We start from the raw sequence: 57671 nt of genomic DNA on the forward strand, positions 1-57671 counted from the left end.
GGGGTTGCAATGATTCAAATCGATCTCACCGGGCAAGTTGCCGTCGTCACCGGCGGTTCGTCGGGCATCGGCTTCGCGACGGCGCGCTTGTTCCTGCAAGCAGGCGCGGCGGTAGCCATCTGCGGGCGCGACAGCGAACGGCTCGACGCTGCGCAGGCCTCGCTTGCGACGGAATTTCCGCAAGCGCAACTGCTCGCCGCGCGCTGCGACGTGCTCGATGCCGAACAGGTTGGCGGCTTCGCAGCACAAGTGATGCAGCGCTTCGGCCGCGTCGACATGCTGGTGAACAACGCGGGCCAGGGCCGCGTTTCCACCTTCGCCGATACCTCCGACGAGGCCTGGCGCGACGAACTGGAGTTGAAGTACTTCAGCATCATCCGGCCGACGCGCGCCTTTTTGCCGATGCTGAAAGACGCGCCCTCGCCCGCGATCGTCTGCGTGAACTCGCTGCTCGCGCTGCAACCCGAGCCGCATATGGTCGCGACTTCATCGGCGCGCGCGGGCGTGTTGAGCCTCGTGAAATCGCTCGCGACGGAACTCGCGCCGCAGCGCATCCGCGTGAATTCGATTCTGATCGGCATCGTCGAATCGGGGCAATGGAAGCGCCGCTATCAGAACTATTTGAACGAGAACGCCGCAAGTCCCGAGCGCCAGAGCTGGGAGCAATGGAGCGGCGAACTCGCGCGCAAGAAAAACGTTCCGCTCGCCCGCTTCGGCTTACCTGAAGAAGCGGCGCAAGCGCTCTTCTATCTCGCAACAACGCTGTCGTCGTACACGACCGGCAGTCATATCGATGTTTCCGGAGGCTTTGCTCGTCATGTCTGAAAAAACCACGGTCGGCGAACTGATCGCCGCATTCCTCGAACAGTGCGGCGTGCGCACGGCGTTCGGCGTGATCTCGATTCACAACATGCCGATCCTCGATGCGATCGGGCGTCGCGGCAATATCCGCTATGTCGGCGCGCGCGGCGAAGCGGGCGCGCTGAACATGGCCGACGGTCTCGCGCGCGTATGCGGCGAACTGGGCGTCGCGCTCACGTCCACGGGCACGGCCGCCGGCAACGCAGCGGGCGCGATGGTCGAAGCGTTGACCGCGGGCACGCCGCTGCTGCACATCACGGGGCAGATCGAAACCGAATATCTCGATCAGGACCTCGCGTATATCCACGAGGCGCCGGATCAGTTGTCGATGCTGCAATCGATCTCGAAGGCCGCGTTCCGCGTGCGCACCGTGGACACCGCGTTGCCGACGATCCGCGAAGCCGTGCGCGTTGCGCGCACCGCGCCGGCGGGTCCGGTGAGCGTGGAGATTCCCATCGACATTCAGGCTGCCGAAATCGAATGGCCGGCGGATCTCGCCGCGCCGCACGTCGGCGCGCTCACGCACGACAGTCTGCGCGTGAAGCAACTCGCCGATGCGCTCACCAACGCGAAGCGTCCGTTGCTGTGGCTCGGCGGCGGCACGCGTCACGCGCGCGGCGCGGTCGAGCGGCTGGTCAAGCTCGGCTTCGGCGTCGTGACGAGCGTGCAAGGCCGCGGCGTGCTGCCGGAAGATCATCCGGCGACGCTCGGCGCGTTCAACGTGCACCCGAGCGTCGAGGCGTTCTACAAGACTTGCGATGCGCTCGTGGTCGTCGGCTCGCGTCTGCGCGGCAACGAAACGCTGAAGTACAAACTCGCGCTGCCGCAGCCGCTTTATCGCATCGACGCCGATGCCCTCGCCGACAGCCGCGGCTATCGCAACGATCTCTTCGTACACGGCGATGCATCGCGCGTGCTCGACGAACTCGCGACGCTGCTCGAAGGCCGCATCCGCATCGATGCGTCGTTCGCGGGCGATCTCGCCGCCGCGCGCGAAACGGCCGTCGCGGAAGTATCGAAGGGACTGGGGCCGTACAAGCGTCTCGTCGATTCGCTGCAACGCGCCGTGGGCCGCGACTACAACTGGGTGCGCGACGTGACGATCTCGAACAGCACGTGGGGCAATCGCCTCCTGAAGATCTTCAACCCGCGTGCGGGCGTGCATGCACTCGGCGGCGGCATCGGCCAGGGCATGCAGATGGCCATCGGCGCGGCGCTTTCCGGCGCGGCGAAGAAGACCGTCGCGCTCGTGGGCGACGGCGGTCTGATGGTCAATGTCGGCGAACTCGCCACGGCCGTGCAGGAAAAAGCGAACGTGATGATCGTGCTGATGAACGATCAATGTTATGGCGTGATCCGCAACATCCAGGACGCGAACTATGGCGGCCGACGCATGTTCGTCGATCTGCATCAGCCGGATTTTGCGCAGTTCTGCGCGAGTCTCGGTCTTGCGCATCGCCGCATCACGTCGCTCGATCAGGCCGATGACATCGTGCGCGAAGGGCTCGCCATCGACGGTCCGGTGCTCGTCGAAGTGGACATGCTGTCGGTCGGCTCGTTCGCCACCGCGTTCGCCGGGCCGCCCGTGAAGAAGGAAGAGCCGAAGGAGCCGGAATATGCGTGATCCCCGTCATGCACAGCATGCGATCGACATCGCGATGATCGGCTTCGGCGCGATCGGACGCGCGGTGTATCGCGCGCTCGACAACGATCCGCTCGTGCGCATCTCGCATGTGATCGTGCCGGAACGCGATCGCGATCACGTGCGCTCGGTGCTCGGCGATCGCATCGATGTGGTTTCGCGCGTCGATGCGCTCGCCAGTCATCCGGAATTCGCGCTCGAATGCGCGGGACATGCGGCGCTCGTCGATCACGTCGTGCCTTTGCTTAAGTCGGGCACGGACTGCGCGGTCGCGTCGATCGGGGCGCTCTCGGAAGCCGGTCTGTTCGATGCACTCTCCGATGCCGCCGATGAAGGCGCGGCCACGATCACGCTGCTCTCGGGCGCGATCGGCGGCGTCGATGCGCTCGCCGCCGCGAAAGAAGGCGGCCTCGACGACGTGCAATATACCGGCCGCAAGCCGCCGCTCGGCTGGCTCGGCACGCCCGCCGAATTGCTCTGCGATCTCGCGTCGCTGACCGAAGAGAAGGTCATCTTCGAGGGCACCGCGCGCGATGCGGCGCGGCTGTATCCGAAGAACGCGAATGTCGCGGCGACCATCGCTCTGGCCGGCCTCGGGCTCGACGGCACGCGCGTGCGCCTGATCGCCGATCCGGCTGTCGAGCGCAACGTGCATCGCATCGTCGCGCGCGGCGCATTCGGCGAAATGTCGCTGGAAATGTGCGGCAAGCCGTTGCCGTCGAATCCCAAGACATCGGCACTGACCGCATTCAGCGCAATCCGTGCGTTGCGCAATCGCGCCGCGCGTTGCGTCATCTAAGGAGCTTTTGGAAGATGAATCATCCCGACACTTCGCTCGTGACGTCCAGCGATATCTACATCGGCGGCGAGTGGCGCCAAGGGCGCGGCAATCAGTACGCGAGCCTCTATCCCGCCGATCAAACGGTAAACGCGGAAATCAGCACCGCCAATGCCGACGACGCGCGCGAAGCCGTCGAGAGCGCGGATCGCGCCTTCAGAAAGGCCGACTGGGCCGGACTGAAGCCGCACCAACGCGCCGCCGTTCTGCATCGCATCGCGAGTCTGATCGAAGCGCGTCACGAAGCGCTCGCGCAATTGCAGCGTCGCGACAACGGCAAGCCGATCAGCGAAACACGCGCATTGGTGACGAGCGCGTCCAGCACGTTCCGCTACTTCGCGGCGTGTCTCGAAACGCTCGAAGAAGAACTCACGCCCTCGCGCGGCGACTATCTGACGATGAGCGTGCACGAACCGCTCGGCGTCGTCGCGGCGATCACGCCGTGGAATTCGCCGATCGCGTCCGATGCGCAAAAGCTCGCGCCCGCGCTCGCGGCAGGCAACGCCGTCGTGCTGAAACCCGCCGAAGTCACACCGCTTGCGTCGCTCGCGCTCGCGCGCATCTGCGAAGAAGCGGGCGTGCCGAAAGGCGTCGTGAGCGTGCTGCCGGGCAAAGGCTCCGTGATCGGCGATGCGCTCGTGCGTCATCCGCTCGTGAAGAAGGTCGCGTTCACGGGCGGCACCGAAGTGGGCCGCGGCATCGCGCGTCTCGCGGCGGAAAAGCTGATGCCGGTCTCGCTCGAACTGGGCGGCAAGTCGCCGACCATCGTCTATGCCGACGCGGATCTCGATCATGCGGTAAACGGCGTGCTGTACGGCATCTTCAGCTCTTCGGGCGAATCGTGCATCGCGGGTTCGCGGCTCTTCGTCGAGCGCAAGGTGTATGGCGAATTCATGGCGCGTCTCGTCGATGGCGCGCGCAAACTGCGCGTCGGCGATCCGACGCGCGAGAACACGCAGATGGGTCCGCTGATCACGTCGCAACATCGCGAGAGCATCGAACGCTATGTCGCGCTCGGTCTCGAAGAAGGCGGAACGTTGTTGTGCGGCGGCGAGCGTCCGACGGGCGACGGCCGCGAGAAAGGCTTCTTCTATCTGCCGACGATCATCGAAGGTCTCACGAACGACGCGCGCATGTGCCAGGAAGAAATCTTCGGCCCGGTGCTCGCCGCCCTGCCCTTCGACGATGAAACCGCTCTGCTCGAACAGGCGAACGACAGCGTGTTCGGCCTCGCCGCCGGCATCTGGACGCGCGACTACAAGCGCGCATGGAACGTCGCGCGCGTGCTGAACACCGGCACGGTCTGGATCAACACCTACAAGCAGTTTTCAATTTCGACGCCTTTCGGCGGCTGGAAGGACAGCGGCATGGGACGCGAGAAAGGCCGCCTGGGTCTGCGCGAGTACATGCAGCAGAAAAGCCTGTACTGGGGCTTGAACGATGCCCCGCTACCGTGGGCGAACTGAAGGAGTTGCCATGACGATTCTCGGCATTGAACGAATCACCTACGGCGTGACCGACCTCGACACCTGCCGGCGTTTCTTCGCCGACTGGGGCCTGAAGGAAGTCGCCCGCGATGAAACGCGCGCGCGTTTCGAAACCCTGAACGGCTGCGAAGTGCTGCTCGCACTTGCCGACGATCCCGCGCTGCCGCCCGCTTTCGAAAGCGGTCCGACGCTGCGCGAAGTCACGTGGGCCGTCGCCACGCGCGAAGAACTCGATGCATTGCGCGGACGCTTCGCGGGCCAGCCCGGCCACGTCGAAACGGACGAGGCGGTCGGTTGCATCGATCCGAACGGCATGGCGATTCGCGTCGAAGTAACCAACAAGCGCGATATCGACGTGAAGGGCTCGCCCTCGAACGTGTGGGGACAGACCTTGCGCATCAATACGCCGAGCCCCGTCTATGAACGCGCGGAGCCGGTCGAAGTGGGACACGTCGTGTTCTTCACGAACTGCGTCGCGGAGCAGGAGAAGTTCTATCACGAACTGCTCGGCTTCGAGACGTCGGACCGCTATCCGGGACGCGGCGCGTTCATGCGTTGCGCGCCGCACGGCGGCCATCACGATCTGTTTCTTCTGCAACTGCCCGACGGCAAGCGCGGCCTGAACCACGTCGCGTTCACCGTGCGCGATATCCACGAAGTATTCGGCGGCGGCCTGCACATCAGCCGCTGCGGCTGGACCACGCAACTCGGGCCGGGACGTCATCCGGTGTCGTCGGCGTACTTCTGGTATTTCAGGAATCCGGCGGGCGGTCTCATCGAGTATTACGCGGACGAAGACGTGCTCACGCCCGAATGGCAGCCGCGCGACTTCGAGCCCGGTCCGACCGTGTTCGCTGAATGGGCCGTCGATGGCGGGCTCGACGGCAACACGCGCCGCCAGAAAGATGCGAAGGCGCCGGAAGGCAAGTTCATGACGGAGCGGAAAAATGGCTGATCTTCAGACAGTCGTCGTGATCGGCGGCGGGCAGGCGGCGGGATGGATCGTCAAGACGCTACGCAAGGAAGGCTTCGACGGCCGCCTCGTGATGATCGCCGACGAGATCCATCTGCCATATGAACGTCCGCCGTTGTCGAAGGCCGTGCTCGCGGGCGAAGCGGATATCGAAACCGTGCGTCTCGTCGATCACGACGCGTTCGCCGAGCTGAACGTCGAAGCGTGGCAGCCTGAATGCGCGGCATCGATCGATCGCGACGCGCGCATCGTGCGCACCGCGAGCGGACGCGAAGTGCACTACGACCGGCTCGTCATCGCGACGGGCGGCGCAGCGCGGCGTCTGCCGGCGTCGATGGTCCGGACTTCGCATCTCGCCTATTTGCGCACGCTCGACGACGCCGTGCTCATCGGCAAGCGTCTGCGCGAGAGCCATGCGAAGCGGCTGCTCGTGATCGGCGGCGGATGGATTGGCCTCGAAGTCGCGGCAACCGCGAAGAAGCTCGGCGTCGACGTGACGGTGATCGAAGGCGCGCCGCGTCTGTGCGGACGTTCGGTGCCCGAGAGCGTGTCGGCGTTTCTGCTGAAGCTGCATCGCGATAACGGTGTCGATGTGCGGCTCGATGCATCGCTCGTGTCGCTCGAAGACTTCGAAGGCGGCGTGCGCGCGCGACTCGCCGACGGCACGACGCTCGACGCCGGTTTCGCCGTCGCGGGCATCGGCCTCGCGCCGCACACGGCCATCGCGGAGAGCGCGGGCATCGAGGTGAACGACGGCATCGTCGTCGACGAGTTCGGCGCGACCAACGATGCGCACGTGTTCGCTTGCGGCGACGTCGCCAATCATCCGAACGCGTGGCTGAAGCGTCGCGTGCGTCTCGAATCGTGGGCGAACGCGCAGAATCAGGCGATCGCGACGGCGCGCGCGGTGCTCGGCGTGCGCACGCCGTATGCGGAAATTCCGTGGTTCTGGTCGGATCAGTACGACGTGAATCTGCAGATTCTCGGCGACATTCCACCGGGCGCCACGTCTGTCGTGCGCGGCGATCTGGACGCGCGTCGCGCATCGCTCTTCTTCTTCGATGGCGATACGTTGCGCGGCGTCATCGCGATCAACGCGACGCGCGACTTGAAGGTCGCGAAGAAATGGATGAGCCAGGGACGCGCTGTAGATATCGCGTCACTCGCGGACACGGCGAAAGCACTCGCATAAACATACAGACGGGAGCAGGCATGAGGAGCATGAGCAATACGGCCGTCCAGCACGGCGGCACGGCCACGACAGTCGCGGACGCAAACGCGGCCGCCCACGCGGTCACGAAAGGATCGATCATCGCGCGCATCGAGCGGCTGCCATTCAACGCGATGCAGGTACGGGCGCGGATTCTGATCGGCGCGGCGACGTTCTTCGATGGCTTCGATGTCATCGTCATCGCGGCGACCTTGCCGCTGCTCATCCAGCGATGGGGACTTACGCCGGGACAGGTCGGCTTTCTGATCGCGTCGGGATCGATCGGGCAACTGATCGGAGCGTTCCTGTTCCCGTCGCTCGCGGAACGCTTCGGGCGCGTGCGGTCGATCGCGTGGAGCTCGGGCATCATCGGCCTGACGAGCATCGCGTGCGGATTCGCGCCTTCGTTCGCGGTGTTCGTCGCGTTGCGCATCGTGCAAGGGCTCGGGCTCGGCGGCGAGTTGCCCGTCGCGGCGACGTACATCAACGAGATCACGCGCGCGCATGGACGGGGCCGCTTCGTGCTGCTCTACGAGATCGTGTTTCCGATCGGCCTGCTCGCGTCGAATGCGCTCGGCGCGTGGATCGTGCCGCGCTTCGGCTGGGAAACGATGTACTTCATCGGCGGCGTGCCGCTCGTGCTCTTCTTCCTGTTGCGCACGCTGGTGCCGGAGTCGCCGCGCTGGCTCGGTGAGCGCGGTCGCATGAGCGAAGCGGGCGAAGCGCTCGGCGCGTTCGAAGCGACCGTGAAAGAGCCGCTGCCGCCGCTCGCCAATCTCGCCGAATTCGAAGCGATGGCGAATCGTCATCCGAAGCGCCGTCGTCTCGATCTGATCGGGCCGGCGTATATGAAGCGCACGATCGCGGTCGCGCTGCTGTGGATGACGTGCGGCGTGCTGCAGTATGGCCTCTCGACATGGCTCCCGACGATCTACAAGACGGTCTATCACGCGCCGTTGCAGCTCGCGTTGAATCTCGCGGTGGCGGCCTCGGTGCTCGGCGTCATCGGCTCGCTGACGTGCGCGCTGATCGTCGACAAGGTCGGGCGCAAGCCGGTCATCAACTGGTCGTTTGTGTTGTGCGCGGTGTCGCTGGTGTGCGCGGGCGTGTTCGTCACGCAGTCGGTGTATGTGGTCGCGACTTTCTGCGCGCTCGCGCTCGGTTTCATGGCTTGCGGCTTCATTACCGCTTACGTTTATACGCCGGAGCTGTATCCCACGAGCATCCGCGCATTCGGATGCGGCCTCGGCGGCGCATGGCTCAAGATCGCGGCGATCTTCGCGCCCGCGCTCGTCGGCAAGACGTTGATGGGCGGGAACATGAACATCGCGTTCTATGCGCTCGCGGTCGTGCCGGTCGTCGCGGCTGCGGCGGTGCATTTCATGGGCATCGAGACGAAGGGCAAGGTGCTGGAGCAGTTGGAGGTGTGAGGGGATTGGTTTTGCTCACTCTTCGTATTGCCTCTTGAAAACGACAACGCCGGAGCGCCCCGCAAGGGGCGCTCCGGCGTTTAAACAAACGCTATCGCGAAGAATCAGCTCTTCGCTTTCGGCATCTGCGAAACCAGCGACAAGCCGATATCCATGCCTTCCACCTGGAAGTGCGGCACGATGAAGAGCTTGATCCGGAAGAAGCCCGGGTTGTCTTCGATATCTTCGACCGTCACCTTCGCCTCGCGCAGGGGATGCGATGCCTGAAGTTCGTCGCCCGGATCTTTCATCTCCGTGACGAGACTCTTGATCCAGTTGTTGAGTTCCAGTTCAAGCAGACGCCGGTCCTTGGTCGTGCCGATGTTCTCGCGCTGAATCAGCTTCAGGTAATGCGCAATGCGCGACAGCAGGAAGATGTACGGCAGACGCGCGTTGATGCGGCTGTTCGCGGTCGCTTCCTTGGTCTCGTAGAGCGCGGGCTTCTGCGTCGAATTAGCCGAGAAGAAGCACGCGAAATCGTGGTTCTTGTAGAACGAGAGCGGAATGAAGCCGAGGTTCGCGAATTCGAATTCGCGCGTCTCGGGAATCAGCACTTCGGTCGGGATCTTCGGCTGAACGCCGGTGCCGAGGTCATACAGATGCACCGGAAGATCTTCGACCTTGCCGCCCGCCTGCGGACCGCGAATCTGCACGCACCAGCCGTTGTTCACGAAGCTGCGCGTCATGTTCGCCGCGAACGCGAACGACGCATTCACCCACAGATAACGATCGTGGTCCGGGCCCTTCACCTGCTCTTCGTAGTTGAAGGCACGCACGGGCGTCGTGTCCTTGCCGTACGGCAGGCGACCGAGCACGCGCGGCATCACGAGGCCGACGTACCGCGCGTCGTCCGTGTCGCGGAAGCTCTTCCATTTGACGTATTCGGCGCGGTCGAAAAAATTGCCGATGTCCTGAATTGCAGCGACTTCTTCCATCGACTTCTTGCCGAAGAAAGCCGAGCCCACCGAGCCGATGAACGGCATGTGCGCCGCGGCCGCCACCTTCGAGATATTGCGCAACAACGCCACGTCCTGCGGCGAGTTGGCGAACTCGAAATCGCTGACGATCGCGCTGATCGGCTGGCCGCCCGGCGTGTCGTACTCTTCGACGTAGGTCAGGCGATACAGGCCGCTCTGGATCAACTCCGGCGCGTCTTCGAAGTCGCGGACCAGCGCGTCCTTCGATACGTCCAGCACTTCGATACGCGCGTTCTTACGGAAATCCGTGCGCGACACGAGCATCTTGAGACCGCGCCAGCGGCCTTCGAGCGCCTGGAATTCCGGATTGTGCATGACCGAATCGAGCTGCCGGCTGATCTGTCGATCGAGTTGACCGATGAAGAAGTCGAGCAGCGACTTGTCGAGACGATCCACGGGCTTGCTCGTCTGCGCGACGAGATCGAGGAACGCGCCCATGCCGCGCGCGAGGCGCTCGTCGGCGGATGCTTCGGAAAGCATGTCGTTGTCGCGGAATGCCTCCAGCGGACGCGCCTCCGCCACCGGGCTCAGATTGATCTTGTTGCAAAGCGACGCATAGACGCTGTCGCCATAAGACTCTTGCGGAGCATCGAGCACGACGGTTTCGCCTGCGGTGCTCGCGCGCACTTGTTGCTTACTCATTGATTGTCCTCTCGGGAAAGCTTTGTCGATTGAAGCGTGCGGAAGGCTGACGCGGCTCAGGCGTGGCCTTCGGGCTGCGTCGCCGCGGTGGCGATCTGCGAGAGTTCGCCGCGCAGTTTCTCCGAGAGTTCCTTGTTCTTCAGGATCTTCTCGAATTCCCGACGGAACGTGCCGTTATCCAGCAGATTCGACTTGAGATCGCGCAGCAGATTGCGCACGGCCAGCAGCGCCTGCAGTTCCGGAATCTGACGCGCCACCTGTTGCGGCTCGAAGTCCTTCAACGAACGGAACGAGAGATTGATCGGCATTTCGGAGCCGTCGCTCGCGAGCGTGTTCTCGGCTGCGAACTTCAGGTCCGGCGCGTAGTCGGCGAGGACTGCGTCGAAGTTGTTCTTATTGATGTTGACCTTTTTGCGCTCGGCAAGCGGCGCCTGCTCGCGTCCCGCGCTGAAGTCACCCGCGACCAGCAGCTTGAGCGGCAATTCGACTTTCTTTTGCGCGCCGCCCGTGTGCAGATCGAGCGTTATCGAAACACGGCTTTTTGGAATTTCCCTCTGGAAGCTATCCATCAACACTCCTTAATACGTTGATCAAATACAAATCGAAGCCAAGGCACCATCTCGATCACCTTTCACATTACGATCGTGAATCGGGTTCGCGCGCCCGGCTTGCCATTTCCGCTTTATTTTTCAAACATATTAGAACAGGTTTCCACTCGATCCAAAAGAATCTCACGATGTCCTGATTATTTTGCATGACTCGCGACCAGAATCCCGATTACCATTTATAAACAATGACTTTCGTCTGCATTCCTTTGCTATTCGTCTTGATGAACCCGCTTTTCGAGACGAAAACAGACATTAATTGACAATTCGAAAATCGACTTAAGCCTTCTCAAAAATAACCCCGCATTATTCACTTATCCGCAAGTGCCTGTTCTCGATAGACTTTCGCCTTTACATTCTATTTATAGTTCATTCATTCCAAAGGTATACGAATCACTTCTTCGAAGATAGAATCCGGCCTTACATAACCCAATAAGTATAGCGAAGCAAATTCATGCGGATCGACAAACCGCTGTGGCACGAAGGCCTGATTCTCACGCAGCAGCATTTTCAGCAACAGGAACGGTGGGCGGAGTTCGCCCTGGGTCAGTTCACGACGGCGGCGCTCGCGCAACCGTGGGGAACGATCGCCGTGGAAGTCGACGAAGACGCGCTCGCCGCCGGTCGCCTCAAGCTGTCGCGGCTCAAGCTGCGCTTTCCCGACGGTACGCCTATCGATACGTCGATCGCACAGCCGTTGCCTCCCGCGCGCGATCTCACGCAAGGAGTGAATGCCGAGCGCCAAAGCGTGACGGTGCTGGCCGCCCTCGCGCTGCCCGACGCCAACGGCAACAACTGCCGCATGGACGAGACGACCCTCACGCGTCCGCGCCGGTCCTATCGCGAGTTCGTCAAAGTTGTCGACACGAACGGCACGGATGAAAGCGAGATCGCCGCGGAGCGTCATGCCGTGCGTCTGTTGTTCGACTTCGAACCGCACGCCGACGACACCGTTTGCGCCATCGCGCGCCTGACCCGCTCCACGAGCGGCCAGTTCCAGCTGGACCGGCGCTACGTGCCGCCTTGCCTGTCGCTGGGCGCTCATGCGCTGCACGTCGAGCGCATCGGCCGGATCGCCGACATTCTGCTGGCGAAGAGCCTTGCGCTCGGCGCACGGCGGAGCGAACGCATCGAGCAGGTGGCCGAATACGGCGTTGCCGACGTGCAGTTGTTCTGGCTTCTGCACTGCATTCACGCCGCGTGGCCAAAGTTGCGATTCCTCGCATCGAATCCGAATCTGCCGCCCGAGCGGCTGTATACGGTTCTGGCCGAACTCGCCAGCGCATTGATGACGTTTTCCACGAGTTCGCAGCTCACGGATATCCCGTCTTACGATCACGGCCGCGCGGACGAAGTCTTCGCGGAGATCGAAACGATGATCCGCAATCTGCTGGACGCGATCATCCCGTCGCGCGTCGTGCCCGTCGATCTCGTGCACGAGAACGCCACGACGTGGCGCGGCAAGATTCTCGACACGCGCATCGCCGAGGGCGCCGCCGACTGGTATCTGTCGGTCAGTTCGACGCTGCCCGCATTCGAGCTCGTCGAGCGGATTCCGCAGCTATGCAAGGTCGGCGCGCCCGACGAGGTCGATCGCATCGTCAATTCCGCTCTGGCGGGCATCGCGCTGAAGGCCGCTCAGCGCGTGCCGGCGGCCATTCCCGTGCGCCTCGACAACCAGTACTTCGCGCTCGATGTCACGAGTCCCGCGCACGCGCGCATGCTGGCCGCCCGGGCATGCCAGATCTATCTGCCGACATCCGTGCCGGACGTCTCGCTCGAACTCTACGCGGTGCTGCGCTCATGAACATGCTGTCTACGCCTTCCGCACACCCGAGGCTCGTCGAGCTGGCGCCGGGCGTCACGTCGTCTTCCCTCGCCGGCATCCGCGATCTGCTTCGCGACACCGCGCTCTTCGTCGTGAATTTGTCGACGGGCGGCTCCGCTGCAGACTTCGCCGCGTTGCGTACACGCTGCACGTCCATGATCGCGGACCTGGGCGCGGCGCTCGATCGCCGCGGCTATCCGCAAGACGTGTGCGAGGACGCGCTGAAGGCGCAATGCGCGCTGCTCGACGAGACGGCGCTGCATCATCTCTCCGATAAAGACAAGCCGCAGTGGTCCGCGCATCCGTTGCAAGTCGAGCAGTTCCAGCAGCACGATGGCGGTGAACGCGTATTCGATCGGCTGGAGTTCCGCATGCGCGAGCGCTCGCCGCAGGTCGACCTGCTGGAGTGCTATGCGGCGATTCTCGGTCTGGGATTTGTCGGCAGATATGCAGTCAACGGCAAGAGCCAGCGCCAGGCGCTCATCGACGAGCTTAACGCGCTGATCGAACGCCTTCGCCCCGAAGGCGAGCGCTCCCTCGTCATCGATCGGCCGGGCCGGCGTTTCGGCAACTGGGTTCGGCGCGTCTCGCCCTGGGCCATCGCCGGAATCGCCTGCGTGGTCGCGCTCGCTATCTGGTTCATCTGGCACATAGCGCTCGATGTGCAGCTCGCGGCGCTGATTCCGAACGCAGTCAAACCGTGAGCGCCATGCAAAGACTGGGTTATCCGGCGCGCACCATCGTCGTCTTCGCGGCGCTGCTCGCGCTCGCCGTGCACTGGTTCGTGCAGCCGTTCGGCAAGGAATGGATCTGGCTTTCCACGGTCGGCATTCTGATCGTCGCGGCGTGTCTCGTCGGCTGGCGCACGCGGCAACTGTCGCGCGCGCGCCGCAGCAGCGCGGACCTCCTTACGGCGCTGGGCGCCGCGACCGTCGATATTCCGCTCAACCTGCGCACCCGCATGCCGCTCGTGCTCGTCACGGGCGATGCGCTCGCCTCGATCTTCGATCACGGCGCGGGCAAGCCGCGTCTCGTGCTCATCGGCGATGGCGCGATCTGGCTGCGCGTGGATCGCCCTCAGGATCTGCCGGGCGTCGCGCTCGCGATGCGCCAGTGGCGCGACGGCCAGCCGCCCGACGGCGTCGTGCTGAGCATGGCGCCCGCGCTGCACGCCGACGCCGATGTCCTCTCGCAAAGCCTGCGCGTGGTGCGTCAGGCGCTCGCCGATGCTTCGCGCATCGTGAGTGCGCGTCTTCCGGGTTACGTCGCCGTGTATCAGCGTCTGACGCGGCTCGCGCCCGCCGATGCGAACGCCGCGCTCCGATGGCACAGCGTCTCGTCGGCTACGCCGCTCATCGACGCACAGCGCATCGAAGCGGTCATCCGGAATGCCGAAAGCGAAGCCCGCCGTCAAGCCGGCGATCGCTATGCGTCCGCCCATGCCGCCGCGCTGGCGTCGATCATCGGCTGGACGCAACGCGTGGTGTTCGGCACGCTGACCGATCCGCGCCAGCCGGCGACGCCCTGGGCGCTTTATGGCGCGGGCTGGATCGACTGCGGACCCGCGAGCGACGCGACCAGGCCGTGGGAGCAGGATGTGCAGCGGCAGACGTGCATCGCACCCGCGAGCGTCGATGCAACACCCGCCCCGTGGCCGTTGCCGCAATCGTTGATCGAGGCGATGCCGCGTCGCATCCCGGCCTCGCCGCGCGCGAAGGCTTTCGCGCATGCCATCGGCATCACGGCGCTGGCCGCCGGCCTCGCCTTCCTCGGCTCGGGCCGCCACAATGCGGCGCTGCTCGACCGCGTACAAGCGAATCTGGCGCGCTTCGCGTCGCTCACGCCGGATCACGACGCCGCTCGCCGTGACGCGTTGCAGGCGCTCGTCGCCGATCGCGACGAACTGGATCGCTATGCGCGCACCGGCGTGCCGCTCAGGTTGTCGTTCGGGCTGTATCACGGCGCGCAGCTTCTGCCCGCGTTGAACACCGCGATCGCCAGCTACCAGCCGCCGCCCCCGCCCGCCGTAGTGACGCTCGACAGCATGTCGCTCTTCGACAGCGGCAAGGCTCAATTGAGGCTCGGCTCGACGCGCACGCTCGTCGACGCCGTCGAAATGATCAAGTCGCATCCGGGCAAGCGGATACTCGTCGCGGGCCATACGGACAACGTGGGCGACGCCGCGAGCAATTTGAAGCTATCGAACGCGCGCGCCGCGGCCTTGCGCGACTGGCTGATCGAAGCCTCGGGCATTCCGGCGACGCAATTCGCGGTTCAGGGTTACGGCGACACGCGGCCCATCGTCGCGAATGACACGCCCGAAGGCCGCGCGAAAAACCGTCGCGTCGAAATTACGCTGGTGCCGGACAGCGCGAACGGCTCAAACTGACATCGTGAATCGATTCCCGAAGTTCTCTCTTCGGGATCTTGTCGCTCAGAGACTTGTTTTCTGAGCATTGCTTGGCAGTACCAAAGAGGAGTAGTAAATGGCAATTCCTGCATACATGTGGCTCAAGGATGACGGCGGCGCCGACATCAAGGGTTCCGTCACCGTGCAAGGCCGTGAAGGCAGCGTCGAGATCGTCGAGTTCAATCACGGCGTGCATATCCCGACCGATGGCAACACCGGCAAGCTCACCGGCACGCGCGTGCACGCGCCGGTCACGCTGACCAAGGAAACCGATTCGTCCACGCCGTATCTGTACAAGGCTGTGACGAGCGGTCAGACGCTGAAGTCGGTCGAGATCAAGTGGTACAAGATCGACGACGCGGGCAAGGAGAAGGAATACTTCAACACCAAGCTCGACAACGTCAAGGTCGTCGCAGTGCGTCCGAAGATGCTCGACATCAAGAATCCGGATTTCGAGAAGCACAACCATCTGGAAGAGGTCGAACTGCGCTACGAGCAGATCACCTGGTCGTTCAAGGACGGCAACATCATCCACAAGGACACGTGGAACGAGCGCGCGTAAGCGGCTCGAATAATCGGCTCATGACAACGTGAGCCGTCGAAGCCGGCCCGCTTTGCGGGCTGGCTTTTTCTTCTGCAAATCGCCCAGCCCCGTACGCATTCATTCATTCACCTCGGCACGAGATTTCATATGACAACGCGCGACTCCACTCATCTGCTTCGCCGGCTCAACCCGCACTGCGCTCGCACGCTCGAAGCGGCCGCGAGCCTGTGCCAGACGCGCCTTTCCGACGAAATCACCGTCGAGCACTGGCTGCTGAAGCTTATCGAGGCGGATGACGGGGATATTCCCGCGATCCTGCGCCACTATGAAATCGATGTCGACGCGATCTGGAACGCGCTGCTCGCCGCCATCGACCGCCACCCGCGCGATCTGCGTGGCAGGCCGTCGCTTTCCATTCAGCTCGCGAGCGTGCTGCAGGACGCGTGGAATCTCGCCTCGCGCGAGCATATCGACGGCACGATCCGCTCGGCGCATCTGCTGCGCGCGCTCATCGACGCACCGCACATGATGCGCACGCCGGACGCGTGGCCGCTCTTTTCGCTTTCCGCAGCGCAGATCGAGCGCCTGGTGCCACGTCTCGGACGCGCGTCCTGCGAGAACGCGCCGGAGCCGGAAGGCAATGCCGATGAACCCGCCGAAGTCACGCAAGCAAGCGCACAAGCGCCCGTGAAGCAAGCCCCGGCGCGCTCGACCGAAGGCCAGGCGCTCGAGCGCTTCGCCATCGATCTGACGGAGAAGGCGCGGCGTGGCGAAATCGATCCGGTGTTTGGCCGCGATCGCGAAATCCAGCAGATGGTCGACGTGCTCGTGCGCCGCCGCAAGAATAATCCGATCCTCGTCGGCGAGCCGGGCGTCGGCAAGACGGCGCTCGTCGAAGGGCTCGCGCTGCGGATCGCCGAGGGCAGCGTGCCTTCCCTTTTGCGCGAGGTGCGCATTCTCACGCTCGACCTTGGCCTGCTGCAAGCCGGCGCGGGCGTGAAGGGCGAATTCGAGCAGCGTCTAAAGAACGTGATCGACGAAGTGAAAGCATCGGCGACGCCGATCGTGCTGTTCATCGACGAAGCGCACACGCTCATCGGCGCGGGCAACTCGGCCGGCGGCTCGGACGCGGCCAACCTGCTGAAGCCCGCGCTCGCGCGTGGCGAGTTGCGCACCATCGCCGCGACGACGTGGTCGGAATACAAGGAATACTTCGAGCGCGATGCAGCGCTGGAGCGGCGTTTCCAGATGGTCAAGGTGGACGAGCCCGACGACGATGCGGCCTGTCTCATGCTGCGCGGCCTCGCGACGCGCTACGCGACGCATCATCACGTGCATATCCGCGACGAGGCGCTCGTCGCGGCGGTGAAGCTGTCGCGGCGCTACATCCCCGCGCGCCAGTTGCCGGACAAGGCCGTCGATCTCATCGACACCGCCGCCGCGCGCGCGCGCATGGGGCTCGACACGCCGCCCGCCGAACTGCAACGCGCCCGCGCGGCCGTGGCGGCGCTGGAACTGGAGCGCGCGAGCGTCGACGCCGACGAACGAGCGGGCATCGACGATACAGCCACGCAGCGCGACGTGCTCGAAGCCGCGCTCGCGCAGGCGAACCAGGATCTCGCGGACATCCAGACGCGCTATGACCGCGAGCTGTTGCTGGTGCGTGCGCTGCTGGAACAACGCGGCGACGGCAAGACGAAGCCCGACGCGGACGCCTTCGCCGCAGCGAAGCACGCGCTTGCCGAAGCACAAGGCAAGACGCCGCTCATCTTCGCCGATGTCGACGCGCAGGCCATCGCGCGCGTGGTCGCCGAATGGACGGGCGTGCCGGCCGGCAGTCTCGTCGAGGACGAACTGCTGAATCTGCTCGCGCTGGAAGATCAGTTGGCCAAGCGCGTGGTCGCTCAAGACGATGCGCTCGGCATGCTCGCGCAAAGCCTGCGCACCGCGAAGGCCGGACTCAAAAGCGAACACGCGCCGCTCGGCGTGTTCCTGCTGACGGGACCTTCGGGCGTCGGCAAGACGGAGACGGCGCTTGCGCTCGCCGATGTGCTCTTCGGCGGCGAGGCCGCGCTCACCACGATCAACATGTCGGAGTATCAGGAAGCGCACACGGTCTCGCAGTTGAAGGGCTCGCCGCCGGGTTACGTCGGTTACGGGCGCGGCGGCGTTCTGACCGAAGCGGTGCGTCAGCGGCCGTATAGCGTCGTGTTGCTCGATGAAGTCGAGAAGGCGCATCGCGACGTGCTCGACATGTTCTATCAGGTATTCGACCGTGGCTCGATGCGCGACGGCGAAGGTCGCGAGATCAACTTCCGCAACTGCGTGATCCTGATGACGTCCAATCTCGGCAGCGAACAAATTCACGACACGACCACGGACATGCCCGACATCGCGCACGCCGCGTTGCTCGACGCGATCCATGAGCCGCTCGTGACGCACTTCCAGCCCGCGCTGCTCGCGCGCTTCCAGACGCTCGTCTACCGGCCGCTCGACGTCGCCGCGCTCGGCAATATCGTGCGCCTGAAGATCGCGAAGATCGCGGAGCGCCTGAAGCGCCAGCACGACGTGACGCTGACGTGCGACGAGTCGCTCATCGCGTCGCTCGCCGAAATGTGCTTGTCACGCGATTCGGGCGCCCGCAACATCGACGCTTTCCTCGATCAGCGCGTCCTGCCGACCGTCTCGCGCGAACTCCTGACGCGCATGGCGAGCAGCGATACGCCCGCGGAGATTCGTCTCGCGAATTCGGCGGAAGGCAATCTGACGATCGAGTTCATCGATCGCGGCGAGCCCGTGCAAGCAACGGCCTGAAGCAAGCGCCGATGCCAGGTCCGTCCCTCTATGAAATGCTGCTCGGTCAGATCGAAGGCGAGCCGCTCAGCGACTTCGACGACCGCACGCTCGAAATCCTGAGCGTGCAGCAGAACGTGCGACGCATTCTGAACACGCGCGCAGGTGCGCTCAAGCATCTGCCGGACTACGGGCTGCCCGATCTCACCAACATCTACAAGGCGCTGCCAGCGTCTTCGCAGGCGCTGAAGGAGCAGATGGAAGCCACGCTGCTGAAGTACGAGCCGCGCATTCGGGCGATCGACGTCGAAATGGTCGATACGCCCGAACCGGGCCTGCAGGTGAGCTTCGAGATGACGTGCCACCTGAAGCGCACGGGGCTCGTGCGCTTCGGCACGTACTTCGTGCCGCCGGGCGTTTTCAGGCTTGAGCGGCGTGTGCGCGAGGGGAAGATCTGAAGTCGTTCCTCGCCTCGACGCGCACCCTACTCATGCCACTGCCCCGCCCCGCCGGCAAACGCCGGCACGCCCATCTCCTCGCGACTCCGCGCCTCGCGCGCCTCATCGGCCTCGACGGTCTTGCTCGTATCGATGAAAAGCGCCGCGACCGCGCCGACCGCGAGCAAGCCCGCTGAAATCGTGAACGGCACGTCATAGCTTCCGGTCTGCTGGATCAGATAGCCGAACGCGACCGGCGACGCCATCCCGGCGATGCCGAAGCCCGTGTTCATCATGCCGCCCGCCGTGCCCGCATACTTGCCCGCGATATCGAGCGGCAAAGTCCACAGCACCGGGTTCGTGATTTCGAGGAAGAAGAACGACGCCGTCAGGAACCACACGGCCATGATCGGGCTCGGTGCATTGACCATCGGCAGGAGGAAGGCCAGCGAGCCGCCCATGCCGACAACCAGAACGCTGCAACGCGCGAGCCGCAGCCGCCCCGTGATCCTGTAGATGCGGTCCGATAGCACGCCGCCCAGCGTGTCGCCGATCACGCCGGCAAGCAGCGGCAACGCGGTGAAGAGCGCGAGATGCTTCAGATCGAAGCCGCGCGAGTCCTTCAGATACGAAGGCAGCCACGTCAGATACACCCACAGCAACCAGCCATAGCAAAAATCCACGAACGTCACGAGCCACATGCGATGAATCAGCATGCGCCACGGCGTCGGGTTCTTTCGCGCGCGAGCGCAATCCCCCGCGCGATAGCCGATCTCGGCGGTCTCTTCGGGCGTCACGCGGCGGTTCTCATCCGGTGAATTGGTGAAGACGAAGAGATACAACACCGTCCACGCAAGGCTTGCGACGCCCAGCAAAATGAACGCCTCGCGCCAGCCGCTTGCCGCGACCACCGCGAGCACCACCGGCGGCGTCACCGCGCCGCCCAGCCGCGCGAAGCTATGCGTGATGCCCTGGGCGAATCCGCGCTCTTGCACCGGCATCCAGAACGTGAAGGCGCGCGTGGCGGTCGGAAACGCGCCGCCCTCACCGATACCCAGCGCGAGGCGCAACAGCACGAGCATGCCGATGCTGCCCGCGAAGCCCGTCGCGAGCGTCGCCGCGCCCCATATCAGCGAGAGCACGGTGAGCACGAGCTTCGGCCCGAAACGATCGGCAAGCCATCCGCCGACGATCTGCATCACCGCATACGGATAAGCGAACGCCGAGAACACGAGTCCGAGCTGCACGGACGACAGACCCATCTCCTGGCGGATCAACGGTCCCGCCACGGCGATGTTCACCCGGTCGATGTACGAGATGAAGTACATCAAACACATCACGCCGAGAATGATATGGCGCGTTTTCACGCGCTGACGATGCTTGTTCACAGTGTCTCCTTCCTTTGGCCCATCTGATGTGGAATATCAAGCCATGTGCGCGAATCCGCGTCTTTTCATCCCGCGGGTTGCGGATTCTGTACGAGCTTCAGGCGCTGCACCTTGCCCGAAGGTCCGCGCGGCAATGCATCGGTGAAGCGGAACTCACGCGGCGTCTTGTAACGACCGAGTTCGCGCAGGCAGTGCTCGCGCAGATCGGCCACATCGAGCGATGCCGCGCCGCCGATCGGCACGATGTACGCGACGATGTCCTGCCCGTAGGCCGCATCGGGCACGCCGACCGCCGCCGCTTCGAGCACACCGGGATGACGCAGAAGTGCTTCGTCGATCTCGCGCGGCGCGATGTTCTCGCCGCCCTTGATGATCAATTCCTTCGCGCGACCGTTGATGTAGAAGAAGCCCGCCTCGTCGCGATAGCCGAGGTCGCCGCTGCGCAGCCATCCGTCGGCTGTAAAGGCGTTGCGCGTTTCTTCCGCACGCTTGTAGTAGCCGCTCATCAATTGCTCGCCGCGCAGCACGAGTTCGCCGGTTTCATGCGGCGCACAATCGCGTCCATCGAGGTCGACGATCTTCGCTTCGCCGCCCGAAGGCAAGCCGATGCTGCCGATTTTTCTCATCGATTGTTCATACGGATTACTGAATATCGGAGCAGCGGTCTCCGTCATGCCCATCGTTTCGATGACACCGATGCCGAAGCGCTCCTCGAACGCGCGATGATGATCCGCCGGCAGCGCCGCCGACGCGCTGCGACAGAACTTAAGCGTCGAGAGATCGCGGCCTTGCGCGCCCTCGCCGTTCAGCAGATAGGCGACGATGGTCGGCACCACGTTGATCCACGTGCAGCCGGATTCCGATGCTTCGTCCCAGAACGTGCGCGCCGAAAAGCGCGGCGTCAGCACCGCCGATCCGCCGTGCCAGAGCGGTGTCAGCAACGCGACGACGAGACCGTTGATGTGATACAGCGGCAGCGATACGAGCACGCGATCGTCGTCGGACAGCCGATGTTCCGCGCTGATGTTGCGCATGTTGGCGAGCAGGCTGCGATGGCTCAGCAGCACGCCCTTGGGCGCGCCCGTCGTGCCCGACGTGTACATGAGCAGCGCGGTATCGGCGGGATTGATTACGCCCGCGTCGCTCGCGACGATATGCGTGCCGGGTGTTTCGTCGCGCACGAGCGGTATCGCGCGCGCGGGAAGCATCGGAATATCGGGCAACACGTTCGCGTCGGGCGACGTTCGCACCACCGCGATGTCGCGCTCCATGCCTTCACGACGCAACGCATCGATCGCTTCAACGATGGTGTCGTGCGTGTCATCGGCGGTGAAGATCGCGCGCGTCTCCGAATGCTCGACGATATAGCGCACCTGCGAAGGCTGGCACAACAGATTCAGCGGGTTCGCGACGAGTCCGCTGTACATCGCCGCGAGCAGCAGCCGCGCGGTCTGGATACCGTTGCCCATGAAGACGGACACGACATCGCCCGGACGCAGCCCCGCTGCATGAAAACGCCCTTCCAGCGCGAGACATTCGTCGCGCAATGCGCCGAACGTCAGTACGTCGTCGCGGGCGGCCGTCAGCAGGAAAGGCTTGTCGGGCGCGTGTTCGGCGCGCGCGTCGATCAATGCGCGCAATGTCGACGCTTCCAAAGACGCGCGATCCGGCGCAACGATTCGATCCGCTAGCGCGCTCATCGTCCGATCCTCCTGAAGTAGTCGCCGAGCAGCGCGTCGACCTCCGGCACGCGCTCCGCTATGCGGTACGCGATGCGCGTCACGTTCAGATATTGCCGGTAGCCGAGGTTCGACGAGAAGTTGTTGCCGCCCCACGTGCCGCAACCCATCGAGAGCGAAAATGGCAAGCCGTTGTCGAAGTTGCCGCCGGTCGCGAGGCAGTGCGCCTGATCGACGATCACGCGCGCCACCGGCAACTGCGTGCCGAGCCTGACGGCAAGCGCGTCGTCCGCGCCATGCACGCCGACCGAATGGCCCGCGCCCATGTAGCCGTAGATGCCGCGCACGATTTCGATGGCGGCGTCGATGCCGCGCGCGCGATAGACCGTCAATACGGGCGAGAGCTTTTCGCCGGAGAACGGGAACTCTGGTCCGTAGCCGCTTTCTTCCACCATCAGGAACTTCGGCTCGCGCGCGGCGATATCGTCGAGGCCCGCCTCCCGCGCGATCGCCGTCGCCGAACGCGCGGTGCAGCGCGCCGAGAGCTTGCCGTCGTGCCACATCGCCGCCTGCAAGCGCGCCTTCTGCGCGGCGTCGAGCAGCACGCCGCCTTGCTTCGTCAACGCATCGAGCATGCGCGCGTGGATCGCTTCGTCGATCACGACGCTGTTCTCCGAAGAGCAGCTCGTCGCATTGTCGAACGTTTTGGACACGGCGATCTTGCTAGCCGCGTCATCGGGATTCGCGCTCGCCGTGACGATCGATGCGACATTGCCCGCGCCCACGCCGAAGGCCGGCGTGCCGCTCGTGTAGGCCATGCGCACGTTGGCCTGCGAGCCCGTCGCGACGACGAGATCCGCGAGCTTCATCAGCGCGGCGGTGGCGGCCTTGCCGATCGGATGCGGCAGCATCTGCACGAGTTCGGGATCGAGGCCCGCCTTCGCGAACTCCGCGTGAATGAACTCGATGAGCAACGCGCACGACGAATAGCCCTTCGGCGAAGGCGCGACGATGACGGCGTTGCCGCACTTGAGCGCGTTGATGATCTTGTTGGCGGGCGTCGCGGCCGGATTCGTCGATGGCGTGATCGCCGCCACTACGCCGACGGCGCGCGCGATCTCAACGACGCCGTGTTCTTCGTCGCGCGCGATCACGCCCGTCGTCGCGACGCCATGAAGATCGCGCAGCAAACCGAGCGTCTTGCGATGGTTCTTGCGGAACTTGTCGTCGGCGTTGCCGAGGCCGGTGTCGCGAACGGCCAGATCCGCGAGTCGCCGGTTGCGCTGCGGCTCCATGATCGCCCACGCGGCGGCGGCCGCGGCGATGTCGAGCGTCTCCTGCCCCGCTTGCTCGAAGCGTCGCTGCGCGGCGCGCGCTCGCGCCACGAGCGCTGCAACGATGCGCTCCACATCGGGTTCTCGTGTATTCGGCGCGTCGTCGTGGGAACGTGCGAGCGTTGCGCCGCTTGCCATGTGATTCATGCGTAAGACCTCGGCTGTTGGAAGATTGGAGGTGCTATCCAATCTAGTCAGCCGCGTCCGTCGCGCGGTCCCGTTTTCTGGACTAACGCATGCAGCGAAATCGCGAGCATCGGAAATTCAGCTTTTCGGGACTTCACAGAGTCCCGAAAACCGGTGTTTTCGACGCACAATAAAATAAAACGCAAAGTAAGCAGACGGAGACAAGCAACGTGACATCGAATCAATCGAATGCCGCCGCCGTGCGCGCGTTCCGCGTGCTCGAAACGCTCGCCGAAGCGAATCGCCCGCTCTCGATGACCGAACTCGTCGATGCGCTCGGCCTGCCCAAGCAGACCGTGCATCGCATCCTCGTGCAACTGATGGACGCATGGCTCGTCACGCGCGGCGCGAGCGACAAGCTCTATGAATGCTCGGCGCGCGTGCGCACGCTCGCCATCAACGTGCTGATGCACGCGGGTCCCGCTGCGGCGCGTCATGCGCTGCTGGAACAACTCGTCGTGCGCGTGGGCGAAACCTGCAATTTGACGATGCTCGCGGGCAATGACGTCGTCTACGTGGATCGCGTCGAAACGGGATGGCCTTTGCGCATGCATTTGCAGCCGGGCTCGCATGTGCCGCTGCATTGCTCCGCGAGCGGCAAGCTGTTGCTGAGCTTTCTGCCGAAGGAGCGGCGCGAGCGCATGATCGAACGGCTGCCGCTGCGTTCGTATTCGGAGCGCACGATCACCGATCGCGATGCACTGCGCAAGGAGCTTGCATTGACGCGCCGCCGCATGCTCGCCATCAACAATCAGGAGCATTTGCAGGGACTCGTTGCGATCGCGGTGCCGGTGATGCTCGACCGGAATCGCGCGTGCGCGGCGATTGCGATTCAGGCGCCGGTCGGCCGCGTGGCGCTCGATCAGCTTCTCGCGTTCGAGCCCGATCTGCGCCGCACCGCGGAAGAAACCGCCAAGACGTTCAGAGAATAAAAGCCGGTTTGCGATGCAGCAAACCGGCCTTCGTTTCAGTGCTTATCGTTCGACTGTTTGCAGACGCTGCGACGAATGATCCTGCTCTTCGACTTCGACCTCGGCTTCCTTGCGGCCGCGCTTGAACACGACATACGCGACGATCAGAATGCCGAGACTCGCGACGCCAAGCCACAATGGCCTGCGTTGATCGGGGATGAAGGCCATCGCGACGAGAATCGCCAACATGCCGATGATGGCCAGCCACGTGAGATAGGGAAATCCCCACATGCGCACGCGCAGGTCGCTCACCTCGAAGCTCGTCATGCGGCCGCGCAAGCGCAGTTGTGAGAACGCGATCAGCAAGTACACGAAGATCGCGACCGTGCCATACGAATTGACGAGGAACGCGAACACGGTATCCGGCGATACATACGACATCACCACCGACACATAGCCGAACACCGTGCCAAGCAGAATGGCGCGCGTGGGCACGCCGCGCTTGTTGACCTTCGCGAGTCCGAGCGGCGCATCGCCGTGACGCGTCAACGCGAACAGCATCCGCGATGCCGCGTAGAGGCCCGAGTTGAGCGCGGACAGCACCGCGGTGAGCACGATCGCGTTCATCACGTTGGCGGCCGCGGGCATGCCCATCACGTCGAGCGCGCTGACGTAAGGCGTCGCCATCTGATGCGAATTCCACGGCACCAGCGCCACGACGAGCGCCACCGAGCCGACATAGAACACGAGCACGCGCGTGATGACCGAATTGGTCGCTTTGGCGACGGCCTTCGCAGGCTCCTTCGCTTCGGCCGCCGCGATCGTGACGATCTCCGCGCCGAAGTAGAAGCCTGTCGCCGCGACCGCGCCTGTCATTACCGGTCCGATGCCGTTGGGCATGAAGCCGCCGTGGCCGAGGAAAGTCGTGGCGACATCGGTCGTGTGCATCGACGCGGGCCACAAGCCGCAGACATACAGGCCGCCGAGAAACAGGAACACGATGATCGCGCCGACCTTGATCGACGAGAACCAGAACTCGAACTCGCCATAGCTGCCGACCGAGATGAGATTGGTCAGCGTGAGCACGACGAGCAGCACGAGGCTGATGATCCATGCAGGCACATCCGGTATCCAGAACTGTACGAGCTTCGCGCCCGCGACCGCTTCGAGCGCGATCACGATGACCCAGAAATACCAGTACATCCAGCCCGTGAGAAAGCCGGCGAGTCGGCCCGGCCCGCGCTGCGTCGAGAAGGCCAGGCGTGCATATTCGTAGAACGAGCCGACGGCGGGCATCGCGCAGGCCATCTCGCCGAGCATGCGCATGACGAGGACAACGAGGCCGCCTGTGATGAGAAACGAAAGAATCGCGGCGGGTCCGGCCTGCTGGATCACCACACCGCTACCGACGAAAAGTCCGGCGCCTATGACGCCGCCTAACGCGATCATCGTCATGTGGCGCTGCTTGAGGCCACACTTGAGGTCGCTTTGTTCCGTACCCGATTGCATGTCGTCGTCTCCTGATTTGCTTGTGTCGATTCGGCGCTCGCCCGCCGGTTCTTGGCCGGCGAGTCGACGCGTTTCATACAGTCATGCGATGCCGGTCCCCGCCGTTCGTCAAAGCGCCGGACGATCCTTGCGATAGGCGTTCTTCACCGCGATCCTGCCGTCGCTGAACGTGAAGACGTCCACCATGCGCGCCTCGATACGCGAGCCGTCCGCCTTCGTGCCGCGAAACGTCGATTCCGATACGCCGCGCTCGCCGCTCACGAAGTGCTCGCCGTCGTTCCACGATGCGTCGGGGAACGTTTCCCATGCGAGCGTGAAGCCCTTGCGCACTTGCTCGCGGCCCTTGAACGTGCGGCCCAGCGCATCGGGTCCGGCCACGCCGTGAAAGACGCATTCTTCCGCCATGCAGTTCATCAATGCATCGATATCGTGGCGATTCCATGCATCGTTGAATGTCTCCAGCAAGCGGACATAGTCGTGATTCGTTTGAGTGCTCATGTGTCGATGTTTTCAGTGCGTTGCGAAAGGGGAAAGGGGAAAGGGATCAGCGCTTCTCGTCCTGCGCCAGATACTTGTGATACAGAAATCGTTGACCGACGCGACGGAACGGCGCGAAGCCTTTCCACTTCACCATGCCCATCACGTTCGGATATTCGAGGGCCGAGTCGTAGATCGGCAGATCGTCGCGGCTCGCCTGCCATTTGCCCGCGACACGCTCGGCCATGCGCCGCCCCGCGTGCGCGGAAAATGCCACGCCGTTGCCGCCATAACCGACCGCATAGAAGATGCTTTGCTGCGGATCGGGTTGCGCGACGCGCGGCATCATGTCGTGACTCACATCGACCCAGCCCCACCACGAGTAATCGATGCGAATGCCCTTGAGCGTCGGAAACTTGCGATGCAGACCCTCGATCAGCACATCCATGTGCCGGGGGTTCGCGGCATCCGCGCCGGTGATCGCGCTGCGGCTGCCGATCTGCACGCGGTTATCCGGCAACAGGCGATAGTAGAAGCGCAGCGTGCGCGTATCGGTGATGACCTGACGCGAGCGGAAATTGGTCGATGCAAGCTCGTCCTCCGTGAGGGGCCGCGTGACGAGCGAGTTCGAGAGAATCGGCATGATCTTCGCGGACAACGCGCGATGCATGTCGTTGCGCGTATAACCGCCGGTTGCGAAGGCAATGGCCTTCGCGCGAATCACGCCACGCGGCGTGCGTACATGATGCACGCCGCGAATCGTCTCGACATTCAGGACCGGCGTGCCGGGATGCACCTTCACGCCAAGCGAGCGCGCCATGCGCAAATAACCGAACGCGAGCTTGAGCGGATGCACGCCGATGCCATCGGGCTCCAGCAACGCGCCGCAATTCTCGCGATCGTCGACATACGATTGCGCGACTTCCTTCGCGCTCAGCATGCGCGCGTCGTAGCCGAACACATCGCGCATAACCTTGCATTCGTTCGCGAGAAAGTCCATCTTGCGGGCGCGATGCGCGATGTAAAGATGCCCGCCCGGCTGCGGATCGCACGCGAACTCGCCGATCAAATGCTTGAACGTGTCGAAACCTTCGCGGATTTCGGCATCGAGCCGGAGCGCTGTCTGCTTGCCCCAGCGCTCGATCCATTGCGAGCGATAAAGCCGGCCGCTCGCGTTCTGCCCTTGCCCTCCGTTGCGGCTCGTGCAACCCCACGCACTGCGATTCGCATCGACGATGGTCGCGCGGATGCCATGTTCGCGCGCCAGAAAGAGCGCGGTGGAGAGGCCGGTGAATCCCGCGCCGACGATCAGCACGTCGACATCGGCATCGCCGGGCAAGGGGCCGTCGTCTTCGGGCGGCTCGCCCGCGGTCGCGACCCAGTAAGTGGGCGCGTAATCCATCGGCTGGCGGGCGATGGGCGAAACGAGCGGATCGTAGAGCGGATCGTATGGGGCGCACGCGCCACGAAAGGCTGGCGCAACGTAGTCGAGAGTAGCCACCGATGACTCCTTGGAAAGTACTTTCATACTGCACCGAACTTCACGCGCCGCTTAGTGCCACGCCGAAACCATCGTTAGTGCCAGGGCGCCGCGCCGCCGCGTTTTCGGCCGTTGGTTCATAAAACTTCGATTGCAGCACGCCGCTGGCCCTAGCGATTGGTCCGCTCTGGCACTACGACCCGCACTTTTTGTCTGGTCATACTGGGCGCAACCCTCTCTCACTCGCGCACGGTGTGCCTCGCGCGGGCCAATCGTCATACGGAGTGAACCATGCTGAAGCTCTTCATCGGACTCGGTTTGCCTTTTGTCGGCGTCGTCGGATTGTTGCCGTGGGCCGCGTCCAACGATTTTTACGTGCTCGGCGTTCCGTTTATTTATGCGTGGATATTCGGCTGGTTCGTGCTGACCTCGGTTTGTCTACAGCTTTGCTGGATGCTGTTCGACAAAAAAACGGAACAGCTCGACGCGCGCGGCGCATAAGGAGACATCGGCATGGCTTCCACGGTATTTCTGGGCTTCATCGCGCTTTCCCTGTGGCTCGCGCTGCGCGCCGGCAAGGGGCGCGGCTCGCAAAGCGTGCACGACTTCTTCGTCGCGTCGCGTCAGTTCGGCGCCTGGCTCGTGTTCTTTCTTGCGGCCGGCGAGATCTACAGCATCGGCACGATGGTCGGCTTCCCCGGCGGCATCTATGCGAAAGGGCCGACGTATGGCGTGTGGTTTCTCGGCTATATCCTGCTTGCCTATCCGATCGGCTATTTCGTCGGCCCGAAAATCTGGGAGGCGGGCAAACGCTATAACGCCATCACCCTGCCCGATCTTTTCAAGGGGCATTTCTCCAGCCGCGCGCTCGAATTGATCGTCGCGATTTCGGCGCTGATCTTTCTGCTGCCGTGGGGCCAGTTGCAGTTCACCGGGCTCGTTGCCGCGCTCAAGGGTCTCGGCTGGAACCTGAATCCGGTAATCCTCATCCTCATTTCCGCGCTGCTCGCCTTCACGTATATCGCGATCGCCGGCGTGCGGGCATCGGCGTATATCGCGATTCTGAAGGACATCCTGATGGTCGCCGCGATCGTGATCACGGGCGTCGCCGTGGCCTGGGGAGCGGGCGTCGAGCCGGTGTTCAGGGCCGCGAGCCAGCACGTATCGAACGCAATGGACGCGCATCAGCTCACCTTCTCGATGAGCACGATGCTCTTCCAGTCGCTCGGCTTCTACGTGATGCCCTTCGCGATTCAGAACTTCTTCACCGCGAAAAGCGCGAACACGATACGCCGCTCGCAAATCGTGATGCCGCTCTACATGTTGATGTACCCGTTCCTCGTGGTCGCGTCGTATTACGCGATCGCGCAGAACGTGCCGCTCGCGTCGCCCAACGAGGCGTTCTTCACCGCTGTCGTGCATCTGCTGCCGCCGTGGCTCGTCGGTCTGGTCGCGGCCGGCGCGTCGCTTTCGGGCCTGCTGGTGCTCGCGGGCATCTGTCTCGCGATAGGGCCGGTCGTCACGCGCAATCTGCTGCCGAACATGCCCGAGACGCGTCAGAAGACCGGCGCCAAAGTGGTGATCGGGCTTTACCTGATGCTCTCCATTGGCATGACGCTCGCCACGCCCAATCTCATGCTCACGCTCATCAACATGACGTATTACGGCGTGACGCAGTATTTTCCGGGCGTCATCGCGATCGTGCTGGGTTTGCGCGTGGGCGCTCGGGCGATCGCATCGGGGCTTCTCGTCGGGCAGATCCTCGCGGTCGTCCTGTATGTCTTCCATGTCGATATCGCCGGACTGAATATCGGCCTCATCTGTCTCGCGGTGAATGTTCTCGTCGTGTTCCTCGCCAATCCCGGCGCGGGCCGCAAGCACGTTCACGCCGAGTTGATCCACTCGAACGACTCATGACTCACACCGACAACAACGCAGTGAAAGTGCTCGTCGCCCGCAGAATATTGACGATGAATCCACGCCAGCCCGTCGCGACACACGTCGCGATCCGCGACGGCAAGATTCTCTCGGTCGGCACGCTCGACGACATTCGCCAATGGACCGACGCCGAACCGGACACGACCTTCAGCGACAAGGTGCTGATGCCCGGTCTCGTCGAAGGCCACTCGCATCTGATGGAAGGCGCGATGTGGAGCGCGGTGTACATCGGCTACTACGAGCGTCGCGGACCCGATGGCACGCGCTGGCCAGCGCTGCAATCGCTCGAAGCAGTCATCGAGCGATTGCGCGAAGCGGAGGGCAAGCTGGACGACGCCAACGCGCCGCTGCTTGCATGGGGCTTCGATCCGATCTTCTTCGGCAGCGAGCGCCTCACGGTGTCGCAACTCGATCGTGTGTCGGCGACGCGCCCCATCGCCATCCTGCATGCGAGCGTGCATCTGATGAACGTGAATTCGCCGATGCTCGCGCTCGCCGGCATCGACGAAGACACTGACGTCGACGGCATCGTCAGGGACGAGAACGGAAAGCTCACGGGCGAGTTGCAGGAATTCGCGGCGATGTTCCCGGTGTATCGCGTGATCGGCGCGAAGCTTTCGCTTTCGGCGAGCGACAACCCCGACGCCATTCGCGATTTCGGCAAGGTGGCGCAACTCGCGGGCGTCACGACGGCCACCGATTTGCTGAATGATCTGTCCGACAAAGGCATGCGCAATCTCGTGGAAGTGACGCGCGATGAGCGCTTCCCGATTCGCCTCGTGCCCGCGTTCGGGCCGCAGCGCAATCCTGAAGGCGGTCCATCGCGTGTGCTCGAAGCCATACAGCTCAACTCGGACAAGCTGCGGTTCGGCCCGGTCAAGTTCATCGTCGATGGCTCGATACAGGGCTTCACCGCGCGCCTGCGCTGGCCGGGATACGTGAACGGGCGGCCCAACGGCTTATGGCTGATTCCGCCCGCGCAGTTCGTCGACACCTTCCTGCCCTTCCATCTCGCGGGGCTGCAACTGCACATCCACACGAATGGCGACGAAGCCACCGAACTCGTATTAGATGCAATCGAAACTATCCTGACGCGGCATCCGCGACCGCATCATCGGCATACGTTGCAGCACTGTCAAATGGCCGACAGAAGGCAACTCGAACGCGCCGCCGGGCTCGGCATGTGCGTGAACTTCTTCTCGAACCACATCTACTATTGGGGCGACGCGCACTACGCGCAGACGATGGGCGCCGACCGCGCGCATCGCATGAATGCCGCGGCCACCGCCGACGAACTCGGCATCACGTTCGGCCTGCATTCGGATGCGCCGATCACGCAGCTCAATCCGCTTTTTACCGCGTGGTGCGCGGTGCAACGTCAAACCGCATCGGGCCGCATATTGGGCGAAGCGGAGCGTTTGAGCGTTCCCGTAGCGCTCAACGCAATCACGCTCGGCGCGGCCCGCACGATCGGCATGGACGATGTGATCGGCAGCATCGAAGTGGGCAAGTTCGCGGACTTCGCGGTGCTGGATGAAGATCCCAACGAGGTTCCCGCCGAACGCCTCGGGCAGTTGCGCGTGTGGGGCACCATTCTCGGCGGCCGCGCATATCGGGCGCCCGCATGATGACGCCTATACCGCTCGTCGTCATCGGCGGCTATCTCGGCGCCGGCAAGACGACGATGATCAACGCGCTTCTGACCAACACCGAAGGCCGTCGCGTGACGGTGCTCGTCAACGATTTCGGCTCGATCAATATCGATGCAGCGCTGATTCGCGAACGCAGCGACGATGTGATCGGGCTGGAGAACGGCTGCGTCTGCTGTTCGATCGGCGGCAAGCTGATGGAGACGCTGATCGAGATCGGCGCGCGCGATGTGCGGCCCGACTTGCTCGTGATCGAGGCGAGCGGCGTATCGGACCCGGTGCGCATCGCGCAGGTCGGCATGCTCGATCGTGCGTTTCGGCTGCAGGGCATCGTCGTCGCGGTGGATGCGCAAAGCATCGGAGAGACGCTCGCCGATGTCTATATCGGCGATATCGCGCGGCAGCAGATCGAAGGCGCGACTTCGATCGTGCTGACCAGGACCGATCTTCTTCGCAGCGACGAAGCACGCGCCGCGCAAGCACGCGTGATGAACATTGCACATACGCGCATCGTGTTCGAAGGCGATCGGGGCAGCGTCCCCAATGTGCTTTTTTTCGGCGATGAACCGTCTTTGCGCGAACGGCTAGCACCGATGACGTTCATGCCTTCGAGTCATCTTCCGGCCGATCTGCAGAGCTTTACCTTTCGGTCCGACGATCGTTTCGACCGGCGCTCGCTCAAAGCCGCATGCGCGTCATTCAGCGCCCGGCTCTTACGCGCGAAGGGCTTCGTGCGACTTCTGGATGGGACGTGCGCGGAGATTCATGTCGTCGGCAAGCGCTGGCATATCACGCCATGTCGCGATGTCGTCGAAACCGGGATCGTCTTCATCGGCCTATTCGAACCCGACGCCATCGACGCCTTACGTCGCGCGCTAAGCAGCGCCGCTTCTGCGCCGCGCGCCGAGCCATGCGGCGAGCTTCGCGAATAGCGTCATATCCGGCGGCACGTCCAGATTGACCGCGAAGTGATGCCGGTAGTACGTGCTCAGATCGAGCCCGACGCCAAGCCCAAGCACTTCCACCGCTCGCGATGCTTCGTGCTTCCCGACTACTTCTCTCAAGTGCCGGTCCAGATAGTCCGGATCGTTGGCTTGCGCGGTGGCGCTGTCCATCGGGCTGCCATCGGAGATGACGACGAGGATGCGACGCGCTTCATCGCGTGCAACGAGCCGCGAACACGCCCAATCCACAGCCTCGCCATCGATACCTTCGCGGAACAGATCCGCCTTGAACAGTGCCGCGATATCGCTTCGCGCGGCGCGCCAGCTTGCATCGCCTTCCTTGAAGATCATGTTGCAGGCTTCGTTGAGCCGGCCCGGATGCTTCGGCCTGCCCTTCGCGAGCCAGTCTAGCTTCGCGCGCCCGCCGTTCCATGCGCCGGTCGTGAAACCGAGCACTTCCGTCGTGACGCCCGCCATGCCGAGCGCGCGCACGAGCACGTCGATCATCACCGCGACCGGCGCGATGCTCGCCTTCATCGACCCCGAGCAGTCGATGAGAAAGCTCACCGCGCAGTCCGCATGCGGACGTTCGCGCTCGCGCCTGAACACACGCCGCTCATTCGGCGATGCCACCACTTGCGCGAGCCGACGCCCGTCGATGCGCCCTTCTTCCTCGCCGAACGACCAGCCATCGCGGCGCGGCACGGTGATCGAAGCCTGCAACATGCGCGCGAGACGCGGGACGTTGATATGCCGCGCGGCGATCAGATCGTCCAGCCGTTCGCGATATTCGCGCAGCATCGCCGCGCGGATCAGCGTCGAGGGGCGAATGGTCTTGTCGTAGCGTGTGGTGAACACACGATAATCCGCGCCCGTCGCCTCGCGCGCGCTGCTGCTGTCGCTGCTCGCGGTCAGCGCAAGCCGTTCGACGTCGCCTTCTTCATCGTCGATATCGAACCACGTGCCGAGCATGGTGCGCGCGGCTTCTTCCTTGTCGCCGGACGAATCGCTTTCGACAAGTCCGTGGCGCACGTCATGCACCATTTCGCCTATCCGTCGCGCGATATCCAGCGCATGGACCGCGTATTCGTGCTGGTCGTGGCAATGGCGGCGCATTCCGGCAAGCGCATTGCCGAGCGATGGCGCGAGCGCCGCGCGCGTCGCTTCGATGAGCCCTTCGGTTTCTTCGAGCACGGCGCGGCCCGAAAGACGCGACTCAGCCATTTGCGCGACGGTGTAGATCAACAAGCCGATGTCGCTATCGAGTGTGCCCGACGCATAACATGCGAGCGCCCACGCGTCGAAGCGATGCTGCACATTGCGCCTCACGCCTTCCATGCCTGAAGGCGCGCGCGTTTCGCAGCGCAACTGTTCGAGCATGTCGAAGACCATTCGCGCGACAGGATCGGCGGGTGTCAACTCCCGATGCAACGCGGCGTCCGAATACGCGATGCGCAACGCCGACGCATCGGCCGCGCCGCGCGTCGAATCGAGGTCTTCCTCGTCTCTGCGCTCACCGCGCAAGTGCGGCGCATGCAAGGGCACCGGCCTCAGGTGCCGATACAGTTTGCCGCCTCGATAATGCAACGCGTCGTCGCCCGTCAACGCGCGCACGGCGGCGGCGCAAAGCGCATCGCGTCGCGCGAGTTCACGCGAGTCGTTCATCTCGCCGACTCGTCGTGCCACTGCGAGGGCGTATCCAGTTCCTCGCCGAACGCACGCTGAAAATATTCCGCGACGATCGGGCGTTCCGCTTCGTCGCATTTGTTCAGGAAAGTGAGACGCAGCGCGAGCTTCGTATCGTGGAACACTTCGCAGTTCTCGGCCCAGCTGATGACGGTTCGCGGCGACATCAGCGTGGACAGGTCGCCCGCCTCGAAGCCGCGCCGCGTGAGTCCGGCCATGCTCACCATCGAATCGACGAGCGCGCGGCCCGCGTCATTATCGAGTTGCGGCACGCGCGCGAGCACGATGCGCGCCTCTTCCTCGCGCGACAAATAATTGAGCGTCGCGACGACATTCCAGCGATCGATCTGCGCGTGATTCAACATTTGCGTGCCGTGATACATGCCGTTCAGATTACCGAGGCCGATCGTGTTCGTGGTCGCGAAAAGACGAAAAAAGCGATGCGGCTGAATCACGCGGTTCTGATCGAGCAACGTAAAACTGCCGTCGCGTTCCAGAATGCGTTGAATCACGAACATCACGTCGGGACGGCCCGCGTCGTATTCGTCGAACACGAGCGCAACCGGGCGTTGCAGCGCCCACGGCACGATGCCTTCCTGAAACTCGGTGATCTGCACGTCGTCGCGCACGACGATCGCGTCCTTGCCGACCAGATCGAGCCGGCTAACGTGGCCGTCGAGATTCACCCGCATGCACGGCCAGTTCAGCCGCGCCGCGACCTGTTCGATGTGCGTCGACTTGCCGGTTCCGTGCAGGCCCTGCACCATCACACGCCGGTTGAACGCGAAGCCAGCGAGAATCGCCAGCGTGACCTCGGGATTGAACCGGTACGCCTCGTCGATTTCCGGAACGTGCGCGTCACGTGTGCTGAATGCCGGCGCCTGCAGATCCGTATCGATACCGAAAAGCGTACGCACGGACACTTTTCGATCCGGCTCGGCCAACCATGTGTCGCGCATCATGCTTCGTCTCCCATAGCAGAGCGCTCAGCATATCAACGATTCTTTTTCGGAACAAATCATTTCGTTTATTTTTAGCCAAACGACCTATGGGGCGAGAATCCGCACCTCATTTAAAATAATGTCGAACGAATTCACCTGGAAATCATGCTGATGGACAAGCCCGACACGCCCACGCTGCGCGCCTTCGCGCTGCTCGAATATCTGGTCCAGGCGGGCACTCCCGTATCGCTCACCGATATGGCCGATGACATGAGCATGCCGAAGCCTTCGCTGCACCGCATGCTCGCGTCGCTCGAAGCGGGCGGGCTCGTGATCCGCGAGCCCGGCGACCGGAACGCATACGTCGTCGGCCCGCGCCTCGCGCAACTGGGCCTCAACGTGATGACGCACGCGGGCGCGCGCCGCCTGCGTCACGCGATTCTCACGCGGCTCGTCTCCGATCTCGGCGAGACCTGCAATCTGACGATGCTGCACGAAAACGAAGTCCTGTATCTGGATCGCGTGGAAGCGCCGTGGCCGCTGCGGCTCGACCTGAAGCCCGGCTCGCATGTGCCCGTGTGGTGCAGCGCGAGCGGCAAACTGCTGCTTGCCTTGCAGCCGCGCGAGGAACGCAACGCGCTCGTGCGCGCGATGAAGCTTGAGCGATACACGGCCAACACCATCACCGATACGGAGATGCTGGAGGCGGAACTCGATCGCATCTCGAAGAAGGGCGTGGCGATCGACAACGAGGAGTTCGTGCAGGGAATCGTGTGCGCCGCCGCGCCGATCGCCGATGTGCACGGCACATGCATCGCGGCGATCGCCGTGCATGCGCCGGTGTCGCGCACCCCGCTTTCCCGCGCGCTGGAAATGGTGCCGCGCCTGAAAGAAGCCGCCGCGGAACTGGGCAAGACGTTCTGAGCGGCGCTTTCCTTTTCGCATTCAGAATAAAATCGCAACCGATCGTTCCGAAAATTGTGGCGTCGTCGCGACGTATCGGCGTAAAGTACCCGTAATCCGAAACCACACGTTCCGTTTCCGATTCATGCGCGACGTCACACAACTCGAACCCGCCGAGCATGCCGGCGATGAAGCGCGGACACTTCGTCCGCTTGCCGTGCTCGAACAACTGGCCGCCGCTGGCCACGCGTACACGCTGTCGCAGCTTGCGGCGCGCGTGCGCATTCCCAAGGCCACACTGCTCCGACTGATCGATTCGCTCGAAGCGCAAGGCTATGTCACCCACATGCCCGACTCGCGCGGCACCGATCGCGGCATCGCGCTCGGACCGCGCGCCGCCCAGCTTGCGCTCGCCACGCTCGCGAACAACTCGTTCACGCGCGCCTGCCGGTCGATCCTGCGCTCGCTCGTCGACGTGATCGGCGAGAGTTGCAATCTCACCGCGCTCGACGGCGATACGGTCCTTTATATAGAGCGCGTCGAGACGGCCGAGCCGCTGCGTCTGCACATGCAGGCCGGCATGCGCGTGCCGCTGCACTGCACCGCAAGCGGCAAGCTGTTTCTCTCCCAGATGTCGCTCGCCGAGCGCCGCCAGATTCTCGGCCGCCTCGCGCTCACGAAGAAAACCAATCGCACGCTGACCGACCGGTCGTTGCTGGAAGCCGAACTCGACCGGCTCGCCGCGCGCGGGATCGGCATCGATAACGAGGAGTTCGTGCTGGGCATGGTCGCGGTCGCGGTGCCTATCATCGAAGCCGCGACCGGACGCGCGCTCGCCTGCCTCGCCGCGCATGCGCCGACCGCGCGCGCGGACCTGAACGATCTGCTAAAAGCCGTTCCGCAGATGCGCGAAACCGCCGTGAAGCTCGCAACGCTCATCGATACATCCGATGGACTGACGCTCATGGCGCGCCATCGCAACGCATCAAGCTAACTCCGCTCTTCCCCGAATTTGCCCGACGAAGGCCGCCGCACGGGCCTTCGCAGCGATCCGTGATCGTCGCACCGCCCAAAAAATTCCGATTTTTTTAGAGACGTTTCATTCCGTTTATTTGAAAAATAGGTTGACGGCGAAATTCGCTCGTCCTAGGATGTCATCACGATACATATTCCGGAACCCAACGTTCCGTTTTATTTTTACCCGGAGACATTCATGAGCGAGCACGACCAAGCACGTCCTTCCAAGACCACCGTCGCCGCCAGCGCGACACCGAGCGGTCCGCAGGCGATGACCCCGTCCGAAGCATTTGTCGAAACGCTCGCCGCCAATGGCGTGACCGAGATGTTCGGCATCATGGGTTCGGCATTCATGGACGCGATGGACATCTTCGCGCCCGCCGGCATCCGCCTGATTCCCGTCGTGCACGAACAGGGCGCGGGCCATATGGCCGACGGTTATTCGCGCGTGTCGGGCCGTCACGGTGTCGTGATTGGTCAGAATGGCCCGGGTATCAGCAATTGCGTGACGGCCATCGCGGCGGCGTACTGGGCGCATAGCCCCGTCGTGATCGTCACGCCGGAAGCCGGCACGATGGGCATCGGCCTCGGCGGATTTCAGGAGGCGAAGCAACTGCCGATGTTCCAGGAATTCACGAAGTATCAAGGCCACGTCACGCATCCGGCGCGCATGGCCGAATTCACCGCGCGCTGCTTCGACCGCGCGATGTCGGAGATGGGTCCGACGCAACTCAATATTCCGCGCGACTACTTCTATGGTCAGGTGAAGGTCGAGATTCCGAAGCCGCAGCGTCTCGATCGCGGTCCCGGCGGCGACCAGAGCCTGAATGAGGCGGCCCATCTGCTCGCGCAAGCCAAATTCCCCGTCATCATCTCGGGCGGCGGCGTGGTGATGTCGGATGCGATCGAGGAATGCAAGGCGCTCGCCGAGCGTCTGGGCGCGCCGGTCGTCAACAGCTATCTGCATAACGACTCGTTCCCGGCGAATCATTCGCTGTGGTGTGGCCCGCTCGGCTATCAGGGCTCGAAGGCTGCGATGAAGCTGCTCAGCCAGGCCGATGTCGTCATCGCGCTCGGCTCGCGTCTCGGACCGTTCGGCACGCTGCCGCAGCACGGTCTCGACTACTGGCCGAAGGAAGCGAAGGTTATCCAGATCGACGCGGATCACAAGATGCTCGGTCTCGTGAAGAAAATTTCCGTCGGCATTTGCGGCGATGCGAAGGCGACCGCCATCGCGCTGACGCAACGTCTCGCAGACTGCAAGCTCGATTGCGACGCGACGAAGGATGCGCGCGCGAAGACCATCGCCGCTGAAAAAGCCGCGTGGGAAAAAGAACTCGACGACTGGACGCACGAGCGCGACGCGTACAGCCTCGACATGATCGAAGAGCAGAAGAGCGAGAAGCCTTTCAGCGGCGGTCAGTATCTGCATCCGCGTCAGGTGTTGCGCGAGCTTGAAAAGGCGATGCCGGAAGACGTGATGGTGTCGACGGACATCGGCAACATCAACTCGGTGGCGAACAGCTATCTGCGTTTCAACAAGCCGCGCAGCTTCTTTGCCGCGATGAGCTGGGGCAACTGCGGTTATGCGTTCCCGACGATTATCGGCGCGAAGGTGGCGGCGCCGCATCGTCCGGCCGTTTCGTATGCGGGCGATGGCGCGTGGGGCATGAGCCTGATGGAAACCATGACGTGCGTGCGTCATAACATTCCGGTAACGGCTGTCGTGTTCCATAACCGCCAGTGGGGCGCGGAGAAGAAGAATCAGGTGGACTTCTATAACCGCCGCTTCGTTGCGGGCGAACTCGACAATCAAAGCTTCGCCGAGATCGCGAAGGCGATGGGCGCGGAAGGCATTGTCGTCGACAAGCTGGAGGACGTGGGACCGGCACTGAAGAAGGCCATCGACCTGCAGATGAATCACGGCAAGACGACGATCATCGAAATCATGTGTACGCGTGAGCTCGGCGATCCGTTCCGCCGCGATGCGCTCGCGAAGCCGGTGCGCATGCTCGACAAGTACAAGGATTACGTTTAAGTCCTTGCACACGCCGCTCCGCACCTTGGGAGCGGCGTTTTCCGACCGACCGCCAAGAACCCACCCAGAACACGCCATGAAAGCCATGCATCGCATCATCGATCAGGCTCGCGACCTGCCGATGCGCATCGTCCTCTCCGAAGCCGAAGACGCGCGCGTGCTTCAGGCGGCGCAACGCGCCCACGCGGAAGGCATCGCGCGCATCGTACTCGTCGGCGCGAAAGCGCGTGCTTATCGAGTCGCGGATGACGCGGGCATCGATCTCGAAGGCATCGAGGTGATCGATCCTTCTGAATCGTCGCTTGGCGAACGCTTTGCAGAAGAGCTTTTTGCGTTGCGCGAGAAGAAGGGCATGACGCCCGATCAGGCGCGCGCCGCCGTGCGCGAGCCGCTGTGCTTCGCGAACCTGATGGTGCGTATGGGCGAAGCCGACGGCTCCGTGTCGGGCGCGGTCAACACGACGGCGGATGTCGTGCGCAACGCGATTCAGATCATCGGCATTCGTCCGTCGTTCAAACTCGTTTCCAGCTTCTTTCTAATGATGCTGTGCGAACCGTTTCATACGATGAAAGGCGGTCTCGTCTTTTCCGATTGCGCGCTCGTGGTCGAACCGAATGCGGAGCAACTCGCCGAAATCGCGATGGCCGCCGCCGACAGCGCGCGCAGTCTGCTGATGGAAGATGCGCGTGTCGCAATGCTGTCGTTTTCCACGAGCGGAAGCGCGCATCATGCGGCCGTCGATAAAGTTATCGATGCGACGCGGCGCGTAAAGGAAGCGCGGCCCGGCCTCGCGATCGATGGCGACGTTCAGCTCGACGCCGCGATCGTCGCCGAAATTGCGATGCGCAAGGTGCATCACTCGCAAATCGAAGGGCACGCGAACACGCTGATTTTCCCGAGTCTCGAAGCGGGAAACATCGGCTACAAGCTCGCGGAGCGCATCGGTGGCGCCAAGGCTATCGGGCCGTTGCTGCAAGGTCTTGCGAAGCCCGCCAACGATCTGTCGCGCGGCTGCAGCGCCGACGACATCTATCACGTGATCGCCGTGACTTGCGTGCAGGCGCAGGCAGCGCGGCATCACACGGCGTGAGTGCGCATCATGGATACGCGAGCCGATACCGACGCATTCGTTCAGCCTGAATCGACGGAAAGCACGCCGCTCGTCGATAGCGCCGCGCGCACCGACACGCCCACGCTGCGCGCATTCAGCGTGCTCGAACATCTGGTCGCGGCGAAGGGCGCGCTGTCGCTCGCGGAACTCGCCGGCATCATCGAGCAACCGAAGGCGTCGCTGCATCGCATGTTGCAATCGCTCGAAGCGGGCGGCTTCGTCGCGCGCGAGCCGGGCCAGAAGAACGCTTACGTGATCGGTCCGCGCCTCGAACGGCTTGGCGTCGACGTGATGATGCACAGCGGCGCGCGACGTCAGCGTCACGCGATTCTGGAGCGCCTCGTCGCCGATCTGGGCGAAACGTGCAACCTGGGCACGTTGCACGACACGCAGGTGCTCTACCTCGACCGCTGCGAATCGCCGTGGGCGCTGCGGCTGGAACTCAAGCCAGGCTCGCACGTTCCCGCGCATTGCAGCGCGAGCGGCAAGCTGCTTCTTTCGACAATGCCTCGCGATGACCGCGCCGCGTTGATTCGCGCGATGCGCCTCGAACGCTTCACGCCCAACACGTTCGACGATCCAAACCTGCTCGAAGCGGAACTGGATCGCATCGCGCACAAGGGCATTGCCGTCGACAACGAAGAGTTCGTGCTCGGCATCGCGTGCGTCGCCGTGCCGGTGTTCGATTCGCGTGGCAAATGCATCGCGGCCATCGCCGTGCATGGGCCGGTCTCGCGCATGGCCTTGTCGCGCGCGCTCACCTTCGTGCCGCGCTTGCAGGAAGCCGCCGCCGATCTCACGGCCACGTTCTGACGCATCGCAACATCGTTACTTCGTTTTCCGAATCAAATTTCGCGACTCAGGGACAACCCGAATCCCCTCTTGCTTCTGAATCGGATTTCGCAGTTTCCGTTTCACTTTCGCGAACTTCCGCGCTTTTTTCTTGGCTTCCTTGTCCGCTTCTTCCACATTGAACGAAACGCAAACGAAGCGATTCGTTCCAAAAGAAGACTTCAGGAGACAGGCGTCATGCAGCAGGAAGTCGATTACGTCATCGTCGGTGCGGGCTCGGCAGGTTGCGTGCTCGCCAACCGTTTGAGCGCCGACCCGTCCAACACGGTGCTGCTGCTCGAAGCGGGCGGCCGCGATACGAGCCCGTGGATTCATATTCCCGTCGGCTACTTCAAAACGATGCACGATCCCGAGCTCGACTGGTGCTATCGCACGGAGCCGGACAATGCCGTTGCCGGGCGCAGCATCGACTGGCCGCGCGGCAAGGTGCTCGGCGGCTCCAGCTCGCTCAACGGGCTGCTTTATGTGCGCGGTCAGCACGAGGATTACGATCGATGGGCCGAACTCGGCAACGCGGGATGGAGCTTCAAGGACGTGCTGCCCTACTTCCGGAAATCGGAAGATCAGGAGCACGGCGCGAGCGAATATCACGGTGCGGGCGGCCCTTTGAAGGTATCGGACCTGCGCTTGCGCCGTCCGATCGCCGATCACTTCATCGCGGCGGCGCAGGAAATCGGCATTCCCTTCAACGCCGATTACAACGGTGCGACGCAGGAAGGCGTCGGTTACTTTCAGCAGACGGCCTACAAGGGCCTTCGGTGGAGCACCGCGAAGGGCTTTCTCAAACCGGTGCGCGACCGGCGCAATCTTGTAGTAGAGACGCGTGCGCAGACACGGAAGGTGCTGTTCAACGGCAAGGAAGCGACCGGCATCGAGTACCTGCATGAAGGCGTCGTGAAGACGGTTCGTGCGCGCGTCGAAGTGATTCTCGCGGCCGGCGCGATCGGCTCACCGCAGATCTTGCAGAACTCGGGTGTGGGGCCTACGAGCGTGCTGAACGATGCGGGCGTGCAAGTCAGGCACGAACTGCCGGGCGTCGGCCGGAATTTGCAGGATCATCTGCAAGTGCGGCTCGTCTTCAAGACGCGCGAGCGCACGTTGAACGACGAGGTCAACAGTCCGCTCAAGAAAGCGCTCGTCGGCCTGCAATATGCAATCTCGCGCACCGGGCCGCTTACGCTCGCGGCCAGCCAGGTCGTGATCTTCACGCGCTCGTCGCCGGACGTCGCGCGTCCCGACATCCAGTTTCATATGCAACCACTTTCCGCCGATAAGCCCGGCCAGGGCGCGCATCCGTTTTCGGCGTTCACGTCTTCGGTGTGTCAATTGCGCCCGTATAGCCGTGGCAGCGTGGAGATTCGCTCGAACGATCCGCTTCGATATCCCGCGATCCACGCGAATTATCTTTCCGACGAGCGCGATCATCCCGTCGTGATCGGCGGCATCAAAGTAGCGCGGCGCATTGCGGCCGCGCCGTCGCTGGTCAAGCACATCGTGTCGGAGTTCATTCCCGGTTCGGGGTACCGGTCCGACGCCGATCTGCTCGACGTCGCTCGCAAGTTCAGCCAGTCGATCTATCACCCGGCGGGCACGTGCAAGATGGGCAGCGATGCGCTCGCGGTCGTCGACGAACGTCTGAAGGTGCGCGGCATCGGACGCCTGCGCGTGGTCGATGCGTCGATCATGCCGGAGCTCGTATCGGGCAACACGAATGCGCCTGTCATCATGATCGCGGAAAAAGCCGCCGACATGATTCTCGAAGACCAGCGCTATCAGCAGGTCACACGCGTAGAAGACGCACCGCAAGTCGTTGTGGAAAAGCCAACGGCCCATACAGGCCAGAGAGACTGAGCACAAGTCTCACACCCATCACGGAGACAAACCATGAACGCACTGCCCCGAACCGATGGCAAACAAATGAGAAAGGTGGTCGTCGCGAGCTTGATTGGCGCGACGATCGAGTGGTACGACTTCTTTCTATACGGCGTGGTCGCCGGCATCGTCTTCAACAAGCTTTATTTTCCGAGCGGCGATCCGCTCATCTCGACGATGCTCGCTTATGGCACCTTCGCCGTCGGCTTTCTCAGCCGGCCTTTAGGCGGCGTGATCTTCGGTCATTTCGGCGATCGCGTCGGCAGAAAGAGCATGCTCGTGATGACGCTGACGATCATGGGCGTCGCGACGGTGTTGATCGGAATGGTGCCCACGTATGCGCAAATCGGCATCTGGGCGCCATTGCTGTTGTTGTTGCTGCGCGTGCTGCAAGGCATCGGTCTGGGCGGCGAATGGGGCGGCGCCGTGCTCATGGCGTTCGAATACGCGCCCGAGAACAAGCGCGGTTTTTACGCGAGCATTCCGCAGATCGGTCTTGCGCTCGGCTTGTGTCTTTCGTCGGGTGTCGTCGCGGGGCTGTCTCTCACCTTGACCGACGCGCAGTTTCTCGCGTGGGGCTGGCGACTCGCGTTCTTCCTGTCGTTCGCGCTCGTGGCCATCGGCATGTATATCCGGTTGAACGTGATGGAAACGCCGGAGTTCGCGCGCATTCAGAAGACCGGCAGCGAGGCGCGCATGCCGATCGTCGACGTGATCACCAAGTATCCCGGCAACACGATAGCGGGCATGGGCGCGCGATTCATCGATGGCGTGTTCTTCAACGTGTTCGGCGTGTTCTCCATTTCGTATCTCACGGGAACGCTGCATCTGCCACGCACGGATGCGCTGCTCGGCGTGATGGTCGCCGCATTCGTGATGATCTTCACGATTCCGTTCTTCGGGCGGCTTTCGGATCGCATCGGACGGGCGCGCATCTACTTCTGGGGATCGCTCGCGACCGGGCTTTCCGCGTTCTTCGGCTTCTGGCTCATGAAGAACAGCGGCGGCAATACGATGCTCGCGTGGCTCGCGGTCGTGATTCCGTTGGGCGTCGTTTATGCATCGATCTATGGTCCGGAAGCCGCGCTCTTCTCCGAGCTATTCGATGCGAAAGTGCGCTACTCGGGCATCTCGTTCGTGTATCAGTTCTCGGGCATTTTCGCGAGCGGCATCAGCCCGATCGTTGCGACGTGGCTGTTGCAGCGCAATGGCGGCGATCCGTGGATGATCGCGGGATATTGCCTCGCAGCGGGGATCATCAGCGCGATGTCGGCCGCGTGGCTCGGGTTGCGGCAGAGGCGGGAGATGGCGTTTTCGGTGGGCTGATCGTCTTCGCGAGAAGAATCGATAGCCGCCGCGCCGAAGCATCGGCGCGGCGGTTTTTTTGGTCGTGCTGGCAAGCGTTGCAACCCGCACGTTATATTTGAAGATCAATAGAACATTCAGGAGACGTGCATGCCCACCCGCCCAACCGCGATGCTTTGGGCGCAGCTCTTCGAGCGCTCGCGGGTCTCGGGAATGAGCCTGCAAAACCAGATCCGCCAGATGATCGTCAACGCGATCCTGAGCGGCCATATCGCGCCCGATTCCGCCTTGCCTTCCAGTCGCGAACTCGCCGATCAACTCAACGTTTCGCGCAATACCGTCGTGCTCGCCTATCAGCAACTGGTCGAGGAAGGCTATCTCGTGTCGCGCGAGCGCAGCGGCCATTTCGTGAATCCGGCAACCGACGAATTGCAGCGCAGCTTCACCGCGACGGGAATCGCGGATGCGCCGAGCATCGAGACGCAGCAAGGGCATCCCGACTGGAGCGCGCGTATCAGACACGCGCCGTCGCATCAGCGCAATATCGTCAAGCCGTCGAACTGGCAAAGCTACGAATATCCCTTCATTTACGGGCAATTCGACACCGAGCTGTTCCCGACGAGCGACTGGCGCGAGAGCTGCATGCACGGTTTATCGGTGATGGAAATCCGCAACTGGGCGCCCGATCTGATCGAGCGCGACGACGAGACGCTGGTCGAACAGATACGCACGCGCGTGCTGCCGCGCCGTGGCGTGTTCGCGATGCCCGAAGAGATCGTCGTCACGAACGGCTGCCAGCAGGCGCTGTATCTGATCGGCGCGCTGTTGTGCGGCACGCAGACGAAAGTCGGCATGGAGAACCCCGGCTATCCCGACGCGCGCAACATCTTCCAGCATCACGGCGCGCAGATCGTGCCGCTCGAAGTGGATGAAGACGGCGCTGTAATCGACGATGAAAGCGTGATCGCGCCTTGCGACTACGTGTACGTCACGCCAAGCCATCAATGCCCCACGACCGTGACCATGCCGATCGAGCGGCGGCGCAGATTGCTGGATCTATCGGTGAAGCACGATTTCATCGTCGTCGAAGATGACTACGAGAGCGAGAACACGTTCTCGGGCACGCCGCATCCGGCATTGAAGAGCCTGGATACGGCGGAGCGCGTTGTGTATATCGGTTCGTTGTCGAAGACGCTCGCGCCGGGTTTGCGGCTCGGTTATATCGTCGCGCCGCGCACGTTGATACGCGAATTGCGCGCACTGCGTCGATTGATGATCCGGCATCCGGCCGCATACATCCAACGCGCATTCGCGACCTTTCTCGCGCTGGGGCATCACGACACGTTGTTACGCAAGCTCGGACGCGTCTACAAGGAACGCGCCGAAGTGCTGATGGATGCGCTCGCCACGCATCTGCCGGAGTTGCGCGCGTCGAACGTGACAGGCGGTGCGTCGTGCTGGGTCGAAGGACCGCCGTGGCTCGACGCGACGCGCCTCGCGAAAGACGCGCAAGCGCTCGGCGTGCTCATCGAACCGGGCAGCGTGTTCTTCGCCGATCCCGCCGACGGTCAGCGATGCTTTCGCATGGGCTTTTCAGCGATACGCGCCGAGCTGATCGAGCCCGGCGTGCGGGCGCTCGCTCAAGTCGTGCAGCAGCGGCGCCCTTGAGGCCCAAGCGTGGCTACTTCCACGGCGCCATCGCGTGAAAAACGCCATCGCGCCGCACGAGCGCATGAAACAGCGCGGCAGCAAGATGCACGACGATCAGCGCGAAGAAGCACAACGCAAGAAACCTGTGCGCATTCCAGAGCAGCGTGTGCAACGAATTGCTGTGCGGCAGAAGCGACGGCAAGCGCAAGCCGCATATCACGACCGGATAATCCGCCGCGGACAACATCCCGTAGCCGAGCAGCGGCAACGCGATCATCAACGCGTAGAACGCATAGTGCGAGAGATACGCGGCGAGCTTCATCGGCTCGGGCATGTTGGCGGGCAACGGCGGCGCACCGCGCGTGATTCTCACCGCGAGACGAATCAACGCGAGCACGAGTATCGCGATGCCGAGCGGCTTGTGGATCGACACGAGCGTCAGATAGTCCGGTCGCACCGTCGACACCATGCCGACGCCGATGAACAGCATCGCAAGAATGCAGATCGCCATGATCCAGTGCAGGGCGCGTTGCAGCGGCGAGAACCGCTCGTTGATCGCGTTCATGGCTTGGCTCCTTGCGCGGGCGTGTGCGGATAATCCTTGTCCTCGGCGGTGCGTCGATTGAACGACACGGAATACGCGGCCGAGCGCGCGGCGGGGAACGGATCGTCCGATACGCGCATGCCCGACGGCAGCACGGTCGGATCGAAGTTGAGATCGCGGCACGGGCCGTCCGGCTCCGCCTCGATCGTCTTCACCACGAGCGTGCCCACTTCCACCGTATGCCGGTCTTCCGGCCACGCCTTGCTCGGATCGGCGGTCGGGTCGCCCGGATTCGCGACGGTGACGGCCATCGCCCAGCGTTGCGGCGCGCTTTGCACGCGCTGCGTGATCTCGGCATCGAGAAAATTCGCGCCCTTCTGCTTCAACTCGTCCGGCGTCAGGTTCTCGGGCTTCGCAGCCGGAATGAACGACCAGCGCACCGTCTGATCCTGTCCATCCGCGTTCGTGAAGACGAAGCTGTTGAGGCTGTTGTAGCGCTCGTCCGCATACGAGGCGGTCCACGGCGCGCCGCCGGCCCACGCGCCGAACGCGGCGATCTCCGGATGCGCGGTGGCGAACTTCTGCATCGACTCGGGATCGCTCTTGTTCGCGAGCGCGCGTTGCAGGTCGAAAAACGCCTGCGGAGTCGCGACGGGGAAGAACGGGGCATCGATCATCGCGGAGCGCCACTCGCTTGCGTCGGGCATCACGATACGCAGGCTCAGGCCGCGCACGCGCGCCATTGCGTCGGATGCTTTGGGGTCGGGCGTCGCGAGATTGAAGCGCCCCGTGACGGGATAGGTGCCCGGCGTGAACATTTTCGCTTTGGAGAGCGCCGCGCCCGAGCCGTTCGATTCGAAATCGCCGGTAAAGCAGATTCCTTTCGCGTGATTGCGCCTGAAGCCCGGCACCGCGCCGCCGGGAGGCGCGAGGCTGCCGACGATCTTCGCCGGCGTAAGGCGATTCGGCGTGAGCCAGCCCGCCGTGTAGGCAAAGGCCGCGACCAGCACGGCGACGATGGCCGCGATGAGAATCAGAGCGGGTAGAGGCGAACGCGGGGAGGCGGATTTGTCAGTCACCGTAGTCTCTCGATCAACGATTCTGTTGCACGGTAATCTAGCAGCGTGACGCAAATCGTGCCAGCAACGCGCAAAATTCGCAGATACCCCCGCTTCGCGGGCTTCCGAGGCGCCGCGAAATCCCGCGTTCGATGTCGACCGAAATGAAAGGAAGTTATGACCTGCCGATAGCTGCTTGCGGTTTATGTCGCTGTTATCGCAAGTTGAGCCATTGCTTTAATGCGGGATCGCTTCTTATCGAGTCTTCGAGCAATCCGGTTCTCAAAGTTCTGCCTTCGGTGTTCAAGTGGAGATCGGTGTTCAGAAACATCTGGCGCTTGAATAGAAGCTGGTTTCGTTCGTCGAGCACGGTTCCGAGTGGCGAAATCGCGGTGGCGAATTGCCTCGATGCCTCTTTTACTCTGTCCGCGCGCGTCGTGCTGGTTTGCACGTATGGCGTGTTGGCGAAGTAGACCGCCACGCCCTTGTCGTGCATCGCCCGGACGAATCTTTTCAGAACGAGAAAGCTATCCGGACACACTTCGGTTTCCTGCTCCGCCGATTCAGGACGCCCGGTGTAATACGAGCCATCGATCTGCTGCATATTGCCCAATCCATCGAGGTGATACGCGGAATAGGCGAATGCCGTCGGCGGCGGCGCATCGAGAAATCTCGTCACGATTTCCTGATCGTGAAACGCGCGAAGCCGGTCTTCGATGGATTTCGGAAACCACGTCTCGCGAATCCGTGCCTGCGCCAGTTCGAAAAGAAGTCCCGGACCCATCGATGTTATCGCGTCGATCCGCCGGAATATCGACCACGTCCGCCAGCGCTCGTGATCCCAGGCTATGGCGTTGCGCGCTCTCCATGTGGCGCTTTCCTTGTTTGCATCGTCGCAATAGTATTCCCGCTCCAGAGCGAGAATGACGGTGTCGTTGTTCTCGGCAACGGAAGTCACCTCGCCCAGAATCTCGTCAAGCGCAAGTCCCGCATGAAATCCGTAATTCAGCACAGGAATGCCGAGATCTTTGCTCAATTGCGTCGTGTCCACGCTGAACAGTACGTTCGAGCCAGCCGCTACGATCAGCTTTCGCTGACCTTTGTAGTGAAGCGCGATGCTCCGTTTTACGACCGTCATTTCCCGAACCCAGTACTCTCCGGCGATCGGCGCGGGCGCGAGCATCAAAGCCACTGAGAACCACGCGATCGCGATAATGGCCAGCGAAGTCGCAAAGATTTTCAGATACGTCATGGTCAGAACTCGAAATAGAGAAACTCCGACGGACCCGATGATCCAATAGCCAGAACCACGACGAAAAAGAGCAAGGCGGAAAGGCTCGCGGCCAGCAGCGTCGCATCGACCCGACGCGGCAACATCCTGTTCCAGATGCCCGTGAATGCCAGCGGCATGCTTCGCGCACGGTCGGCCGATCTATAGCTTTCCAGCAGACGCTGCAAGTTCGGGAAACCCCACACGAGAACCAAGCCGAAGAGCAACGTGATGAACACGATCGACGGCACGCCGACGGACGGCAGAAAGCCATCGAAACGTATCCTCGAATGCAGGGCGGAACCCGCGATGGCGGACACATGCTTTTCCAGTGAAGCGGGTATGGAAACGCCATGAAATCCCGCCATGCCCGCAAGCATGTTCCACGCGGTCTGAAAGTTATCGGCTCTGAAAAACACCCATCCCACCACGACAGCGAAGAATGTCAACGCGACGCCGGCGATTCGCGCGAATCGGCTTGAGGCCTTGATTCCAAGGCGCGGGGAAACGGCTCGCCAACCGTGGTTCACGATCAGATACGCGCCATGCAGTCCGCCCCACGCGATGAAGGTCCATCCTGCGCCGTGCCACAAGCCGCCCAGAAGCATCGTTATCATCAGATTGACGTAGCGGCGCGACGTGCCGCAGTTTCGGCTCCCGCCCAACGGAATGTATAAGTAATCTCGCAGAAACGCCGATAGCGTCATGTGCCAGCGCCGCCAGAAATCGATGATGCTGGCCGCCTTATAAGGCGAATCGAAGTTGATCGGCAATTTGACGTTGAAAAGCAGAGAGATACCCACGGCCATATCGCAATAGCCGGAAAAATCGAAATACAACTGCAGCGTGTAGGCAAGCGCGCCCGTCCAGGCTTCGAAGAAAGTAAGCGGCACGCCCGCGCTGGCCGCGCTGAAAAGCGGCACCGCGCCTTTGGCGAGGGTGTCCGCAATCAGGACTTTTTTCGCCAGGCCCAGCACGAAAACCGTCAACCCGGCGGAAATGTTCTCCGGATTGATCCGGAAGGTTTTTGGATTGCCGAACTGCGGCATCATCTGACTATGATGCAGCACCGGCCCGGCGATCAGATGAGGGAAATACGTGACGAACAAGAGATAGTTGATGAAGTTATATTCGCGAGCGACGCCGCGATAGACATCCACGAGAAAGGCTATCTGCGTGAACGTGAAAAACGAGATTCCCAGCGGCAAAATGATATCGAGGGCCGAAAGGTTAAGCCCCAGAAAATGATTCGATGAATCGATAAGAAAGTTCGCGTATTTATAGTACCCCAGCAGGCCGAGATTGAAAGTTATCGCGCCGATCAGAACCAGCTTCGCGTGGCCGCTTTTCGCTTTCTCGCTCTCCATGCCGATCCACCATGCGGCGGCATAGTTGAACATGATCGAGCCCAGCAAGAGCACGAGAAAGCGAGGCGTCCAGATTGCATAAAAGCAAAGCGACGCCAGCCCGAGCCACAAGGCGGCGAGTCGATGACTGTAACGGCCGAACAAAAACGCGCCGACGAAAACCACCGGAAGAAACGCGAAAAGAAACGAATAAGAATTAAACAGCATGCTCGGAACTCCGTGGCAAACGGCGTCACGTTCGTTGTCGGTCGAACAGCATGCTAGATGTTGAATCGAATGGCCGGCGGCGCTTGGCCGATGTCACCATCGCTTTGGCTGAAAGAAGAAAGGCACGCCGATAGCATCGCGAGAAAAATTCCTCCCCGCGCGCCTTCGTCCCGCCACGATCACGACAGGAACGTATCGGGCTAGCCGGCCTTCAGCACGCGCAAGGCCACCGCGCCCGCCGCCTCGCCTTCCGTCTGCTTCGCATCGCGCATCGACAGATAGCGCAAACAGCACACACGCAGAAACGACGCGAAGTTGGTGGGCGCCTCGCCGCGCAGCGCGATCAGTTCGTCGTAGAGCTTGACCGCGAACTGACTGGTCGTCAGATTTTCGCGCCCGGCGATTTCCTGCAGCACGTCCCAGAAGAGATTTTCGAGCCGGACCGTGGTGATCACGCCATGAATGCGCAGCGAACGCGTGCGCGATTCATAGGAGATCGGATCGGCGTTGATATACACCCGACACATGACGTTGGCCTCCAGGAAACGGGCCGTCATGCTCGCGCACGACGGCCAACCCAAAAAACTACGCTGCCGCGCATCTGCCGGCAATCGCTTCAAACCCTGCGCTGCTTCATCTGGCCGGCGATGTAGTCGGCCTGGCGGATCGCCAGCGTGACGATGGTGAGCGTCGGGTTCTCCGCCGCGCCCGTCGTGAACTGGCTGCCATCGGAGATAAACAGGTTCGACACTTCGTGCGCCTGGCCGTGCGAATTGCAGACGCCGTCGTCGGCCTTCGCGCTCATGCGCGCCGTCCCGAGATTGTGCGTGGACGGATACGGCGGCACGAGATACGTCGCCTTCGCGCCCGCCGCTTCGTACACCGCGCTGCCCTGCTTGTACGCGTGCTGGCGCATCGCTTCGTCGTTCGGATGATCGTCGAAGTGGACGTTCGGCACCGGCAAACCATACTGATCCTTCACGTCGGTGTTGAGCGTGATGCGGTTCGATTCGCGCGGCATGTCCTCGCCGACGATCCACATGCCCGCCGTGTACTGATACTGATCCATCGCCGCCGCGAAGTTCGGCCCCCACGAGCCCGGATCGAGAAACGCCGCATAGAACGGCAACCCGAGCGAAAGCGTCTCCATGTGATAGCCGCCCGCGAAGCCGCGCTTCGGATCGAACACGGATTCATCCTCGATGATGCCGGCCATCGTCGTGCCCTTGAACATCTCGACCTTGTCGTTGAACACAGCATAGACCGAGCCCGTGGTATGCCGCATGTAGTTGCGGCCGACCTGGCCCGAACCGTTCGCGAGGCCGTCGGGGAACTTGCTCGAATGCGAGTTGAGCAGGAGGCGCGGCGTCTCGATTGCATTGCCCGCCACCGCGACGACGCGCGCCTTCTGCCGCTGCAGCTTGCCGTCCTTGTCGTAATAGACGACGCCCGTCGCCTTGCCGCGCGCATCGTGCTCGATCTTCACCACGTGCGACTGCGGGCGCAATTCCATGCGGCCCGTCGCCTGCGCGCGCGGCAGTTCGGTGTAGAGCGTCGACCACTTCGCGCCCGTGCGGCAGCCCTGAAAGCAGAAACCGCGCTGAAAGCAGTGCGTGCGATCGTCGCGCACCGTGCTGTTGATCGCCATGTGGCCGGTGTTGCACTCCTTGTAGCCCATCTTCGTCGCGCCCGCCGACATCACCTTGAAGTTGTTGTTACCCGGCAGACCCGGCATGCCGTTCGTGCGCGTCACGCCCATCTTGTTCTCGGCGCGATGGTAGTACGGGTCGAGTTGCGCGCGCGTGACCGGCCAGTCGAGCAGATTGGCGCCCTGCACGTCGCCGTAAGTCGTCTTCGCCTTGAACTCGTGCGGCTGAATGCGCAGGCTCGCGCCGGCCCAGTGAACGGTGGTGCCGCCCACGGTCTTGCAGATCCACGCGGGCAGGTTCGGAAAGTCCTTCGCGACGCGCCACGTACCCGACGTCGTGCGATTGTCGAGCCACGAGAGCTGCTTGAACGCGCTCCATTCTTCCGTCGCGAAATCGCCCTGCGTGTGCATCGCGCCCGCCTCCAGCACGACCACGTCGACGCCCTTCTGCGCGAGTTCGTTGGCGAGCGTCCCGCCGCCCGCGCCGGAACCGATGATCACCACGACGTGATCGTCGTTGTGCCTGAACTGCACCTTGTTGTCCGTATACATGTCTGCCTCCGTTTTCCGTCGGATCGCTCGATTGGGTTAGCTGTCTTTCGGAATCGGGCCGCTGTCGGCCGCGGGCGGATCGGGCAGCCAGGTCAGGTTGTTGAAGCCCTGATAGAGATAGCCGCCGTCACCCTTCGACGCGCCGTAGCCGAAGTGCTCGTAGGCCAGCGGGTTGCTGTAAAGGGAGACGACGGCGGTGCTGCGGACCGTGTTGAAGAACGGCGTGCCCGCGAGCGCGGCGACGTCCCCCGCCTTGTCGATCGCGCCGCGTTTGGTCCAGTCGGAGCCGGCTTTGGCGTCGAGCTGCGCGACGCCGTCGGCGAGTTGCTGACGCGCGGCGGGATCGGCCTTCGCCTTGGCGTCGAGGTCCTTCACGACGAGCGCGTAGACGGCGTCGTCGAGTGTCGCGTGCGGATAGATTTGTCGCGTGACTTGCAGCAGCACCTCACCCTCATGCGTGCTCAAGCCCTGCATTTCGAGCGCCCACACGCGGCTCGGCGCGAGGCTCGCAAAAATCGACGTCGCGGCGATGGTGCCGACCAGCACGCCGGTGCCGCGCAGGAACTCCCGTCGCGTCAGCGCGATCTTCGGTGGAGCCGCGGCGATTTCATCATGCTCGTGATGATGTTCAACGTCGTGCGCGCGCCGCTGCGCGACGATCGGAATGATCGTGTCTCGCATGTCTCTCTCCTTGTGGGGCACTGCAGCAACTTAGTTATGTATATGGTCCCGCGTGGTGCAACTGCGACTACTCGTAATGCCCGTGACGTTCGAGAACTTCGATCTTGTAGCCGTCCGGGTCCTGAATGAAGAAGTAACGCGCGATGAGCGAACCGTCGTCGTTCTTGAATTCGCGCACGTCGTTGGGCGTGAGACCGAGGCCGATCAGACGCTCACGCTCCGCCTTCACGTCCGGCACGCTCACCGCGACGTGGCCGTAACCGTCGCCGTGCGTATAAGGCTCGGCGCGTCCCTTATTCCAGGTGAGTTCGAGTTCGGCGTGGGTTTCGTCGTTGCGCAGATAGGCAAGCGTGAAGTCCGGAAAGTCCAGCCGATGCGCGACGCCGAGGCCGAACGCCTTCTCGTAGAAATCGAGCGAACGTTGTAGGTCCTGCACGCGAATCATCGTGTGAATGAGCTTTGACATGAGCGCCTCCTCCTCGTGAAACAAGTGTAGGAAGCCTTGCGCGCAAAAGGTAATGGCCGGTTAAATCGGGTATAGGCGTTTCCCCGAGACCGACGCGGGCGCGCCGTTCGCTATGCGCGCAAACGAACATATCGGCGCGAAAGCGAAATGGTTTGCCGTCGAGTAATCGCTATGAAAGCATCCAGGTTCGCGCGAAAGCATCGAAACGCGCGACCTCTTCCGATTGCCACCGCGCGCTTTGCCCGAGTTCTTCGGCCACGATTCTGGCGACTTCGGGCGCGGCTTCGCGGGCGGCGGCGGCATCGAGAAACAACGCGCGATTGCGCCGCGCCAGCACATCTTCGACACAACGCGCGAGTTCCGCGCGGACCGCGAAGCGCGTCTGCGCCTCGGTCAGCCCGCTTGCCTTCACCAGCACGTTCTGCGCACCCGGCAGCCGCCCGATCAGCGCGGCATCGGAACCGTAGTGGCCGTGCTGCTCCGCCGTCGATCCGTGCAGCGGCAACGACGCGGTGCGGCACGGCGCGGCGGACAGCAGTTGCTTCGACACGGCGAGATCGATCACCTGCTGCGCCATCAGACGGTACGTGGTCCACTTGCCGCCCGTCACGGTGATCATGCCGGTCGCGTTCATTTCGATCGTATGCTCGCGCGACAACGACGCGGTCGACGCCGCGCCGTCGGCCTTCACGAGCGGACGAAGCCCCGCCCAGACGCTCAGGACATCGTCGCGCGTCGGCCTGACGGACAGATAGTCGGCAGCCGTCGCGAGGATGAAGTCGATATCCTCGTCGCTCGCGCGCGGGTCGAGCGGCAAATCGTGGCGCGGCGTGTCCGTCGTGCCGACGATCGCATGGCCGTGCCACGGCACCATGAACAGCACGCGCCCGTCCTTCGTTTTGGGCACGAGGATCGCGCTGTCGCTGCGCAGGAAGCGGCCCGGCAAGGTAAGGTGAACGCCCTGGCTCGGCGCGACGATCGGGCGCGCGCCAGGCTCCGCCATCGCGCGGATCGAATCGACCCAGACGCCCGTCGCGTTGACGACGCACCGCGCGTTCACCGCGAACCTGCCGCCGCTTTCGACGTCCTCCACTTCCAGCCGATGACGCCCCGCCGCGCGATCGAAGCTGACGCCGCGCACCGCGGCATTGTTCAGCGCCACGCCGCCGAGATCGAACAGCGTGCGCATCAGCGTGATGGCGAGACGCGCGTCGTCGAACTGACCATCGAAATAGAGCGTGCCGCCGCGCAAGGCGTGACCGTGCAGGGATTCGGCGAGCATCGGCGACTTCGCGCGGGTTTCGGCGAGATCGAGGCTGCGGCTCGCCCGCAGATTCAGCGAGCCCGCGAGCCAGTCGTAGATCTTGAGCCCCGCGCCGTACATGAGCTTGTCGCCGAGCCGATATGCCGGAACGATGAACCCGAGCGCCTGTACGAGATGCGACGCGTTGCGCGCGAGCAGTCCGCGCTCTCGCAACGCTTCGCGAACGAGCGGGATATTGCCCTGCGCGAGATAGCGCACGCCGCCGTGCACGAGTTTGGTGGCCTTGCTCGACGTGCCCTTCGCGAAATCGCGCGCTTCCAGAAGCAAGGTCCGATAACCGCGCGACGCCGCGTCGACGGCCGTGCCGAGACCGCTCGCGCCGCCGCCGATCACGACGACATCGAAGAGCGGCGTCTGGTCTGTTTCGCGCAGGAGCGCCGCGCGCTCGGGTGGCGTGTTCGTTTTCATTCGAGTGCAAGGATAAAACGTCGCTGGCTCATGCGGCCACTCCGGACAACCGGTTCAAATTATGTTCGAAAACGAATATTTACATTCGTTTGCAACCATACTAGCATCGGCCGGCGCCGACGGAAAGATGGCGACCCGCTCGCGCAGGCGCGTGCAAAAGCTGCAATCGGCGGATTTGACCGTACACTGCGCGCATCCGATAATTTTCATTTATTTGCGATTTCGCGCAGCTCGATGACATCCGACCATGCACTGAACGGCAGGCAACGCGCGCTGCTGGAGCGCGTCGCCCGAGACGGCTTCGCGACCATTGAAGACCTTGCGGCGCAATTCGAGGTCACGCCCCAGACCATTCGACGCGACGTCAACTGGTTATCCGACCGCAATCTCCTGCGCCGCTACCACGGCGGCGCGAGCGCGCTGACGAGTTCCGAGAACGCCGCCTACACGGCGCGTCAGCAGATGTTCCTCGACGAGAAGCGGCGCATCGCGAAGCGGGTCGCCGCCGAGATCCCGAATCACGCGACGCTCTTCATCAACCTCGGCACGACCACTGAGGAAGTGGCGCGCGCGCTGCGCCAGCATACGGGGCTGCGCGTCATCACGAACAACCTGAACGTGGCGAACATTCTCGCGGATGAGTCCGACGCGGAACTGATGGTCGCGGGCGGAAAGGTGCGCGCGCGCGACAAGGGCGTCGTGGGCGAGCAGGCCGTCGACTTTATCCGCATGTTCAAGGTGGACTTCGGGATCATCGGCATTTCGAGCATCGAGGAAGACGGCACGCTCAGAGACTTCGATATCGCGGAAGTGCGCGTGGCGCAGGCGATCATCGAGCAGTCGCGCACGGTGATTCTCGTCGCCGATCATTCGAAGTTCGGCCGCGCCGCGCTCGTGAAGCTCGGGCATCTCGATCAGATCGACGCACTCTTCACCGATGCCCCTCCGCCCGAGTGGATCGCGGAAAGTCTGGCCGCCGCCGACGTCGCGGTGCATGTCGCGGATTAGAACCCCGCGATCGGCGTGCCGTCTTTATGCACGAAGCGGCCATCGGCGTTGGCGCTCATCATGTCGACATCGGAGCAGGTCGTAAGATCGTCCTGCACGCGGCTGCCGACTTCGAGATACACCGCGATCCTCTCCGACCGGTTGATCATGTGATGACCGTTTCCCGTTCCCTTCGGAAACGCCGCGCAATCGCCCGCGCGCAATGTCGTCTCGCCGCCGTCTTCGATCAGCACCAGCTCGCCTTCGAGCACCTGAACGAACTCGTCTTCATGCGAATGCCAATGACGCTGACTCGACCAGCCGCCCGGCGGCAGGTGCATCAGATTCACGCCGAAATCGCTGAGACCGGCCGCATCGCCGAGACGCCGACGAGTGCGATCGGCGCAAGGCGCGTCGAAGGGCGGCGGGTATCCAGAACCCTTCATCGCGGGCACGGCGGCAAGGTCGATCTTCGGCATGACAGGCTCACGTGTTTTACGAACCGATGAAGCTTGAAGAAGAGAATGTCTCACACTTCGCCCGCATCGTCCCGAACACTACAATCGGGTACTTCCGCTGCACGCAAACGAGCACGAGGACGCAAACATGGCGCAAGCGCCGCGCATCGACCAGCAAGAAGACGGCAGCACGCAAAACGAACGCCGGTGGCTCACGACCGGCGGCCCCATTCTCTTTCTGCTTCTCTGGTCCGCCGGCTTTCCGATTGCGAAGACCGGCCTGCACTACGCCTCGCCGCTCACGTTTCTCTCGATACGCTTCGCGTTGAGCGTCGGCGTGCTGCTCGCGGTCTGCGCAATCAGACGCCCGCAGTGGCCGCGCAACGCGCGCGCGTGGCTGCATCTCGGCGTCGTCGGCTTTCTCGTGCAGGTGATGTACTTCGGGCTCAGTTATCTGTCTATGACCGCGGGCATCGCGACGTCCGTGCTCGCGCTCATCGTGTCCCTGCAACCGATTCTCGTCGGCGTGCTCGCACCGAAGTTCGTCGGCGAGCGAATCGGCATGCGCGGATGGATCGGCTTGCTGCTCGGGCTCGCGGGCGCGGCCGGCGTGATCGTCGCGCGCGGGCCGCTGCATGCGGCATCGCTCGGACCGGTGTTGCTGGCGATCGGCGCGCTCATCGGCATCACGGGCGCGATGCTCTATGAAAAGCGGCTCGGCACCGCGCAAGATCCGCTGACGTCGAATCTCGTGCAATACAGCGTCGGCTTTGTGTTCTGCGCGCCGATGGCGTTGCTCTTCGAGCACACGCAAGTGCACTGGACGCCGACGCTCGTCGCCACGCTCGCCTATCTCGTGATCGGCAATTCGCTGATCGCGATCACGCTGCTGCTCGCGATGACGCGTGCGGGCAAGGTCTCGCAAGTGGCGTCGCTGTTCTTTTTCGTGCCGCCCGCCGCCGCCGTGCTGTCCTACTTCTTTCTCGGCGAAGTGCTGCCGGAAGCCGCGTGGTGGGCGATGGGCGTCGCCGTGCTCGGCGTCGCCATCGCCACGTGGAAGCCGCGCACTTAGCGCCTCAATGCGAATGCTTCGGCACGTCCGCGCCACGGCATCC

General features: G+C 63.1%; 50 protein-coding genes (2 of these 50 cut by a window edge). 29 read left to right on the plus strand and 21 right to left on the minus strand.

Annotated features, from left to right (window positions below; all coding sequences use genetic code 11):
- The 8 genes in view from AWB82_RS15855 to AWB82_RS15890 are tightly spaced (at most 29 nt apart) and all read left to right on the plus strand, a layout consistent with a single transcriptional unit that may run on beyond the window.
- A protein-coding gene (locus AWB82_RS15855) for an IclR family transcriptional regulator (protein ID WP_086968741.1) crosses the window boundary here: on the plus strand, nt 1-13 show its 3' portion. It extends 848 nt beyond the left edge of the window; only the last 13 of its 861 coding nucleotides appear in the window; its start codon lies off the left edge, out of view; it ends in the stop codon at nt 11-13.
- Nucleotides 10-825 carry an SDR family oxidoreductase gene (locus AWB82_RS15860; RefSeq protein ID WP_086968743.1) on the plus strand — a complete coding sequence of 272 codons (816 nt, stop codon included), beginning with the start codon at nt 10-12 and terminating at the stop codon, nt 823-825. Before AWB82_RS15855 ends, AWB82_RS15860 begins: the two co-directional genes overlap by 4 nt.
- Complete coding sequence (locus AWB82_RS15865) at nt 818-2485, plus strand: thiamine pyrophosphate-binding protein (RefSeq protein WP_086968745.1); 1668 nt, start codon at nt 818-820, stop codon at nt 2483-2485. The genes AWB82_RS15860 and AWB82_RS15865 overlap by 8 nt, the downstream gene beginning before the upstream one ends.
- Nucleotides 2478-3302: an aspartate dehydrogenase gene (locus AWB82_RS15870; RefSeq protein ID WP_086968746.1), complete on the plus strand. Its 825-nt coding sequence runs from the start codon at nt 2478-2480 to the stop codon at nt 3300-3302. Before AWB82_RS15865 ends, AWB82_RS15870 begins: the two co-directional genes overlap by 8 nt.
- Nucleotides 3303-3316: 14 nt before the next feature.
- Complete coding sequence (locus AWB82_RS15875; protein ID WP_086968748.1) at nt 3317-4807, plus strand: aldehyde dehydrogenase; 1491 nt, start codon at nt 3317-3319, stop codon at nt 4805-4807.
- Between the two features lie 10 nt (nt 4808-4817).
- Nucleotides 4818-5783, plus strand: coding sequence for a VOC family protein (locus AWB82_RS15880; protein WP_086968750.1), 966 nt, complete (start codon nt 4818-4820; stop codon nt 5781-5783).
- The gene (locus AWB82_RS15885) at nt 5776-6993 is read left to right on the plus strand and encodes an NAD(P)/FAD-dependent oxidoreductase (RefSeq protein WP_086968752.1); all 1218 of its coding nucleotides are present in this window, start codon (nt 5776-5778) and stop codon (nt 6991-6993) included. Before AWB82_RS15880 ends, AWB82_RS15885 begins: the two co-directional genes overlap by 8 nt.
- Before the next feature lie 29 nt (nt 6994-7022).
- Nucleotides 7023-8441 carry an MFS transporter gene (locus AWB82_RS15890; RefSeq protein ID WP_086968754.1) on the plus strand — a complete coding sequence of 473 codons (1419 nt, stop codon included), beginning with the start codon at nt 7023-7025 and terminating at the stop codon, nt 8439-8441.
- Nucleotides 8442-8545: 104 nt separating this feature from the next.
- On the opposite strand, the gene tssC is transcribed toward AWB82_RS15890, so the two are convergent.
- Nucleotides 8546-10099, minus strand: a complete 1554-nt coding sequence (tssC, locus tag AWB82_RS15895; RefSeq protein ID WP_086968756.1) for a type VI secretion system contractile sheath large subunit — start codon at nt 10097-10099, stop codon at nt 8546-8548.
- Between the two features lie 56 nt (nt 10100-10155).
- Nucleotides 10156-10668: a type VI secretion system contractile sheath small subunit gene (tssB, locus tag AWB82_RS15900; RefSeq protein WP_086968758.1), complete on the minus strand. Its 513-nt coding sequence runs from the start codon at nt 10666-10668 to the stop codon at nt 10156-10158.
- 490 nt (nt 10669-11158) lie between these two features.
- Between tssB and tssK the strand changes: the two genes are divergently transcribed.
- The 6 genes from tssK to tssE all read left to right on the plus strand — a co-directional run bounded on the left by tssK (nt 11159) and on the right by tssE (nt 18737).
- Nucleotides 11159-12511: a type VI secretion system baseplate subunit TssK gene (gene tssK, locus AWB82_RS15905; protein ID WP_086968760.1), complete on the plus strand. Its 1353-nt coding sequence runs from the start codon at nt 11159-11161 to the stop codon at nt 12509-12511.
- On the plus strand, nt 12508-13236 hold the full coding sequence (icmH, locus tag AWB82_RS15910; RefSeq protein WP_086968762.1) for a type IVB secretion system protein IcmH/DotU: 729 nt from the start codon (nt 12508-12510) through the stop codon (nt 13234-13236). The genes tssK and icmH overlap by 4 nt, the downstream gene beginning before the upstream one ends.
- Nucleotides 13237-13241: 5 nt before the next feature.
- Nucleotides 13242-14921, plus strand: coding sequence for an OmpA family protein (locus AWB82_RS15915; protein WP_086968764.1), 1680 nt, complete (start codon nt 13242-13244; stop codon nt 14919-14921).
- A 97-nt stretch (nt 14922-15018) separates the two neighbouring features.
- Nucleotides 15019-15504 carry an Hcp family type VI secretion system effector gene (locus tag AWB82_RS15920; protein WP_086968766.1) on the plus strand — a complete coding sequence of 162 codons (486 nt, stop codon included), beginning with the start codon at nt 15019-15021 and terminating at the stop codon, nt 15502-15504.
- 129 nt (nt 15505-15633) lie between these two features.
- Nucleotides 15634-18300 (plus strand): type VI secretion system ATPase TssH, encoded by a 2667-nt coding sequence (gene tssH / locus AWB82_RS15925; protein ID WP_086968768.1) that lies wholly within the window; start codon nt 15634-15636, stop codon nt 18298-18300.
- 11 nt (nt 18301-18311) lie between these two features.
- On the plus strand, nt 18312-18737 hold the full coding sequence (tssE, locus tag AWB82_RS15930; protein ID WP_086968771.1) for a type VI secretion system baseplate subunit TssE: 426 nt from the start codon (nt 18312-18314) through the stop codon (nt 18735-18737).
- 26 nt (nt 18738-18763) lie between these two features.
- Here the strand turns inward: tssE and AWB82_RS15935 are convergent, their stop codons facing one another.
- From AWB82_RS15935 to sauS, 3 genes are all read right to left on the minus strand, one after another.
- Nucleotides 18764-20104, minus strand: a complete 1341-nt coding sequence (locus AWB82_RS15935) for an MFS transporter (RefSeq protein ID WP_268811028.1) — start codon at nt 20102-20104, stop codon at nt 18764-18766.
- A 65-nt stretch (nt 20105-20169) separates the two neighbouring features.
- Nucleotides 20170-21804, minus strand: a complete 1635-nt coding sequence (locus tag AWB82_RS15940; protein WP_086968772.1) for an AMP-binding protein — start codon at nt 21802-21804, stop codon at nt 20170-20172.
- Complete coding sequence (gene sauS / locus AWB82_RS15945) at nt 21801-23264, minus strand: acylating sulfoacetaldehyde dehydrogenase (protein ID WP_086968774.1); 1464 nt, start codon at nt 23262-23264, stop codon at nt 21801-21803. Before sauS ends, AWB82_RS15940 begins: the two co-directional genes overlap by 4 nt.
- Before the next feature lie 209 nt (nt 23265-23473).
- Between sauS and AWB82_RS15950 the strand changes: the two genes are divergently transcribed.
- Nucleotides 23474-24235 (plus strand): IclR family transcriptional regulator, encoded by a 762-nt coding sequence (locus AWB82_RS15950; protein WP_086968776.1) that lies wholly within the window; start codon nt 23474-23476, stop codon nt 24233-24235.
- Between the two features lie 42 nt (nt 24236-24277).
- Here AWB82_RS15950 and AWB82_RS15955 read toward each other — a convergent pair whose 3' ends face one another.
- The 3 genes from AWB82_RS15955 to AWB82_RS15965 form a co-directional block, all read right to left on the minus strand.
- The gene (locus tag AWB82_RS15955; RefSeq protein ID WP_086968778.1) at nt 24278-25723 is read right to left on the minus strand and encodes an amino acid permease; all 1446 of its coding nucleotides are present in this window, start codon (nt 25721-25723) and stop codon (nt 24278-24280) included.
- A 108-nt stretch (nt 25724-25831) separates the two neighbouring features.
- Nucleotides 25832-26221 (minus strand): nuclear transport factor 2 family protein, encoded by a 390-nt coding sequence (locus tag AWB82_RS15960; protein WP_086968780.1) that lies wholly within the window; start codon nt 26219-26221, stop codon nt 25832-25834.
- Between the two features lie 46 nt (nt 26222-26267).
- Complete coding sequence (locus AWB82_RS15965) at nt 26268-27701, minus strand: NAD(P)/FAD-dependent oxidoreductase (RefSeq protein ID WP_086968782.1); 1434 nt, start codon at nt 27699-27701, stop codon at nt 26268-26270.
- A gap of 270 nt (nt 27702-27971) precedes the next feature.
- Here AWB82_RS15965 and AWB82_RS15970 point away from each other — a divergent pair, with 270 nt between their 5' ends.
- From AWB82_RS15970 to AWB82_RS15985, 4 genes are read left to right on the plus strand one after another with little or no spacing between them, the layout of a single operon-like run.
- The gene (locus tag AWB82_RS15970) at nt 27972-28181 is read left to right on the plus strand and encodes a DUF3311 domain-containing protein (RefSeq protein WP_086968784.1); all 210 of its coding nucleotides are present in this window, start codon (nt 27972-27974) and stop codon (nt 28179-28181) included.
- A 12-nt stretch (nt 28182-28193) separates the two neighbouring features.
- A complete protein-coding gene (locus AWB82_RS15975; RefSeq protein WP_086968785.1) occupies nt 28194-29597 on the plus strand; it encodes a sodium:solute symporter family protein in 1404 nt (467 codons plus the stop codon).
- Nucleotides 29594-31246, plus strand: a complete 1653-nt coding sequence (locus AWB82_RS15980; protein ID WP_086968786.1) for an amidohydrolase — start codon at nt 29594-29596, stop codon at nt 31244-31246. Before AWB82_RS15975 ends, AWB82_RS15980 begins: the two co-directional genes overlap by 4 nt.
- Complete coding sequence (locus AWB82_RS15985) at nt 31243-32199, plus strand: CobW family GTP-binding protein (RefSeq protein WP_235023317.1); 957 nt, start codon at nt 31243-31245, stop codon at nt 32197-32199. The genes AWB82_RS15980 and AWB82_RS15985 overlap by 4 nt, the downstream gene beginning before the upstream one ends.
- Here AWB82_RS15985 and AWB82_RS15990 read toward each other — a convergent pair.
- Nucleotides 32143-33876: a cobaltochelatase CobT-related protein gene (locus AWB82_RS15990; RefSeq protein ID WP_086968788.1), complete on the minus strand. Its 1734-nt coding sequence runs from the start codon at nt 33874-33876 to the stop codon at nt 32143-32145. The genes AWB82_RS15985 and AWB82_RS15990 overlap by 57 nt on opposite strands.
- A complete protein-coding gene (locus tag AWB82_RS15995) occupies nt 33873-34859 on the minus strand; it encodes an AAA family ATPase (RefSeq protein ID WP_200818123.1) in 987 nt (328 codons plus the stop codon). The genes AWB82_RS15990 and AWB82_RS15995 overlap by 4 nt, the downstream gene beginning before the upstream one ends.
- Before the next feature lie 150 nt (nt 34860-35009).
- Here AWB82_RS15995 and AWB82_RS16000 point away from each other — a divergent pair, with 150 nt between their 5' ends.
- From AWB82_RS16000 to pdxR, 8 genes are all read left to right on the plus strand, one after another.
- The gene (locus tag AWB82_RS16000; protein WP_086968790.1) at nt 35010-35762 is read left to right on the plus strand and encodes an IclR family transcriptional regulator; all 753 of its coding nucleotides are present in this window, start codon (nt 35010-35012) and stop codon (nt 35760-35762) included.
- A gap of 124 nt (nt 35763-35886) precedes the next feature.
- A complete protein-coding gene (locus AWB82_RS16005; protein WP_086968792.1) occupies nt 35887-36735 on the plus strand; it encodes an IclR family transcriptional regulator in 849 nt (282 codons plus the stop codon).
- 219 nt (nt 36736-36954) lie between these two features.
- Nucleotides 36955-38796 (plus strand): sulfoacetaldehyde acetyltransferase, encoded by a 1842-nt coding sequence (xsc, locus tag AWB82_RS16010; protein WP_086968794.1) that lies wholly within the window; start codon nt 36955-36957, stop codon nt 38794-38796.
- A 76-nt stretch (nt 38797-38872) separates the two neighbouring features.
- Nucleotides 38873-39886, plus strand: a complete 1014-nt coding sequence (gene pta / locus AWB82_RS16015) for a phosphate acetyltransferase (RefSeq protein WP_086968796.1) — start codon at nt 38873-38875, stop codon at nt 39884-39886.
- Nucleotides 39887-39895: 9 nt separating this feature from the next.
- Nucleotides 39896-40720: an IclR family transcriptional regulator gene (locus AWB82_RS16020; protein WP_235023318.1), complete on the plus strand. Its 825-nt coding sequence runs from the start codon at nt 39896-39898 to the stop codon at nt 40718-40720.
- Between the two features lie 216 nt (nt 40721-40936).
- Complete coding sequence (locus AWB82_RS16025) at nt 40937-42610, plus strand: GMC family oxidoreductase (protein ID WP_086968850.1); 1674 nt, start codon at nt 40937-40939, stop codon at nt 42608-42610.
- Nucleotides 42611-42652: 42 nt separating this feature from the next.
- Nucleotides 42653-43957, plus strand: a complete 1305-nt coding sequence (locus AWB82_RS16030) for an MFS transporter (protein ID WP_407643006.1) — start codon at nt 42653-42655, stop codon at nt 43955-43957.
- 129 nt (nt 43958-44086) lie between these two features.
- A complete protein-coding gene (pdxR, locus tag AWB82_RS16035; RefSeq protein ID WP_086968800.1) occupies nt 44087-45604 on the plus strand; it encodes a MocR-like pyridoxine biosynthesis transcription factor PdxR in 1518 nt (505 codons plus the stop codon).
- A 13-nt stretch (nt 45605-45617) separates the two neighbouring features.
- On the opposite strand, the gene AWB82_RS16040 is transcribed toward pdxR, so the two are convergent.
- The 9 genes from AWB82_RS16040 to AWB82_RS16080 form a co-directional block, all read right to left on the minus strand.
- Entirely contained in the window at nt 45618-46151 is a 534-nt protein-coding gene (locus tag AWB82_RS16040; RefSeq protein WP_086968802.1) for a cytochrome b, read from the minus strand.
- A complete protein-coding gene (locus AWB82_RS16045; RefSeq protein ID WP_086968804.1) occupies nt 46148-47209 on the minus strand; it encodes a catalase family peroxidase in 1062 nt (353 codons plus the stop codon). The genes AWB82_RS16040 and AWB82_RS16045 overlap by 4 nt, the downstream gene beginning before the upstream one ends.
- A gap of 193 nt (nt 47210-47402) precedes the next feature.
- Nucleotides 47403-48440 (minus strand): hypothetical protein, encoded by a 1038-nt coding sequence (locus AWB82_RS16050; RefSeq protein ID WP_086968807.1) that lies wholly within the window; start codon nt 48438-48440, stop codon nt 47403-47405.
- Nucleotides 48441-48442: 2 nt separating this feature from the next.
- On the minus strand, nt 48443-50032 hold the full coding sequence (locus AWB82_RS16055; protein ID WP_086968809.1) for an MBOAT family O-acyltransferase: 1590 nt from the start codon (nt 50030-50032) through the stop codon (nt 48443-48445).
- A gap of 200 nt (nt 50033-50232) precedes the next feature.
- Nucleotides 50233-50559 carry a ribbon-helix-helix domain-containing protein gene (locus AWB82_RS16060; RefSeq protein WP_086968811.1) on the minus strand — a complete coding sequence of 109 codons (327 nt, stop codon included), beginning with the start codon at nt 50557-50559 and terminating at the stop codon, nt 50233-50235.
- Between the two features lie 89 nt (nt 50560-50648).
- The gene (locus AWB82_RS16065; RefSeq protein ID WP_086968813.1) at nt 50649-52232 is read right to left on the minus strand and encodes a GMC family oxidoreductase; all 1584 of its coding nucleotides are present in this window, start codon (nt 52230-52232) and stop codon (nt 50649-50651) included.
- Nucleotides 52233-52268: 36 nt separating this feature from the next.
- Nucleotides 52269-52913, minus strand: a complete 645-nt coding sequence (locus tag AWB82_RS16070; protein ID WP_086968815.1) for a twin-arginine translocation signal domain-containing protein — start codon at nt 52911-52913, stop codon at nt 52269-52271.
- A 67-nt stretch (nt 52914-52980) separates the two neighbouring features.
- Nucleotides 52981-53379 carry a VOC family protein gene (locus AWB82_RS16075; protein ID WP_086968817.1) on the minus strand — a complete coding sequence of 133 codons (399 nt, stop codon included), beginning with the start codon at nt 53377-53379 and terminating at the stop codon, nt 52981-52983.
- A gap of 169 nt (nt 53380-53548) precedes the next feature.
- Nucleotides 53549-55111, minus strand: a complete 1563-nt coding sequence (locus AWB82_RS16080; RefSeq protein ID WP_086968819.1) for a glycerol-3-phosphate dehydrogenase/oxidase — start codon at nt 55109-55111, stop codon at nt 53549-53551.
- Nucleotides 55112-55345: 234 nt separating this feature from the next.
- Here AWB82_RS16080 and AWB82_RS16085 point away from each other — a divergent pair, with 234 nt between their 5' ends.
- Nucleotides 55346-56119: a DeoR/GlpR family DNA-binding transcription regulator gene (locus AWB82_RS16085; protein WP_086968821.1), complete on the plus strand. Its 774-nt coding sequence runs from the start codon at nt 55346-55348 to the stop codon at nt 56117-56119.
- Here the strand turns inward: AWB82_RS16085 and AWB82_RS16090 are convergent.
- Nucleotides 56116-56577: a cupin domain-containing protein gene (locus AWB82_RS16090; RefSeq protein WP_086968823.1), complete on the minus strand. Its 462-nt coding sequence runs from the start codon at nt 56575-56577 to the stop codon at nt 56116-56118. The two genes, AWB82_RS16085 and AWB82_RS16090, sit on opposite strands and share 4 nt — an antisense overlap.
- 127 nt (nt 56578-56704) lie before the next feature.
- On the opposite strand from AWB82_RS16090, the gene AWB82_RS16095 reads away from it, so the two are divergent.
- On the plus strand, nt 56705-57628 hold the full coding sequence (locus tag AWB82_RS16095; protein WP_086968825.1) for a DMT family transporter: 924 nt from the start codon (nt 56705-56707) through the stop codon (nt 57626-57628).
- Between the two features lie 4 nt (nt 57629-57632).
- On the opposite strand, the gene AWB82_RS16100 is transcribed toward AWB82_RS16095, so the two are convergent.
- On the minus strand, nt 57633-57671 hold the 3' portion of the coding sequence (locus AWB82_RS16100) for an IlvD/Edd family dehydratase (RefSeq protein ID WP_086968827.1). The gene runs 1704 nt beyond the window's last position; the window shows 39 of its 1743 coding nt (coding positions 1705-1743); its start codon lies off the right edge, out of view; it ends in the stop codon at nt 57633-57635.

The organism is Caballeronia glebae (assembly GCF_001545035.1).
Classification (GTDB): domain Bacteria; phylum Pseudomonadota; class Gammaproteobacteria; order Burkholderiales; family Burkholderiaceae; genus Caballeronia; species Caballeronia glebae.

Coding starts and splice junctions, on each gene's coding strand:
- AWB82_RS15860 (WP_086968743.1), top strand. CDS start 10: ATGATTCAAATCGATCTCACCGGGCAAGTTGCCGTCGTCACCGGCGGT.
- AWB82_RS15865 (WP_086968745.1), top strand. CDS start 818: ATGTCTGAAAAAACCACGGTCGGCGAACTGATCGCCGCATTCCTCGAA.
- AWB82_RS15870 (WP_086968746.1), top strand. CDS start 2,478: ATGCGTGATCCCCGTCATGCACAGCATGCGATCGACATCGCGATGATC.
- AWB82_RS15875 (WP_086968748.1), top strand. CDS start 3,317: ATGAATCATCCCGACACTTCGCTCGTGACGTCCAGCGATATCTACATC.
- AWB82_RS15880 (WP_086968750.1), top strand. CDS start 4,818: ATGACGATTCTCGGCATTGAACGAATCACCTACGGCGTGACCGACCTC.
- AWB82_RS15885 (WP_086968752.1), top strand. CDS start 5,776: ATGGCTGATCTTCAGACAGTCGTCGTGATCGGCGGCGGGCAGGCGGCG.
- AWB82_RS15890 (WP_086968754.1), top strand. CDS start 7,023: ATGAGCAATACGGCCGTCCAGCACGGCGGCACGGCCACGACAGTCGCG.
- tssC (WP_086968756.1), bottom strand. CDS start 10,099: ATGAGTAAGCAACAAGTGCGCGCGAGCACCGCAGGCGAAACCGTCGTG.
- tssB (WP_086968758.1), bottom strand. CDS start 10,668: ATGGATAGCTTCCAGAGGGAAATTCCAAAAAGCCGTGTTTCGATAACG.
- tssK (WP_086968760.1), top strand. CDS start 11,159: ATGCGGATCGACAAACCGCTGTGGCACGAAGGCCTGATTCTCACGCAG.
- icmH (WP_086968762.1), top strand. CDS start 12,508: ATGAACATGCTGTCTACGCCTTCCGCACACCCGAGGCTCGTCGAGCTG.
- AWB82_RS15915 (WP_086968764.1), top strand. CDS start 13,242: ATGCAAAGACTGGGTTATCCGGCGCGCACCATCGTCGTCTTCGCGGCG.
- AWB82_RS15920 (WP_086968766.1), top strand. CDS start 15,019: ATGGCAATTCCTGCATACATGTGGCTCAAGGATGACGGCGGCGCCGAC.
- tssH (WP_086968768.1), top strand. CDS start 15,634: ATGACAACGCGCGACTCCACTCATCTGCTTCGCCGGCTCAACCCGCAC.
- tssE (WP_086968771.1), top strand. CDS start 18,312: ATGCCAGGTCCGTCCCTCTATGAAATGCTGCTCGGTCAGATCGAAGGC.
- AWB82_RS15940 (WP_086968772.1), bottom strand. CDS start 21,804: ATGAGCGCGCTAGCGGATCGAATCGTTGCGCCGGATCGCGCGTCTTTG.
- sauS (WP_086968774.1), bottom strand. CDS start 23,264: ATGAATCACATGGCAAGCGGCGCAACGCTCGCACGTTCCCACGACGAC.
- AWB82_RS15955 (WP_086968778.1), bottom strand. CDS start 25,723: ATGCAATCGGGTACGGAACAAAGCGACCTCAAGTGTGGCCTCAAGCAG.
- AWB82_RS15960 (WP_086968780.1), bottom strand. CDS start 26,221: ATGAGCACTCAAACGAATCACGACTATGTCCGCTTGCTGGAGACATTC.
- AWB82_RS15970 (WP_086968784.1), top strand. CDS start 27,972: ATGCTGAAGCTCTTCATCGGACTCGGTTTGCCTTTTGTCGGCGTCGTC.
- AWB82_RS15975 (WP_086968785.1), top strand. CDS start 28,194: ATGGCTTCCACGGTATTTCTGGGCTTCATCGCGCTTTCCCTGTGGCTC.
- AWB82_RS15980 (WP_086968786.1), top strand. CDS start 29,594: ATGACTCACACCGACAACAACGCAGTGAAAGTGCTCGTCGCCCGCAGA.
- AWB82_RS15985 (WP_235023317.1), top strand. CDS start 31,243: ATGATGACGCCTATACCGCTCGTCGTCATCGGCGGCTATCTCGGCGCC.
- AWB82_RS15990 (WP_086968788.1), bottom strand. CDS start 33,876: ATGAACGACTCGCGTGAACTCGCGCGACGCGATGCGCTTTGCGCCGCC.
- AWB82_RS15995 (WP_200818123.1), bottom strand. CDS start 34,859: ATGATGCGCGACACATGGTTGGCCGAGCCGGATCGAAAAGTGTCCGTG.
- AWB82_RS16000 (WP_086968790.1), top strand. CDS start 35,010: ATGGACAAGCCCGACACGCCCACGCTGCGCGCCTTCGCGCTGCTCGAA.
- AWB82_RS16005 (WP_086968792.1), top strand. CDS start 35,887: ATGCGCGACGTCACACAACTCGAACCCGCCGAGCATGCCGGCGATGAA.
- xsc (WP_086968794.1), top strand. CDS start 36,955: ATGAGCGAGCACGACCAAGCACGTCCTTCCAAGACCACCGTCGCCGCC.
- pta (WP_086968796.1), top strand. CDS start 38,873: ATGAAAGCCATGCATCGCATCATCGATCAGGCTCGCGACCTGCCGATG.
- AWB82_RS16020 (WP_235023318.1), top strand. CDS start 39,896: ATGGATACGCGAGCCGATACCGACGCATTCGTTCAGCCTGAATCGACG.
- AWB82_RS16025 (WP_086968850.1), top strand. CDS start 40,937: ATGCAGCAGGAAGTCGATTACGTCATCGTCGGTGCGGGCTCGGCAGGT.
- pdxR (WP_086968800.1), top strand. CDS start 44,087: ATGCCCACCCGCCCAACCGCGATGCTTTGGGCGCAGCTCTTCGAGCGC.
- AWB82_RS16040 (WP_086968802.1), bottom strand. CDS start 46,151: ATGAACGCGATCAACGAGCGGTTCTCGCCGCTGCAACGCGCCCTGCAC.
- AWB82_RS16050 (WP_086968807.1), bottom strand. CDS start 48,440: ATGACGTATCTGAAAATCTTTGCGACTTCGCTGGCCATTATCGCGATC.
- AWB82_RS16055 (WP_086968809.1), bottom strand. CDS start 50,032: ATGCTGTTTAATTCTTATTCGTTTCTTTTCGCGTTTCTTCCGGTGGTT.
- AWB82_RS16060 (WP_086968811.1), bottom strand. CDS start 50,559: ATGTGTCGGGTGTATATCAACGCCGATCCGATCTCCTATGAATCGCGC.
- AWB82_RS16065 (WP_086968813.1), bottom strand. CDS start 52,232: ATGTATACGGACAACAAGGTGCAGTTCAGGCACAACGACGATCACGTC.
- AWB82_RS16070 (WP_086968815.1), bottom strand. CDS start 52,913: ATGCGAGACACGATCATTCCGATCGTCGCGCAGCGGCGCGCGCACGAC.
- AWB82_RS16075 (WP_086968817.1), bottom strand. CDS start 53,379: ATGTCAAAGCTCATTCACACGATGATTCGCGTGCAGGACCTACAACGT.
- AWB82_RS16080 (WP_086968819.1), bottom strand. CDS start 55,111: ATGAAAACGAACACGCCACCCGAGCGCGCGGCGCTCCTGCGCGAAACA.
- AWB82_RS16085 (WP_086968821.1), top strand. CDS start 55,346: ATGACATCCGACCATGCACTGAACGGCAGGCAACGCGCGCTGCTGGAG.
- AWB82_RS16090 (WP_086968823.1), bottom strand. CDS start 56,577: ATGCCGAAGATCGACCTTGCCGCCGTGCCCGCGATGAAGGGTTCTGGA.
- AWB82_RS16095 (WP_086968825.1), top strand. CDS start 56,705: ATGGCGCAAGCGCCGCGCATCGACCAGCAAGAAGACGGCAGCACGCAA.